The sequence below is a fragment of the Pseudomonas sp. Sample_23 genome, from assembly GCF_004307595.1.
GTDB lineage: Bacteria > Pseudomonadota > Gammaproteobacteria > Pseudomonadales > Pseudomonadaceae > Aquipseudomonas > Aquipseudomonas atacamensis.
This window is the reverse complement of sequence record NZ_RCNX01000072.1, coordinates 1-55,158: the sequence shown is the minus strand read 5'-3', so window position 1 is coordinate 55,158 and position 55,158 is coordinate 1. Positions and strand designations below refer to the sequence as shown.

Annotated in this window: 57 protein-coding genes (1 of these 57 only partly in view); 29 read left to right on the top strand and 28 right to left on the bottom strand. The window is 62.0% G+C overall.

Features of this window, described 5'->3' with window-relative positions; genetic code table 11:
• From D8U82_RS18935 to D8U82_RS18925, 3 genes are all read right to left on the bottom strand, one after another.
• Window positions 1–1,021 carry the 5' portion of a GMC family oxidoreductase gene (locus D8U82_RS18935; RefSeq protein WP_130902729.1) on the bottom strand. 575 nt of this gene lie to the left of the window's left edge, so 1,021 of the gene's 1,596 nt are visible here — the first part of the coding sequence; its start codon is at window positions 1,019–1,021; the stop codon falls past the left edge of the window.
• A gap of 131 nt (window positions 1,022–1,152) precedes the next feature.
• The gene (locus tag D8U82_RS18930) at window positions 1,153–1,698 is read right to left on the bottom strand and encodes a twin-arginine translocation pathway signal protein (protein ID WP_130902728.1); all 546 of its coding nucleotides are present in this window, start codon (window positions 1,696–1,698) and stop codon (window positions 1,153–1,155) included.
• A gap of 29 nt (window positions 1,699–1,727) precedes the next feature.
• Window positions 1,728–3,158 (bottom strand): coniferyl aldehyde dehydrogenase, encoded by a 1,431-nt coding sequence (locus tag D8U82_RS18925; RefSeq protein ID WP_130902727.1) that lies wholly within the window; start codon window positions 3,156–3,158, stop codon window positions 1,728–1,730.
• A 147-nt stretch (window positions 3,159–3,305) separates the two neighbouring features.
• Here D8U82_RS18925 and D8U82_RS18920 point away from each other — a divergent pair, with 147 nt between their 5' ends.
• Together D8U82_RS18920 and D8U82_RS18915 are read left to right on the top strand one after the other, a co-directional pair.
• A complete protein-coding gene (locus D8U82_RS18920; protein WP_016772708.1) occupies window positions 3,306–3,977 on the top strand; it encodes a TetR/AcrR family transcriptional regulator in 672 nt (223 codons plus the stop codon).
• A 31-nt stretch (window positions 3,978–4,008) separates the two neighbouring features.
• A complete protein-coding gene (locus D8U82_RS18915) occupies window positions 4,009–4,863 on the top strand; it encodes a sulfurtransferase (RefSeq protein WP_024014673.1) in 855 nt (284 codons plus the stop codon).
• A 119-nt stretch (window positions 4,864–4,982) separates the two neighbouring features.
• Here D8U82_RS18915 and D8U82_RS18910 read toward each other — a convergent pair whose 3' ends face one another.
• The 4 genes from D8U82_RS18910 to D8U82_RS18895 all read right to left on the bottom strand — a co-directional run bounded on the left by D8U82_RS18910 (window position 4,983) and on the right by D8U82_RS18895 (window position 9,496).
• The gene (locus D8U82_RS18910) at window positions 4,983–5,978 is read right to left on the bottom strand and encodes a hydrolase (protein WP_130902726.1); all 996 of its coding nucleotides are present in this window, start codon (window positions 5,976–5,978) and stop codon (window positions 4,983–4,985) included.
• A 65-nt stretch (window positions 5,979–6,043) separates the two neighbouring features.
• The gene (rsmD, locus tag D8U82_RS18905; protein ID WP_016772711.1) at window positions 6,044–6,658 is read right to left on the bottom strand and encodes a 16S rRNA (guanine(966)-N(2))-methyltransferase RsmD; all 615 of its coding nucleotides are present in this window, start codon (window positions 6,656–6,658) and stop codon (window positions 6,044–6,046) included.
• A complete protein-coding gene (locus tag D8U82_RS18900; RefSeq protein WP_130902725.1) occupies window positions 6,658–8,148 on the bottom strand; it encodes a pitrilysin family protein in 1,491 nt (496 codons plus the stop codon). The genes rsmD and D8U82_RS18900 overlap by 1 nt, the downstream gene beginning before the upstream one ends.
• Window positions 8,141–9,496 (bottom strand): pitrilysin family protein, encoded by a 1,356-nt coding sequence (locus D8U82_RS18895; protein WP_041476824.1) that lies wholly within the window; start codon window positions 9,494–9,496, stop codon window positions 8,141–8,143. Before D8U82_RS18895 ends, D8U82_RS18900 begins: the two co-directional genes overlap by 8 nt.
• 344 nt (window positions 9,497–9,840) lie before the next feature.
• On the opposite strand from D8U82_RS18895, the gene ftsY reads away from it, so the two are divergent.
• From ftsY to rpoH, 4 genes are all read left to right on the top strand, one after another.
• The gene (ftsY, locus tag D8U82_RS18890; protein ID WP_130887367.1) at window positions 9,841–11,361 is read left to right on the top strand and encodes a signal recognition particle-docking protein FtsY; all 1,521 of its coding nucleotides are present in this window, start codon (window positions 9,841–9,843) and stop codon (window positions 11,359–11,361) included.
• On the top strand, window positions 11,358–12,029 hold the full coding sequence (ftsE, locus tag D8U82_RS18885; protein ID WP_016772715.1) for a cell division ATP-binding protein FtsE: 672 nt from the start codon (window positions 11,358–11,360) through the stop codon (window positions 12,027–12,029). The genes ftsY and ftsE overlap by 4 nt, the downstream gene beginning before the upstream one ends.
• The gene (ftsX, locus tag D8U82_RS18880; protein WP_122612362.1) at window positions 12,026–13,051 is read left to right on the top strand and encodes a permease-like cell division protein FtsX; all 1,026 of its coding nucleotides are present in this window, start codon (window positions 12,026–12,028) and stop codon (window positions 13,049–13,051) included. The genes ftsE and ftsX overlap by 4 nt, the downstream gene beginning before the upstream one ends.
• Window positions 13,052–13,166: 115 nt before the next feature.
• The gene (gene rpoH / locus D8U82_RS18875) at window positions 13,167–14,021 is read left to right on the top strand and encodes an RNA polymerase sigma factor RpoH (protein WP_016772717.1); all 855 of its coding nucleotides are present in this window, start codon (window positions 13,167–13,169) and stop codon (window positions 14,019–14,021) included.
• Between the two features lie 181 nt (window positions 14,022–14,202).
• Here rpoH and mtgA read toward each other — a convergent pair whose 3' ends face one another.
• Entirely contained in the window at window positions 14,203–14,925 is a 723-nt protein-coding gene (mtgA, locus tag D8U82_RS18870) for a monofunctional biosynthetic peptidoglycan transglycosylase (protein WP_095181330.1), read from the bottom strand.
• Window positions 14,926–14,999: 74 nt separating this feature from the next.
• Between mtgA and D8U82_RS18865 the strand changes: the two genes are divergently transcribed.
• From D8U82_RS18865 to trmB, 4 genes are all read left to right on the top strand, one after another.
• Entirely contained in the window at window positions 15,000–15,380 is a 381-nt protein-coding gene (locus D8U82_RS18865; protein WP_123441739.1) for a DUF423 domain-containing protein, read from the top strand.
• 71 nt (window positions 15,381–15,451) lie between these two features.
• Window positions 15,452–15,652, top strand: coding sequence for a sulfur carrier protein ThiS (thiS, locus tag D8U82_RS18860; RefSeq protein WP_038861193.1), 201 nt, complete (start codon window positions 15,452–15,454; stop codon window positions 15,650–15,652).
• A gap of 61 nt (window positions 15,653–15,713) precedes the next feature.
• Window positions 15,714–16,508 (top strand): thiazole synthase, encoded by a 795-nt coding sequence (locus D8U82_RS18855; RefSeq protein WP_007964131.1) that lies wholly within the window; start codon window positions 15,714–15,716, stop codon window positions 16,506–16,508.
• Between the two features lie 9 nt (window positions 16,509–16,517).
• Complete coding sequence (gene trmB / locus D8U82_RS18850; protein WP_110603636.1) at window positions 16,518–17,243, top strand: tRNA (guanosine(46)-N7)-methyltransferase TrmB; 726 nt, start codon at window positions 16,518–16,520, stop codon at window positions 17,241–17,243.
• A 129-nt stretch (window positions 17,244–17,372) separates the two neighbouring features.
• Here the strand turns inward: trmB and D8U82_RS18845 are convergent, their stop codons facing one another.
• From D8U82_RS18845 to D8U82_RS18800, 10 genes are all read right to left on the bottom strand, one after another.
• Window positions 17,373–17,921 carry an RNA 2'-phosphotransferase gene (locus D8U82_RS18845; protein WP_130887369.1) on the bottom strand — a complete coding sequence of 183 codons (549 nt, stop codon included), beginning with the start codon at window positions 17,919–17,921 and terminating at the stop codon, window positions 17,373–17,375.
• A 139-nt stretch (window positions 17,922–18,060) separates the two neighbouring features.
• Window positions 18,061–18,384, bottom strand: a complete 324-nt coding sequence (locus D8U82_RS18840) for a DUF3392 domain-containing protein (RefSeq protein ID WP_008083808.1) — start codon at window positions 18,382–18,384, stop codon at window positions 18,061–18,063.
• 22 nt (window positions 18,385–18,406) lie between these two features.
• Window positions 18,407–19,612, bottom strand: coding sequence for a radical SAM family heme chaperone HemW (gene hemW, locus D8U82_RS18835; protein ID WP_130902724.1), 1,206 nt, complete (start codon window positions 19,610–19,612; stop codon window positions 18,407–18,409).
• The gene (gene rdgB, locus D8U82_RS18830) at window positions 19,609–20,205 is read right to left on the bottom strand and encodes an RdgB/HAM1 family non-canonical purine NTP pyrophosphatase (protein WP_024014661.1); all 597 of its coding nucleotides are present in this window, start codon (window positions 20,203–20,205) and stop codon (window positions 19,609–19,611) included. Before rdgB ends, hemW begins: the two co-directional genes overlap by 4 nt.
• Entirely contained in the window at window positions 20,202–20,636 is a 435-nt protein-coding gene (locus tag D8U82_RS18825; protein ID WP_016772726.1) for a DUF4426 domain-containing protein, read from the bottom strand. Before D8U82_RS18825 ends, rdgB begins: the two co-directional genes overlap by 4 nt.
• Window positions 20,637–20,662: 26 nt before the next feature.
• Entirely contained in the window at window positions 20,663–21,283 is a 621-nt protein-coding gene (gene metW / locus D8U82_RS18820; protein WP_130902723.1) for a methionine biosynthesis protein MetW, read from the bottom strand.
• 7 nt (window positions 21,284–21,290) lie between these two features.
• Entirely contained in the window at window positions 21,291–22,430 is a 1,140-nt protein-coding gene (locus D8U82_RS18815) for a homoserine O-acetyltransferase (protein ID WP_130888301.1), read from the bottom strand.
• A gap of 254 nt (window positions 22,431–22,684) precedes the next feature.
• Complete coding sequence (locus D8U82_RS18810) at window positions 22,685–23,275, bottom strand: YggT family protein (RefSeq protein ID WP_016772729.1); 591 nt, start codon at window positions 23,273–23,275, stop codon at window positions 22,685–22,687.
• Between the two features lie 11 nt (window positions 23,276–23,286).
• Window positions 23,287–24,105: a pyrroline-5-carboxylate reductase gene (gene proC / locus D8U82_RS18805; RefSeq protein WP_130902722.1), complete on the bottom strand. Its 819-nt coding sequence runs from the start codon at window positions 24,103–24,105 to the stop codon at window positions 23,287–23,289.
• A gap of 23 nt (window positions 24,106–24,128) precedes the next feature.
• Complete coding sequence (locus D8U82_RS18800; protein WP_130902721.1) at window positions 24,129–24,815, bottom strand: YggS family pyridoxal phosphate-dependent enzyme; 687 nt, start codon at window positions 24,813–24,815, stop codon at window positions 24,129–24,131.
• A 56-nt stretch (window positions 24,816–24,871) separates the two neighbouring features.
• Here D8U82_RS18800 and D8U82_RS18795 point away from each other — a divergent pair, with 56 nt between their 5' ends.
• On the top strand, window positions 24,872–25,906 hold the full coding sequence (locus D8U82_RS18795) for a type IV pilus twitching motility protein PilT (protein WP_041476813.1): 1,035 nt from the start codon (window positions 24,872–24,874) through the stop codon (window positions 25,904–25,906).
• A 150-nt stretch (window positions 25,907–26,056) separates the two neighbouring features.
• Here D8U82_RS18795 and D8U82_RS18790 read toward each other — a convergent pair whose 3' ends face one another.
• On the bottom strand, window positions 26,057–26,674 hold the full coding sequence (locus tag D8U82_RS18790) for a C40 family peptidase (RefSeq protein ID WP_125925441.1): 618 nt from the start codon (window positions 26,672–26,674) through the stop codon (window positions 26,057–26,059).
• Between the two features lie 248 nt (window positions 26,675–26,922).
• Between D8U82_RS18790 and D8U82_RS18785 the strand changes: the two genes are divergently transcribed.
• Window positions 26,923–27,357, top strand: coding sequence for a TM2 domain-containing protein (locus D8U82_RS18785; protein WP_016772734.1), 435 nt, complete (start codon window positions 26,923–26,925; stop codon window positions 27,355–27,357).
• 159 nt (window positions 27,358–27,516) lie between these two features.
• Here D8U82_RS18785 and D8U82_RS18780 read toward each other — a convergent pair whose 3' ends face one another.
• The 7 genes from D8U82_RS18780 to gshB form a co-directional block, all read right to left on the bottom strand.
• Window positions 27,517–28,788: a dihydroorotase gene (locus tag D8U82_RS18780; RefSeq protein WP_110603640.1), complete on the bottom strand. Its 1,272-nt coding sequence runs from the start codon at window positions 28,786–28,788 to the stop codon at window positions 27,517–27,519.
• Entirely contained in the window at window positions 28,785–29,789 is a 1,005-nt protein-coding gene (locus tag D8U82_RS18775; protein ID WP_016772736.1) for an aspartate carbamoyltransferase catalytic subunit, read from the bottom strand. The genes D8U82_RS18780 and D8U82_RS18775 overlap by 4 nt, the downstream gene beginning before the upstream one ends.
• 27 nt (window positions 29,790–29,816) lie before the next feature.
• Window positions 29,817–30,323 (bottom strand): bifunctional pyr operon transcriptional regulator/uracil phosphoribosyltransferase PyrR, encoded by a 507-nt coding sequence (pyrR, locus tag D8U82_RS18770; RefSeq protein WP_130902720.1) that lies wholly within the window; start codon window positions 30,321–30,323, stop codon window positions 29,817–29,819.
• An 81-nt stretch (window positions 30,324–30,404) separates the two neighbouring features.
• On the bottom strand, window positions 30,405–30,842 hold the full coding sequence (gene ruvX / locus D8U82_RS18765) for a Holliday junction resolvase RuvX (protein ID WP_016772738.1): 438 nt from the start codon (window positions 30,840–30,842) through the stop codon (window positions 30,405–30,407).
• A complete protein-coding gene (locus tag D8U82_RS18760; protein WP_016772739.1) occupies window positions 30,842–31,414 on the bottom strand; it encodes a YqgE/AlgH family protein in 573 nt (190 codons plus the stop codon). Before D8U82_RS18760 ends, ruvX begins: the two co-directional genes overlap by 1 nt.
• Window positions 31,415–31,730: 316 nt before the next feature.
• Complete coding sequence (locus D8U82_RS18755; RefSeq protein ID WP_122751157.1) at window positions 31,731–32,630, bottom strand: energy transducer TonB; 900 nt, start codon at window positions 32,628–32,630, stop codon at window positions 31,731–31,733.
• 107 nt (window positions 32,631–32,737) lie between these two features.
• Window positions 32,738–33,709, bottom strand: coding sequence for a glutathione synthase (gshB, locus tag D8U82_RS18750; protein ID WP_130902719.1), 972 nt, complete (start codon window positions 33,707–33,709; stop codon window positions 32,738–32,740).
• A gap of 225 nt (window positions 33,710–33,934) precedes the next feature.
• Here gshB and pilG point away from each other — a divergent pair, with 225 nt between their 5' ends.
• The 16 genes from pilG to madM all read left to right on the top strand — a co-directional run bounded on the left by pilG (window position 33,935) and on the right by madM (window position 52,321).
• Window positions 33,935–34,339: a twitching motility response regulator PilG gene (gene pilG / locus D8U82_RS18745; protein ID WP_016772743.1), complete on the top strand. Its 405-nt coding sequence runs from the start codon at window positions 33,935–33,937 to the stop codon at window positions 34,337–34,339.
• A gap of 60 nt (window positions 34,340–34,399) precedes the next feature.
• Window positions 34,400–34,765 carry a twitching motility response regulator PilH gene (gene pilH / locus D8U82_RS18740; protein ID WP_016772744.1) on the top strand — a complete coding sequence of 122 codons (366 nt, stop codon included), beginning with the start codon at window positions 34,400–34,402 and terminating at the stop codon, window positions 34,763–34,765.
• Between the two features lie 10 nt (window positions 34,766–34,775).
• Window positions 34,776–35,315, top strand: coding sequence for a chemotaxis protein CheW (locus D8U82_RS18735; RefSeq protein ID WP_016772745.1), 540 nt, complete (start codon window positions 34,776–34,778; stop codon window positions 35,313–35,315).
• A 209-nt stretch (window positions 35,316–35,524) separates the two neighbouring features.
• Window positions 35,525–37,573 (top strand): methyl-accepting chemotaxis protein, encoded by a 2,049-nt coding sequence (locus D8U82_RS18730; protein WP_016772746.1) that lies wholly within the window; start codon window positions 35,525–35,527, stop codon window positions 37,571–37,573.
• 11 nt (window positions 37,574–37,584) lie between these two features.
• Window positions 37,585–43,500: an Hpt domain-containing protein gene (locus tag D8U82_RS18725; RefSeq protein ID WP_130902718.1), complete on the top strand. Its 5,916-nt coding sequence runs from the start codon at window positions 37,585–37,587 to the stop codon at window positions 43,498–43,500.
• Window positions 43,493–43,963 carry a chemotaxis protein CheW gene (locus D8U82_RS18720; RefSeq protein WP_125925444.1) on the top strand — a complete coding sequence of 157 codons (471 nt, stop codon included), beginning with the start codon at window positions 43,493–43,495 and terminating at the stop codon, window positions 43,961–43,963. The genes D8U82_RS18725 and D8U82_RS18720 overlap by 8 nt, the downstream gene beginning before the upstream one ends.
• Before the next feature lie 477 nt (window positions 43,964–44,440).
• Entirely contained in the window at window positions 44,441–44,806 is a 366-nt protein-coding gene (locus D8U82_RS18715) for a hypothetical protein (protein WP_125925445.1), read from the top strand.
• Window positions 44,807–45,107: 301 nt separating this feature from the next.
• Window positions 45,108–46,778, top strand: coding sequence for a malonate decarboxylase subunit alpha (gene mdcA, locus D8U82_RS18710; RefSeq protein ID WP_024014649.1), 1,671 nt, complete (start codon window positions 45,108–45,110; stop codon window positions 46,776–46,778).
• Window positions 46,778–47,635 (top strand): triphosphoribosyl-dephospho-CoA synthase, encoded by an 858-nt coding sequence (locus D8U82_RS18705; protein WP_125925446.1) that lies wholly within the window; start codon window positions 46,778–46,780, stop codon window positions 47,633–47,635. The genes mdcA and D8U82_RS18705 overlap by 1 nt, the downstream gene beginning before the upstream one ends.
• Window positions 47,635–47,934 carry a malonate decarboxylase subunit delta gene (locus tag D8U82_RS18700; protein WP_130902717.1) on the top strand — a complete coding sequence of 100 codons (300 nt, stop codon included), beginning with the start codon at window positions 47,635–47,637 and terminating at the stop codon, window positions 47,932–47,934. The genes D8U82_RS18705 and D8U82_RS18700 overlap by 1 nt, the downstream gene beginning before the upstream one ends.
• Window positions 47,927–48,778 (top strand): biotin-independent malonate decarboxylase subunit beta, encoded by an 852-nt coding sequence (locus D8U82_RS18695; protein WP_130902716.1) that lies wholly within the window; start codon window positions 47,927–47,929, stop codon window positions 48,776–48,778. The genes D8U82_RS18700 and D8U82_RS18695 overlap by 8 nt, the downstream gene beginning before the upstream one ends.
• A complete protein-coding gene (mdcE, locus tag D8U82_RS18690) occupies window positions 48,775–49,560 on the top strand; it encodes a biotin-independent malonate decarboxylase subunit gamma (RefSeq protein ID WP_130902715.1) in 786 nt (261 codons plus the stop codon). Before D8U82_RS18695 ends, mdcE begins: the two co-directional genes overlap by 4 nt.
• Entirely contained in the window at window positions 49,554–50,174 is a 621-nt protein-coding gene (locus tag D8U82_RS18685) for a malonate decarboxylase holo-ACP synthase (RefSeq protein WP_130902714.1), read from the top strand. Before mdcE ends, D8U82_RS18685 begins: the two co-directional genes overlap by 7 nt.
• A complete protein-coding gene (mdcH, locus tag D8U82_RS18680; RefSeq protein ID WP_130902713.1) occupies window positions 50,171–51,091 on the top strand; it encodes a malonate decarboxylase subunit epsilon in 921 nt (306 codons plus the stop codon). The genes D8U82_RS18685 and mdcH overlap by 4 nt, the downstream gene beginning before the upstream one ends.
• Window positions 51,092–51,158: 67 nt before the next feature.
• On the top strand, window positions 51,159–51,551 hold the full coding sequence (madL, locus tag D8U82_RS18675; protein WP_016772756.1) for a malonate transporter subunit MadL: 393 nt from the start codon (window positions 51,159–51,161) through the stop codon (window positions 51,549–51,551).
• Window positions 51,552–51,556: 5 nt separating this feature from the next.
• The gene (madM, locus tag D8U82_RS18670; protein ID WP_110644718.1) at window positions 51,557–52,321 is read left to right on the top strand and encodes a malonate transporter subunit MadM; all 765 of its coding nucleotides are present in this window, start codon (window positions 51,557–51,559) and stop codon (window positions 52,319–52,321) included.
• Between the two features lie 198 nt (window positions 52,322–52,519).
• On the opposite strand, the gene D8U82_RS18665 is transcribed toward madM, so the two are convergent.
• The gene (locus D8U82_RS18665) at window positions 52,520–53,440 is read right to left on the bottom strand and encodes a LysR substrate-binding domain-containing protein (protein WP_056786436.1); all 921 of its coding nucleotides are present in this window, start codon (window positions 53,438–53,440) and stop codon (window positions 52,520–52,522) included.
• Between the two features lie 141 nt (window positions 53,441–53,581).
• On the opposite strand from D8U82_RS18665, the gene D8U82_RS18660 reads away from it, so the two are divergent.
• Window positions 53,582–54,199 carry a hemolysin III family protein gene (locus D8U82_RS18660; protein ID WP_016772759.1) on the top strand — a complete coding sequence of 206 codons (618 nt, stop codon included), beginning with the start codon at window positions 53,582–53,584 and terminating at the stop codon, window positions 54,197–54,199.
• Between the two features lie 136 nt (window positions 54,200–54,335).
• Here the strand turns inward: D8U82_RS18660 and D8U82_RS18655 are convergent, their stop codons facing one another.
• Window positions 54,336–55,055 (bottom strand): 16S rRNA (uracil(1498)-N(3))-methyltransferase, encoded by a 720-nt coding sequence (locus tag D8U82_RS18655; protein WP_130902712.1) that lies wholly within the window; start codon window positions 55,053–55,055, stop codon window positions 54,336–54,338.
• Window positions 55,056–55,158: the final 103 nt, after the last annotated feature.

The window sequence follows — 55,158 nt, the reverse complement described above, 5'->3', positions numbered from 1 at the left end:
GTGGCACTTCAAGTTTGAACGCCATCGGCCCGGTGGTGCCGTCCTTCCACTGAAAATGGTCGGAATAGATCGACTGCGGCGCGCCGTAAAACGGATTGACCACCTCGGCGAAACGCGCGGCGGACATGTTCACCGGGTGCAGAAAGGTGCGCTTGCCGATGCGCTCATGCGGATCCGGCGCGTCGGACCGCAGCAACAGCGCCGGGCTGTTGATGCCGCCGCCGGCCAGCACGTAATGCCGCGCCTTGACGTTGATGCTGCGCCCGGTCGGCTCGACGCAGCGTTGGTCCATCGCCACGCAATGCAGGCCGGTGACCTTGTCGCAACTGATCAGCAGTTTCTCCACCCGCGCGAGATACAGCAGCTCGCCGCCCTTTTCCAGCGTCGCCGGGATGGTCGTGACCATCATCGATTGCTTGGCGTTGCTCGGACAGCCCATGCCGCAATAGCCGAGATTCCAGCAACCGCGAACGTTGCGCGGGATCACGTGCCAGCTGTAGCCGAGTTGCTCGCAGCCTTTGCGGATCACATCGTTGTTGGCATTGGGCGGCACCATCCACGGCGCGACCCCGAGGCGCTGCTCCATTTTTTCGAACCACGGCGCCATCTCTGCCGGACTATGGCCTTTGACGTTGTGCTCGCTGGCCCAGTGTTCGAGGGTCGGCTCGGGCGTGCGGAAGCTTGAGGTCCAGTTGATCAGCGTCGTACCGCCGACCGCGCGGCCCTGCAGGATCGTGATCGCGCCGTCCTTGCTCATGCGCCCGATGCCTTCCTGGTAGAGGCTGCTGTAGGCCTCGTCTTCGAGCAGTTTGAAATCCGAACTGGTCTTCAGCGGGCCTTCTTCGATCAGCAGGACTTTGTAGCCGGCCGCGCTGAGGATCTCCGCCGTGGTGCCGCCGCCGGCGCCACTGCCGATGATCGCCACGTCGGCTTCGAGGGTGAGGTCGTCGCTCAGTTGCGCGCCGTTGTAGGTTTTCCAGCCTCGGGCGAGGCCTTCGCGGAAGGGATCGGGTACGGGCATCGGTCAGGTTCTCTTTATTATTCTGGATGCTGAGGTGATGCAATTGGCCCCTTCGCGAGCAGGCTCGCTCCCACAGGGACATGCATTTCAAATGTGGGAGCGAGCCTGCTCGCGAAGACCGCGCCCCGGTTTCAGACCTTCGGCGGCCCGGGATAACCGCAATGCGCCCAGGACTCGGCGCGGGTGTACCAGGCCATCATCACCATCTGCTGCAATGAGCTATGGCCCATGCGCAGCAAGCTCAGTGAACTGTTCTCCCAGCGTTCGAGGAAATGCCGCATCGCTTCAGGGCTGGCGTTTTCCCAACTGCCCCAGATGCCGGTAAGCGGGCCACGGGTCACGGCCATGCCCAGCACGTCGAACAGTTGCCGAGTGAGCTTGAGCATTTCCGGCGACACGTGATCGAGGCTGTAGTCCAGCGACTTCAGCGTGCCGTCGACCGCTGCGGGCATTTCCCCGGCGGCAACGGCGCCGTCGAGCATTGCCGGGATCAGCGCGCGCAGGAACAGTAGATCGCCGTCGCGCAAAACGACAAAGCCGTTAGCGCTGACGCTCGACGAGCAGCCGGTGAGGCTGGCGCCAAGGCCGGCGGTGGCGAGAAACGCGCTGGCGCCGAGGCTGAATTTCAGCAGGCCACGGCGCGACAGGGCGGGTGTTTCGGTCAGGCTTGGGTGCATTGTTGTTATTACCCGGCGTCGACGAACGTTTAGCGGATGAACAGTTTCTGAATCAGTTTCTGAATCGATGTGCCGTAGGGCGGGTAGATCAGCCGGGCCGCGTTGAAGCGCTGTTTGATCAGCACACCCTTGGCCTTGCTGAACGTCAGGAAACCTTCGTGGCCGTGGTAATGGCCCATGCCCGAGGGACCGATGCCACCGAAGGGCATGTCGTCCTGAGCGACATGCAACAAAGTGTCGTTCAGGCATACGCCGCCGGAATGGGTCTCGTGCAGTACGCGATGCTGTTCGCGTTTGTCGTAGCCAAAGTAGTAAAGAGCCAGAGGACGAGGCCGCTGATTGATGTAAGCGAATGCCTGCTCCAGATCGCGATAAGGCACGATTGGCAGCAACGGGCCGAAGATTTCGTCCTGCATCACGGTCATCTCATCGCTGACATTGAGCAGCACGCTGTGCGGCATGCGTCGGCCCTGGCCTTGTTCGAACAGCGGGATCAGCAGCGCGCCCTTGCTGGTCGCGTCGCTGACGTAACCGTTCAGTCGGGCCAACTGGCGTTCGTTGATGATCGCGGTGTAGTCGGCGTTGTCGGCCAGGGTCGGGTAGAAGCCTTTCACAGCCTGGCGATAGGCCTCAACGAAAGCGCCGACGCGGTCTTCCGGCACCAGCACATAGTCAGGCGCGACGCAGGTCTGCCCGGCGTTCAGGGTCTTGCCGAAGGCGATGCGTTCGGCGGCGTCCTTGAGCGGTACGTCTCTGGAGACGATGGCCGGCGACTTGCCGCCCAGTTCCAGGGTGACCGGCGTGAGGTTTTCCGCGGCAGCGCGCATGACGTGCTTGCCGACGCTGGTGGAGCCGGTGAACAGCAGATGATCGAAAGGCAGACGCGAGAACGCCACGCCGACATCCGCTTCGCCCAGCACCACGCAAACCAAGTCTTCGGGAAAGATCCGCGCCAGCAGTTCTTTGAGCAGCAGGCCGGTAGCCGGGGTCGATTCGCTGAGCTTGAGCATCACCCGATTGCCGGCAGCTAGGGCGCCGACCATCGGCCCCACGGCCAGATACAGCGGGTAGTTCCACGGCACGATCACGCCGACCACGCCCAGCGGCTGATAAACCACCTTCGCCGAAGCAGGCTGGAACGCCATGCCTACCTTGCGCCGCGAGGGCTTCATCCAGTTTTTCAGGTGACGACTGGCGTAGTGAATGCCGTGCAGGCTCGGCATCAGCTCGGCGAGCCGGGTTTCGTCGGCGCTGCGGTGACTGAAATCGGCGCTGATCGCGTCGATCAATGCCTGCCGCTCAGCGCTGAGCAGATCGCGCAAAGCCTTGAGCCATTGTTGCCGCTGCGCGGCCGGCGGCATCGGGTTGGCGGCGTACGCGGCCCGTTGTGCCTGGAACTGCCGATCGAGGGTTTCAAGAGGCTGTTGCAGCGTTTGCAGGTAGGCAATGTCGGCAGTCATCGCGGGCTCCGGATTTTATTGTAGTGGGCACTTTTTAGAGTCTAAGCTCTAGAAAGTCAAACGACTTCCGCGCACGTCAGTGTTTTATCCATTTCCGGTTAGGTCGTAAGATGCGCCGTCTACGCACTCTGAATTAAAGCTCAAGCCATGGCCCCACGAATAAAAACCAGCGAGCGCATCGTTCAGAACAGCCTGGAGCTGTTCAATCAGCAGGGCGAGCGCAGCGTCAGCACCAACCACATCGCCGCGCACATGGAGATTTCTCCGGGCAACCTGTACTACCACTTCCCCAACAAGCAGGCGATCATCGCCGTGTTGTTCAGTGAGTACGAAGCCCTGGTGGACAGCTTTCTGCGTCCGCCTCAGGGTCGCCCGGCGACCGTCGAGGACAAGCGTTTCTATCTCAAGGAACTGCTCTCGGCCATGTGGCGCTACCGCTTTCTGCACCGCGACCTCGAGCATCTGCTCGACAGCGATGCGGAACTGGCCGCGCGTTATCGGCGTTTCTCCCAGCGCTGCGTGATCCAGGGGGCCGCAATTTACGAAGGTTTTGTCGCCGCCGGCATTCTGAAAATGGATCGCGTGCAGATCGAATCGCTGACCCTCAATGCGTGGATCATCCTGACCTCGTGGGTGCGTTTTCTGTGCACCACGCGGGAAAACTCCAACCACCTCAGCGAACAGGCCGTGAAGCGTGGCGTGTACCAGGTGCTGGTGCTGGAAGCAGGGTTTGTTACCGATCAGGCGCGGGATGAAGTCAACGCATTGTTCGACGAGTTCTACGTGCCGCTGGCGCAGGCTCTCGAAGACGTGAAATAAACCGTTCAGCCGAATTCCACAGGAGCCCGTTATGTCGATTGCGCAGTTGATCAGCCCACAAGCACTGGACGCTCGCAAAGAGCAGCCGGGGCTGGTGATTCTCGATTGTCGTTTTGCCCTCGAAGATCCGGATTACGGCCAGCGCAGCTACGCCGAAGGGCACATTGCCGGGGCGAGTTTCGCCGATCTGGAACGGGATCTAAGCGGCAAAGTCGAGAAGGGCGTGACCGGGCGTCATCCGTTGCCCGAGCCGGCGGCGCTGATCGAACGCCTGCAAGCCTGGGGCATCAGCAACGACAGCGATGTGGTTCTGTATGACGACGGCCCGGGTGCATACGCGGCGCGGGCGTGGTGGTTGCTGGCATGGCTGGGCAAGCGCGACGGCGTATTCATTCTCGATGGCGGGCTCAAAGCCTGGCACGCCGCCGGCCTGCCGCTGAGCCTGGATCCGCCGAGCGTGACGCCGGGCAGCTTCAGTGGTCAGCCGGACATGAGCCTGTTGCTCAGCGCCGAACAATTGCAGCAGCGCCTCGGCCAGCCAACCCTGACCCTGCTCGACGCCCGCGCCTTGCCGCGCTTCAAGGGCGAAATGGAACCCATCGATCCGGTCGCCGGGCACATTCCCGGCGCACAGTGTGCGGCGTTCACCGACAACCTCGGCAGTGATGGACGGTTTTTGCCGGCCGAGCAGCTCAAGCAGCGCTTTGCCGCGAAACTGGGTGATCGCTCACCGTCGGAACTGGTCGCCTACTGCGGCTCCGGGGTGACGGCGTGTCACAACCTGTTTGCACTGTGCCTGGCCGGCTATCCGCTGGGTGCGCTGTATGCCGGATCGTGGAGCGAGTGGATCAACGAACCGTCGCGCGGCATTGCCACCGGCGAATAACATCGCTGATCGCATGTGGGAGCGAGCCTGCTCGCGAAGGCGTCCTGTCAGGCATTGAATTTCCAGACTGACCCACCGCCTTCGCGAGCAGGCTCACTCCTACAGGGGATATGCGGTGTTCACACACTGGTCTCGGCCAGCCATTGCGGGATACGCCGCTCCAGGTAATACCCGGGCCGGCGCACCGAGCCGTCGACGAAGCCGACATGACCGCCACGCGCCTGCAATTCGAACCGGGTGCAGGCTGACAACTCGTCGGCTTGCGGCAGGCTGTGTGGAAATACAAACGGATCGTCCGCCGCCTGAATGATCAGCGTCGGCGTGCGGATCTCGCCGAGGTAATAGCGGCTCGAGGCGCGGCGGTAATAATCCTCGGCATCATTGAAGCCATGCAGCGGCGCGGTAACCCGGCCGTCGAAATCCCAAAACGTACGCATGTTTTCCAGCGAGCCGAGCGCGGCCAGTTTCGCCAGGCCGTCTTCGCGCCCGTCATGCTGGAACTGACGCTGCTTGTTCCTGATGTAGGCGACCATCTCTCGCATGAAGTGCGCCTGATACACCCGCGAAAACCCTTGGCCGATACGATCGGCACATTGATCGAGACGGAACGGTACCGACACCGCCACCGCGCCGAGCACGCCGCTGTCGCTGCCGGTTTCACCCAGATGCTTGAGCAGCACATTACCCCCCAGCGAATAGCCGACCGCGTACAACGGCGCCAACGGGCGTTTCGCGTGCAGGTGCTGGATGGCTTCGGCAAGGTCTTCGCTGGCGCCGGAGTGGTAGCTGCGCGGCAACAGATTCGGCTCGCCGGAACAACCGCGCCAGTTCAGCGCGACGCTGGCCCAGCCCTGCTCGGCCAAGGCCTTTTGAATGCCCGCCACGTAGGGCGAATTGGAAGAGCCGGTCAAACCGTGCAGCACCAGTACCAACGGCGCCTCGGCGCTGTGCGGGCCGTGCCAGTCGAGGTCGAGGAAGTCGCCGTCCTCGAGCCACAGGCGCTCGCGTTCTCGCTCGATGTGCACGGTCTTGCGCCACAGCGGCCCCCACAGCGTTTGCAGATGCGGATTGCCGAGGCCGAAGGCGGGGATGAAGCGTTCTGGCGAAGGGGGCACGATGATTCTCGATGGGCTTGTGGCGAGGAAGCTTGCCCCCTCGCCGCAGGTTGCTTGCGACCTTGTCAGCCGGCGATGTCCGCCGTGCGCTGCCACAGCGCGTAAAAAACCCGACCGGATTTCTGTTCACGATGCAGACGCCAGTTGCCCGGCAGGCCCAGCGTCGATGGCGCTGTTTCGCTTTCAGTGTAGATCCACGAATCGGCCGCCAGCCATTGGCGTTCTTCCAGCAAGGTACAAACCGCTGGCAGCAGGTTCTGGTTGAACGGCGGGTCGAGGAACACCAGGTCGAACGGCGTCGCGGTCTGGGTTTCCAGGTAGCGCAGCGCATCGGCGGTTTGCACCTGGCCGTTGCTGCAACGCAGGGTGCCGAGATGTTCTTTCAGGCTGGAAACCGCAACGTTGCTGGCGTCCAGCGCCTGGGCCGTTGCCGCGCCACGGGACAGGGCTTCGAGAAACAGCGCGCCGCTGCCGGCGAACGGGTCGAGCACTTTCGCCCCTTCGACATACGGCGCGAGCCAGTTGAACAGGGTTTCACGCACGCGATCCGGGGTCGGGCGCAGGCCTGGTGCGTCGGGGAAGCTCAGCTTGCGGCTGCGCCACTGGCCGCCAATGATGCGCAGCTGATTGACGCCGTTGTGCACGTTTTGCACAGGTTTTTTCGGTGCTCGAGTCGCCATTAATGCTCCGGAACCCCGAGCGGTTGCTCGGCAGGTTTATCAGATGGGGCCGGTAACGGCTTTTGCGGCACGGTCGGGCCAGCGGTGACGATGACCATTTTCTCCGTGCTCAGGTGTTTGTTCAGCGCAGCGCGGACTTGCTCTACGGTCAGGCTCTGCGAATGACGCATGAAATCGTCGAGATAGCTCAGCGGCAGATTATAGAAGCCCATCGCGCCCAATTGGCCAACGATGTCGGCGTTGCTCGCGGTGGACAGCGGGAAGCTGCCGGCCAGTTCGCGCTTGGCATCGTCGAGTTCTTTTTGCGTCGGCCCGGTTTTCAGGTAGTCGGCGAGCACGTCCTGCACCAGCTTCAGGGTGCCTTCGCTCATCTCGGCGCGGGTCTGCAGGTTGATCATGAACGGGCCACGGGCCTGCATCGGGCTGAACGCCGAATAAACACCGTAGGTCAGGCCACGCTTCTCGCGCACTTCGCTCATCAGGCGTGTGCCGAAACCACCGCCGCCGAGGATCTGGTTGCCCAGCGACAGCGCGGCGTAATCCGGATCGTCGCGATCGATGCCCAGTTGCGCGAGCATCAGGTTGGTCTGTTTCGACGGAAACTCGATGTGGTTGACGCTGGCCTTCGGTTCCTGCGGTGCGGCGATTTTCGCCAGTGCCGGACCTTTCGGCAGGGCAGAAGAGACCTGATTGGCGATCGCCTCGGCTTCGGCTCGCGACAGGTCGCCGACCAGTGCAATCACAGCGTTGCCGGCGGCGTAGGCCTTGGCATGGAACTCGCGCAATTGCGCGACCGTGATCTTCGGCACGCTCTGCGCATTGCCATCGCTGGAATGCGCGTACGGGTGATCGCCGTACAGACGCTTCATCAGTTCGAGGCTGGCGAGTTTGCCGGGGTTCTGTTTCTGGTACTCGAAACCGGCGAGCAGCTGGTTCTTGATGCGCGCGAAGGAGTCGGCGGGGAAGGTGGGTTTGCCGACCACATCGGCGAACAGCTTCAACGCCGGTTCACGCTGCTCGGGTGCGCTGAGGCTGCGCAGCGAAGCCAGCGCCATGTCCTTGAACGCACCGTTGCCGAAGTCGGCGCCGAGGCCTTCAAACCCTTGAGCGATGGCGCCGACGTCTTTGCCGGCAATGCCTTCGTTGAGCATTGCGTTGGTCAGCACCGCGAGGCCGGGGACGTTGCCATCCTGGCTGCTGCCAGCGGCGAAGATCAGGCGCATGTCGAACATCGGCAGCTCATGCGCTTCGACGAACAGCACTTTCGCGCCTTCAGCGGTGTTCCAGGTCTGTACGTCGAGCTTGCGGCTGGCCGGGGCCTTGCCGTCGAGTTCGGCCAGCGATTGCAGTTTCTGGCTGGACTTGGCGTTATCCAGTGCTTCGCTGGCCTTGCTGTCAGCGCTTGGCGACAAATAAACCGCTGCGGAGCCGATCACCGCGACAGCAATCAGGCCAAGCAGCATCAGGCGTGGGGTTTTGCGCTCACTCATGAGTCGTCTCCAAAGGCAGGACGTGGGCGACGCTGAGACGTTCGCGGGTGAAATACTTTTTCGCGGCGTTCTGGATGTCTTGCGGGGTCACGCTTTCCAGATCGGCCAGTTCGGTGTCCATCAGCTTCCACGACAGACCGACCGTTTCCAGTTGACCGATCGCGGTGGCCTGGCTGGTGATCGAGTCACGCTCGTAGACCAGGCCGGCGATGACTTGAGCGCGGACGCGTTCGAGCTCTTCGGCAGACGGCGCGGTGGTTTTCAGTTGCTCAAGCAGTTTCCACAAGCCGGCTTCGGCCTGGGCGATGGTCTTTTTCTTCTGCGTATTTGGCGTGGCCGACAGGGTGAACAGGCTGTCGCCACGGGTGTAGGCGTCATAGTCCGACGAGCCGCCGGAGACCAGCTCTTCGCCGCGTTCCAGCTGCGTCGGGATGCGTCCGCTGTAGCCGCCGTCGAGCAGCGCCGAGATCAAGCGCAAGGCGTTGACCGAGCGTTTGTCTTCAGCGGTAGCAATGCTCGGCACGTTGAAGCCAAGCATCAGGCTCGGCAGTTGGGTCTGCACGCGCAGGGTGATCTGGCGTTCGCCGGGCTCGGCCAGTTCCAGCGGTTTTTTCGCCGGTGGCACGTCGCGTTTGGCGACCGGGCCGAAATAACGCTGGGCGAGGGTTTTCACTTCGTCCGGAGTGACGTCACCAACCACCACCAGCGTGGCGTTGTTCGGCGCGTACCAGGATTGGTACCAGTGGCGCAGTTCCTCGACTTTCATACGGTCGAGGTCAGCCATCCAGCCGATGGTCGGCGTGTGGTATCCGCTGGCCGGGTAGGCCATGGCCTTGTAGCGCTCGTAAGCCTTGGACATCGGCTTGTCATCGGTGCGCAGGCGGCGCTCTTCCTTGATGACTTCGATTTCCTTGGCGAACTCGTCGGCCGGCAGGCGCAGGTTGGCCATGCGGTCGGCTTCCAGCTCGAAGGCCACGCCGAGACGATCACGGGCCAGCACCTGGTAATAAGCCGTGAAGTCGTCGCTGGTAAAGGCGTTTTCTTCGGCGCCGAGGTCGCGCAGGATCAGCGAAGCTTCGCCGGGGCCGACCTTTTCGCTGCCCTTGAACATCATGTGCTCGAGCGCGTGGGACAGACCGGTCTGGCCCGGAGTCTCGTAGCTGGAGCCGACCTTGTACCAGATCTGCGAAACGACCACCGGTGCGCGATGGTCTTCGCGCACGACGACCTTGAGGCCGTTGTCGAGGGTGAATTCATGGGTCGGTTGCGGGTCGGCCGCCAGGGCCGAAAGGGGCAGGCAGACTGCGCTGAGCAGCAGGCCAGCAGCGCGGCGGGCAAGAGCATTCATTCGTTTTTCAACCTGTTGGGCTGCCCGCTTGGTCTTAGCGTCGGCGGGCGAGAGGGTGCTAGGATACTGATCCGTTTTACCGGCGACCACGTCTATCAGGCCTGAGGGTGTGATAAGGCTGATTAGGTTAGCGGCGCAATGCTGTGTTTTTCCCACTAAACTCCGCGTTTTCGCCGATCTTTGCCGGTTTAGACCAACGTTAATACGATCCTTGAGGTGCTTTCGGTGCCTCGACAAAATGTTGCGCGTGAACAAGCTGGGTGAAACACAGTCTGTTCTGCATCGAATATTTATTTGCCGGGGCGCCCTGTTGGCGCGTCGCTACCGTGAGATAGCCGTCCTCCATGTTTGGTTCCAACGACGACAAGAAGAGCCCAGCTGCGGCTGGCGAGAAGAAAAGCCTGTTCGGATGGCTGCGGAAGAAACCGCAGGAACCCGTCGTCGAACAGCCGCCCGCGATTCCTGAACCGGCCCCCGCGCCTGCACCTGTAATAGAAGAAGAGCCGGCACCGATTGTGCTGCCTATCGCCGAGCCGGTGCTGCAACCGGAGGCTGAAGCCGAGCCGGAAGCGCCCGCCGCTCCCGAACTGCCGCTGACGCCCGCCGCCGAGCCGTGGCTGACCTTGCCGGTGGCAGAAGAGCCGGTCGCGCTGGTTGAAGATGCGGCGCCACATGTGACGCCAGTGATTCCTGCGCCGGTTGCCGAGGTGGCTGCGCAGCCTGTGCCTGAGCCGGTTGTCGAGGTTGCGGCGCAGCCTGTGCCTGAGCCGGTTGTCGAGCCAGCGCCGATCATTTCTGAACCCGCCGCCCCGGTTGTTCCGCCTTCCGAGCATGAGCCCGCACCGCTTGCCGCTGCGCCGGTTGTCGCTCCGATCGTGCCGGTCGAAGCGCCTGTAGAAACGCCCGTCGAAACCCCGCGCACCGAAGAAACCAAAGCCGGTTTCTTCGCCCGCCTCAAGCAAGGCCTGTCGAAGACCAGCGCCAGCATCGGCGAGGGCATGGCCAGTCTGTTCCTCGGGCGCAAGACCATCGATGATGACCTGCTCGACGACCTCGAAACCCGTCTGCTCACCGCCGACGTCGGCGTTGAAGCCACTACGCAGATCATCCAGCGCCTGACCCAGAAGGTCGCACGTAAGGAGCTGGCCGACGCCGACGCCCTGTACAAATCTCTGCAGGCCGAATTGGCCGCGATGCTCAAACCGGTTGAACAGCCACTGAAAATCGCCTCGCAGAACAAGCCTTTCGTGATCCTGGTGGTCGGCGTCAACGGCGCTGGCAAGACCACCACCATCGGCAAGCTGGCGAAGAAGCTGCAATTGGAGGGTAAGAAGGTCATGCTGGCGGCCGGCGACACCTTCCGCGCCGCGGCCGTGGAGCAATTGCAGGTCTGGGGCGAGCGCAACAAGATTCCGGTGATTGCCCAGCACACCGGCGCCGATTCCGCTTCGGTGATCTTCGACGCGGTGCAAGCGGCCAAGGCCCGTGGCATCGACGTGCTGATCGCTGACACCGCCGGTCGTCTGCACACCAAAGACAACCTGATGGAAGAACTGAAAAAGGTTCGCCGGGTGATCGGCAAGCTCGACGCCGACGCGCCGCACGAAGTGCTGCTGGTGCTCGACGCCGGCACTGGCCAGAACGCCATCAACCAGGCCAAGCAGTTCAACCAGACCGTCGAACTGACCGGCCTGGCCCTGACCAAACTCGACGGCACCGCCAAGGGCGGGGTGATTTTCGCCCTGGCCAAGCAGTTCGGCCTGCCGATCCGCTACATCGGCGTCGGTGAAGGCATCGACGATTTGCGTACCTTTGAAGCCGAACCCTTTGTCCAGGCATTGTTTGCCGAGCGGGAGCGTTCATGATTCGTTTCGAACAGGTCGGTAAACGCTACCCGAACGGTCACGTCGGCTTGCATGAGCTGAGCTTTCGAGTCCGTCGTGGCGAGTTCTTGTTTGTCACCGGCCACTCCGGTGCCGGTAAATCCACGCTGTTGCGCCTGTTGCTGGCGATGGAGCGGCCGACCAGCGGCAAATTGCTGCTCGCCGGGCAAGACCTGAGCACCATCAGCAACGCGCAGATTCCGTTCCTGCGCCGACAGATCGGCGTGGTGTTCCAGAATCACCAGTTGCTGTTTGATCGCACGGTGTTCAACAACGTCGCCTTGCCGCTGCAAATCCTCGGCCTGTCCAAGGTCGAGATCGCCAAGCGCGTCGATTCGGCGCTGGAGCGCGTGGCGCTGTCGGACAAATCCGATCTGTACCCGGGCGATCTGTCCACCGGTCAACAACAGCGCGTCGGCATTGCCCGCGCCATCGTCCACCGCCCGGCCTTGCTGCTGGCGGACGAACCGACCGGTAACCTCGATCCGCGCTTGGCGGCGGAGATCATGGGCGTGTTCGAAGACATCAACCGTTTGGGCACCAGCGTGCTGATCGCCAGTCACGACCTGGCACTGATCGCGCGCATGCGTCATCGCATGCTGACCCTGCAACGCGGCCGCCTGATCGGCGACGGGGAGGCCGGGGTATGAGTGCGACACGCAGTCCGAAGGTTTCCGAGCGCGTGGCCCCGAAGGCCGCCGACCCGCAACCGCAGAAGAAGAAAAAACACGACGATGACGACGGCCCGGACTTCGCCACGCTGTTTCACGCCTGGATCGAAAGCCATCGCGCCAGCCTGCTCGATAGCCTGCGCCGCCTCGGCAAACAGCCGATCGGCAGCTTCTTCACCTGCATGGTGATGGCCGTGGCGTTGAGTCTGCCGATGGGGCTGTCGCTGTTGCTCAACAACGTTGAGCGTCTTGGTGGTTCCTGGCAGCGCGCGGCGCAGATTTCCCTGTACCTGCAACTCGACGCCAGTCCGGAGCAGGGTGAAGCACTGCGTGAGCAGATCAAAGGCATGCCCGGCGTCGCTGATGCCGAATATGTCGGCCGCGATCAGGCGCTGGAAGAATTCCAGCAGCAGTCCGGCTTGGGCGAAGCTCTGCGTGAGCTGCCCGACAACCCTTTGCCGGGTGTGGTGCTGGTGACCCCGAACGAAGTCGACAAGCCGACACTCGAAGCATTAAGACAAAAACTTTCCGAGCTGCCGAAGGTACAACAGGCGCAACTTGATCTAGTCTGGGTCGAGCGTCTGGCCGCCATCCTCAAGCTTGGCGACCGCTTTGTCTTCGGTCTGACGGTATTGTTGGTGTCTGCATTACTTTTGGTGATAGGCAATACCATTCGTCTTCATATTGAAAACCGCCGCACCGAGATAGAAGTGATTAAACTCGTCGGCGGCACTGACAGTTATGTGCGCCGCCCTTTTCTTTATATGGGCGCGTTGTATGGCTTCGGTGCAGGGCTGTTGTCCTGGGGCGTATTGGCGTTCGGCCTGAACTGGCTGAACGATGCGGTGGTCGGACTGGCCGGTTTGTACGGCAGTGATTTCGCCCTGGCCGGCGTGCCAGTGGCCGACGGTCTGTCGCTCTTGCTTGGCGCGGTGCTGTTGGGTTATATCGGTGCATGGATTGCAGTCGCACGTCATCTCAGGGAGCTGGCGCCGAAGTAGAATCTTTTTTGCGCGTGATTGACCTTGCGGTTTTTATGGGAACTTGTACCTGAGTTCCCGGTCAATTTTTCGCAGTGCCGAGAGGCACGAGTATGTGAGTGGGAGGTTTTTTCGTATGACCAATTCTTTGCAACCTGCGTATGCGCTGGTTCCGGGTGCGAACCTGGAAGCCTATGTGCACACCGTCAACAGCATTCCATTGCTGACGCCGGAGCAGGAGCGTGAACTGGCCGAGAGTCTCTACTATGAGCAGGATTTGGGGGCGGCTCGGCAGATGGTGCTCGCCCACCTGCGTTTTGTCGTACACATTGCCCGTAGCTATTCCGGCTACGGTCTGGCTCAGGCTGATCTGATCCAGGAAGGCAACGTCGGCCTGATGAAGGCCGTCAAGCGCTTCAACCCGGAAATGGGTGTGCGTCTGGTGTCGTTCGCCGTGCACTGGATCAAGGCGGAAATTCACGAGTTCATCCTGCGCAACTGGCGCATTGTGAAAGTCGCGACCACCAAGGCCCAGCGCAAGCTGTTCTTCAACCTGCGCAGCCAGAAGAAGCGTCTGGCGTGGCTGAACAACGAGGAAGTCCACCGTGTGGCGGAAAGCCTTGGCGTCGAACCACGTGAAGTGCGCGAGATGGAAAGCCGCCTGACCGGCCACGACATGGCCTTCGACCCGGCTGCCGAAGCCGACGACGACAGCGCTTTCCAGTCTCCGGCCAACTACCTGGAAGACCACCGGTACGACCCGGCGCGTCAACTGGAAGATGCCGACTGGAGCGACAACTCGAACACCAACCTGCACGAAGCACTGGAAGTGCTGGACGAGCGTAGTCGCGACATCCTCTACCAGCGCTGGCTGGCAGAAGAGAAAGCCACGCTGCACGACCTGGCGCAGAAGTACAACGTGTCGGCCGAGCGAATCCGTCAGCTCGAAAAGAGCGCGATGAACAAGCTCAAGTTGTCGATCGCCGCGTAACCGGCGCATCAGCAATAAAAAACGCCCCGATCAGCGATGATCGGGGCGTTTTCATTTCTGGCTTTACGCAAAACCCATGTGGGAGCGAGCTTGCTCGCGAAAGCGGAGTGTCAGTCACCGCCACTGCTGAATGATCCACCGCATTCGCGAGCAGGCTCGCTCCCGCATTGGTATTCCGGTGTTATTCAGCCCAAGGCGCCCGTCGCGAATCATTCAGCCCGAGCAAGTAACTGTCCCCGCCCAACTGACTCATCTGCTGTCGAATCCACCCGGCGCGTCGCGATACATAACCGGTCGGATGACTCGCGCTCCACACCCGTGGATTGGGCAGTACGGCAGCCAGATAACTCGCCTGCTGGCGCGACAATGACTTCGCGCTCACGCCAAAGTGATGCCGCGCCGCCGCTTCAGCGCCAAACACGCCGTCATCCCACTCGACACTGTTCAGGTACACTTCAAGAATCCGCTGCTTGGGCCAGAACACCTCGATCAGCGCGGTAAACCACGCTTCCAGGCCTTTGCGCAGATAGCTGCGGCCGGACCAGAGAAAGAGATTTTTCGACACCTGCTGGCTCAAGGTGCTGGCACCGCGAATCGAACCGCCCAGTTCGTTGTGGGCCAGAGCGGCCTGAATCGCGCGCAGATCGAAGCCCCAGTGCTCGGGGAATTTCTGGTCTTCGCCAGCAATTACCGCCACTTTCAGGTCATCGGAGATCTCGTTCCACGGTTTCCAGGTGCGCTGCAGGTCAATCGGCTCGCCGTCGACCCAGGATTCGACCTTGCGCTCGACCATCAACGCCGTACCCGGCGGTGGCACGAAGCGGAACACCAGCACCAGCAAGACGCTGCCGCCGGCGAACCAGAGCAGAGCCTTCGTGAGACGACGGAAAATTGAACGCAGCATAGAGATGGCTTGGCCGAACCCGTGGAGCGGGCCATTATACAGACCCTGCCGATGGCGTCTGACTGGAGTTCCCCATGCTGCGTGGCTTTTTGATGCTGGCCGCTTTTTTCGGATTCACCGGTGTTGCGCTCGGTGCGTTTGCCGCCCACGGCCTGAAAAACCGTCTGACGCCGGAATACCTGACGATTTTCCACACCGGCGTCACCTACCAACTGGTGCACACACTCGCGCTGTTCGGCGTTGCGCTGCTGGCCACGCAGATTCAAGGGCGCCTGATTACTTGGGCCGGCCTGTCCTTCACCGTCGGCATTGTGTTGTTCTCCGGCAGCCTGTATCTGCTGACCATGACCGGCATCAGCAAACTCGGCATCATCACGCCGTTCGGAGGCCTGGCGTTTCTCATCGGTTGGGTTTGCCTCGGCCTCGCCGCCTGGCGCTTGCAGCCAACCGCTTGACGCTTGGTACTGACCTTTAGGTCATGATCGGGCTAGAATGCCAGCCCCTAAAAATGATGGCGGCGTTGTGCATGCGCATTCAGTTGAACGGCGAGTCCTTTGAATTGCCCGACGGTGAAACCGTTGCGGGCCTGATCACCCGTCTGGATCTGGCCGGACGTCGCGTGGCGGTCGAGCTCAATCTGGACATCGTCCCGCGCAGCCAGCATGCCGACACCACGTTGAACGACGGCGACAACGTTGAAGTGGTCCACGCCATCGGCGGCGGCTGATTGTCCCGGCCCGCAAGGGCACAGAATTCTGCAAGACCCTCACCCCTAAAGAGGATTCCCCATGAGCATCGTTCGTAGCGACAAGCCTTTTGTTCTGGCCGGTCGTACTTACCAGTCGCGTTTGCTGGTCGGTACCGGCAAGTACCGTGACATGGAAGAAACCCGTCAGGCCATCGAAGCCTCGGGTGCCGAGATCGTCACCTTCGCCGTACGCCGCACCAACCTGGGCCAGATCGAAGGCGAGCCGAACCTGCTCGAAGTGCTGTCGCCGGATCGCTACACCTTCCTGCCGAACACTGCCGGTTGCTACGACGCCATCGAAGCCGTGCGCACCTGCCGCCTGGCGCGTGAACTGCTCGACGGCCACAACCTGGTGAAGCTGGAAGTGCTGGCCGACCAGAAAACCCTGTTTCCCAACGTGATCGAAACCCTCAAGGCCGCCGAAACCCTGGTCAAGGAAGGCTTCGACGTGATGGTCTACACCAGCGATGACCCGATCATCGCTCGCCAGTTGGCCGAAATCGGTTGCATCGCCGTGATGCCGCTGGCGGGTCTGATCGGCTCCGGTCTGGGCATCTGCAATCCGTACAACCTGCAGATCATCCTCGAAGAAGCCAAGATCCCGGTGCTGGTGGATGCCGGTGTCGGTACCGCTTCCGACGCGACCATCGCCATGGAACTGGGTTGCGACGCCGTACTGATGAACTCGGCCATCGCCCACGCCCAGCAACCGGTCATGATGGCGCAAGCCATGCAGCACGCCATCGTCGCTGGTCGCCTGGCGTACCTCGCCGGCCGCATGCCGAAAAAACTCTATGCCAGCGCCTCTTCGCCGCTGGATGGTCTGATCAAGTAAGAGCCATTGATGACTGAATCGAACGACACGCCTGTCCAGCCGGACGAAGGCGACGAGCGCCAACACCGCCGCATCAAGAGTTTCGTGATGCGCGCCGGGCGCATGACCGAAGGCCAGCAACGCGGCCTGGACCAGGGCGCGCCGCTGTACGTGCTGCCGCTGGCCGATGCGCCGGTCGATTACGACCAGGTGTTCGGCCGCTCGGCACCGCGCTCGCTGGAAATCGGTTTCGGCATGGGCCACTCGCTGCTGGAAATGGCCGCAGCTGCCCCAGAGCAGGATTTCATCGGTGTGGAAGTGCACCGCCCGGGTGTCGGCGCGCTGCTCAATGGCGTGCTGACCCAAGGGCTGACCAACCTGCGGGTCTACGATTGCGACGCGATCGAAGTGCTCAACCGCTGCATCGCCGACAACAGCCTCGATCGCCTGATGCTGTTTTTCCCGGATCCGTGGCACAAGAGCCGCCACCACAAGCGCCGCATCGTCCAGGCCTCGTTCGCTGAACTTGTGCGCAGCAAGCTCAAGGTCGGCGGCATTCTGCACATGGCCACCGACTGGGAACCGTACGCCGAGTACATGCTGGAAGTGATGAACGTCGCCCCGGGCTACCGCAACCTCGCCGAAGACGGCAGATGCGTCCCGCGCCCGGCCGAACGCCCGATCACCAAGTTCGAACGCCGCGGCGAACGTCTTGGCCATGGCGTGTGGGATCTGAAGTTCGAAAAGATCGCTTAAGCATCACGCAATAAAAACTGTGGGAGCGAGCCTGCTCGCGAAAGCGGTCTGACAATCAACGATGATGTTGGATGTTAAGACGCCTTCGCGAGCAGGCTCGCTCCCACAATTATTTTGTGTATGAGGAGATTACAGGGGGGCAAGAAATCGAGCGGGCACCTGCTCTGTCAACCAGACGCCATTTTCGGCCTGATAGAACTTGAAGCCCTGTTCTTCCATCTGCTTCGCGGCAACCTTCAGAACGACTGGCGTTCCGTAGCGTTGACCCACGGCCGACGCGGTGGCGATCTCATCGGACAGATGCACCTGATGGCGTTGTCCTGGAATCAAGCCTTGTTCGTTGATCGAGTCGAGAAAACGCGTCGCTGTTCCGTGGTAGAGCGTTTGCGGTGGCTGTTTCTGCTCGAATTGCAGATCAACGCTTTTCGTCGAGTGGCCTTGAACAGCGCGTATACAGTGGCCATCAGCGGAAATCGTAAAACGCTTCTTGTCACTGCTGGTCACGACGTTTTCAATCAGCTCACGACTTAAATGTCTGCCATCACGCGCCGCGCCGCTGATCAGTGCATCGATATTTGCCCAGCCTTCCGAATTCAGATTCAGTCCGATCGCTTGAGGCTGGTGACGCAACACGAAGCTGAGAAATTTGCTCGTCTCATCCAGTAGTTTTTTACTCATGAACTTCCCTTTCATTGCAATCAACTGTGGGAGCGAGCCTGCTCGCGAAAGCGGTCTGACAATCAACGATGATGTTGGATGTCATGACGCCTTCGCGAGCAGGCTCGCTCCCACATTTCGTTTCGGGGTGCTTGCGGGGTCAGCGGCGGTCAGCAACCACGCCGATCAGCACCAGTACCACCAGCAGCACCGGCGCCAGGCTGTAGTTGTTGAACTGGCTCAGGCCTTTGATCACCCACGGCGTGGCGTAGATCAGCGCGGCGCCGCTGCCGATCAGGCAGAGCAGGGCCATCAGGGGCACGCGCAGGGCGCCGGCGATGCTGCCCAGGCGTTGTTCGACCCAGCCTTTGAAGTCAGCGCCGAACAGCACCAGCAGGCAACCGACCAGCGCCAGAGCGATTTCCGAGAGATTGCTGCGGCTCCAGCGGGAGACGGTGGCCAGCAGGTCGAGTATCAAATCCATGCGTTTTCCCTTTGAGCTGAAGTCAGTTCAGAAATTGTTGCAGCAAATCGTTGAGGAACAGCTGGCCGCGTTCGGTCGCCGCCAGGCGTGACGGTTCGACCTGCAACAGGCCGCTTTGTTCGGCGTCGCGCCGGCCTTCGGCGAGGGTCTCCAGCGACAGGCCGGTGCGCTCCGGATACAGGCGCGATTCGACCCCGGCGGTCAGGCGCAGGGCGTTCATCAGGAACTCGAAGGGCATCTCGTCATTGCTCAGCGATTTCTCGCCAGCCTGAAAGCTCTTCGCGGGATTCAGATAGTCCTTCGGCAAGCGGGTTTTCCATGTGCGCACGATGCGCCCGTCCGGATGACTCAGCTTGCCATGGGCACCGGCGCCGATGCCGATGAAGTCGCCAAAACTCCAGTAATTGAGGTTGTGCCGCGCCGGTCGCCCTGCCTGGGCATACGCCGACACTTCGTATTGCGCGTAACCGTGCTCGGCCAGTAGCGCCTGGCCGGCTTCCTGAATGTCCCACAGGGTGTCGTCTTCCGGCAGCACTGGCGGCTGGTTCCAGAACACCGTATTGGGCTCCAGCGTCAGCTGATACCAGGAAATGTGCGTCGGCTGCAGCGCGATGGCCTGGCGCAGATCGCTCAAGGCATCGTCCAGCGACTGATCGGGCAAGCCGTGCATGAGATCGAGATTGAAGTTATCGAACCCGGCCTGCCGGGCCATGCCCGCCGCACGCACGGCTTCGTCACCGTTGTGAATGCGGCCGAGGGCTTCAAGCTTTTCCTGCTGGAAACTCTGGATGCCGATCGACAGGCGATTGATCCCCAGCTTGCGATAAGCAACAAACTTCTCTTGCTCGAAGGTGCCCGGATTGGCCTCAAGGGTGATTTCGATATCGGCTGCGAACGGGATGCGTTGCTCGACGCCCTTCAACAACCGCCCGAGGGCTTCAGCGCTGAACAGGCTCGGCGTCCCGCCACCGAAGAAAATCGAAGTCAGCTCACGGCCATACACTGCATGCAGATCCTGATCGAGATCGGCCAGCAGCGCGTCGACGTATTCCTGCTCAGGCAGCACCGGGCTGGCGGTGTGCGAGTTGAAATCGCAATACGGGCATTTGCGTACACACCACGGAATGTGGATGTACAGCGCCAGGGGCGGCAGGGTTGGCAGCGGTGCCCGAGGCGAGGACGCGGCGCCGCCGATGATCAGCGACGACGCGGAAGAATCAGTGGTCATTTCAAGCCCAGACGCTGGCGCAGCAGATCCATTGCACGGGCGCGGTGGCTGATCTGGTTTTTGTCGGCCGGGCTCAGTTCGGCGCTGGAGCAGTCGCGCTCCGGCACCCAGAACAGTGGGTCATAACCGAAGCCGTGCTCGCCGCTGGCAGCGGTGAGGATGCGCCCGTGCCACAGGCCTTCGCAGAGGATCGGCAGCGGATCATCGGCGTGGCGCACCAGTGCCAGCACGCAGACGAACTGCGCGCCGCGCTCAGCTTGCGGCACGTCCTTCAGCGCATCGAGCAGTTTGGCGTTGTTCGCCGCGTCGCCCTGGCCGTCGGCGTAACGCGCCGAATAGATGCCCGGTGCGCCGCCGAGGAAGTCCACTGCCAGCCCGGAATCGTCGGCCAGTGCCGGCAGCCCGGAAATGCGCGCGGCATTGCGGGCCTTGAGGATCGCGTTCTCGACGAACGACAGGCCGGTTTCTTCCGGCTCGACCTTGCTCCATTCGCCAATCGAGCGCAGTTGCACCGAGTCGCCGAGCATGGCCTGGAGTTCTTTGAGTTTGCCGGCGTTATGGCTGGCCAGTACGAGCTGCTTGATGTTCATCATTCGCCGGGAAAGAGTTCTTGGTTGAAATTGATGGTGTTGATCTTGTCGCCGTTCTGCACCTTGATTTCAAAGGTGCGGGTTTCCTGCTGCGGCACCGGGTACTGGGCGATGTAGTAGATCGCGCCCTGTTCGGTGACCTGGCGGAATTTCAGCGCCACGCTGTTGCTGGTCAGGTCCTTGATCGTGCCGGTGACGCTGGCGATCACCGGTTTGCCGTCCTTGACCACCGAGACGTTGATCACGCCCTGATTCTTGCTGCGGATCAGCTCGGCAGCCTTGGCGATGTCCGGTTGCAGGAACGTCGAGTTGAACGTGTTGTAGTGCACCGTGATGTCGCCGAAGGTTTCCTTGCGTTCACCTTTGATGACGTCCGCCGCCATGGCGCTGGCGCTCAGGCAGGCGGTGAGTAACAGCAACGCTAGACGACTCATGTTCGTGCTCCTTCGAATGCCCAGGCTCAGACCGCGACTCGGTGGTCCGCCAACTGCGGACTGCTGACGCGGTAGATACCGATTTCACCTAACAGATTAGGCCATAGCTTACTGGCCCACCCGTGCCGGTGCTGTTGATCCACGGCAAGCCGATCAATGACCTTGGCGTCACGTTGGCGGCACAGTTCTTCGAAATCCTCGAAGGTGCAGAAGTGGATGTTCGGCGTGTTGTACCAGGTGTAGGGGAGGAATTCCGAGACCGGCATGCGGCCCTTGCTCGCCAGGTACCAGCGGCAGCGCCAGTGGCCGAAGTTGGGGAAGGTGATGATGCACTGCCGGCCGACCCGGAGCATTTCGTCGAGGATCTTGTCCGGGTAATGCACCGCTTGCAGGGCCTGGGTCATGACGACGATGTCGAAACTGTTGCTGGCAAAATTGCCCAGGCCTTTGTCCAGATCCTGCTCGATGACGTTGATGCCCTTGGCCACGCACTCGGCGATGTTGTCGGCGTCGTTTTCCAGGCCATAACCGGTGACGTTCTTGTTGTCGCGCAGCCAGGTCAGCAGCTCGCCGTCACCGCAACCCAGGTCAAGGACGCGGCTGCCGGCGGGGATCCATTCCTGGATGATTTCCAGATCAGCTCTCATGGCTTTCTCACAACGAAATGCGGTTCATGTAATTGCCGAACGCCTGCAAATAGCGCGGGATCGGAATCAGGAAGGCGTCGTGGCCCTGGGGGGCGTCGATTTCCAGATAACTGACGTCCTTGCGCGCGGCCATCAGCGCATCCACCAGTTCCCGCGAGCGCGCCGGGGAGAAGCGCCAGTCGGTTGTGAACGACATCACGCAGAACTTGGCCGTGGCGTTTTCGAAGGTTTTCGCCAGGTCGTCGTCGAAGTTAGCCGCTGGATCGAAGTAATCCAGCGCTTTGGTCATCAACAGGTAGGTGTTGGCATCGAAGCGCCCGGAGAATTCTTCGCCCTGGTAACGCAGGTAGCTTTCGACCTGGAACTCGACGCTGTGGAAGTCGTAGTTGAGCTTTTCGCTCTTCAGGCCACGGCCGAATTTCTCACCCATGGAGTCGTCGGACAGATAGGTGATGTGGCCGACCATGCGCGCCAGCATCAGCCCGCGCTTGGGGATCACGCCCGCTTCCTGGAACGAACCACCGTGGAATTCCGGATCGGTGAGGATCGCCTGACGCGCGACTTCGTTGAAGGCGATGTTCTGCGCCGACAATTTAGGCGCCGAGGCGATCGCCAAGCAGTGACGTACGCGATCCGGGTAGGTGATGGTCCATTGCAGGGCCTGCATGCCGCCGAGGCTGCCGCCGATCACCGCTGCCCACTGGCGGATGCCGAGCAGGTCAGCCAGACGCGCTTGGCTGTGCACCCAGTCTTCCACGGTGAGCACCGGGAAATCGGCGCCGAACGGCTTGCCGGTTTCCGGGTTGATACTGCTCGGGCCGGTGGAGCCGTTGCAGCCACCGAGGTTGTTCAGGCTGACCACAAAGAACTTGTTGGTGTCGATCGGCTTGCCGGGGCCGATGCAGCTGTCCCACCAACCGGGCTTGCGGTCGTCGACGCTGTGATAACCAGCGGCGTGATGATGACCGGACAGCGCGTGGCAGATCAGCACGGCGTTGCTCGCCTGGGCGTTCAGCGTGCCGTAGGTTTCATAAATCAGGTCATAAGCGGCCAGCGAACGGCCACAGGCCAGCGTCAGCGGTTCGCTGAAATGCGCGGTTTGCGGCGTTACCAGACCAACAGAATCGGCGGGAAAGGCAGTTGGCATCGACCCTGCTCTCGTTGAAATGAGGCGTAAGTCTAAAGACCGGGGGGGTTAGCGGCAAGCAGCCCTCACCCTAACCCTCTCCCACAGGGAGAGGGGACTGACCAAGGTGTTCTGTCGAACTGCGCCGACCTGATAATTGCGAGTCGAACTCCAATCTTGAGCTCAACACAAATCGGCTCCCTCTCCCTTGGGAGAGGGCTGGGGTGAGGGGCGCAGACGACGCCATATCAAGCCGAGCGCCAATCCCTCTCACCTCACATCAGCAAACGCAGAATCTCCGGCATCATCGTCATCGCCGCCAGATTGTTGATCACCAGCATGTCGATCAATTTCAGTGCAAGGAAGGCGAAGATCGGCGACAGGTCCAGGCCACCGAGATTCGGCAGGAAGCGGCGGAACGGTGCCAGCGCCGGTTCACAGATCTGGTTGACCAGTTCAGCGCCCGGATTGTGGCTGCCCGGTGCGACCCACGACAGGATCACGCTGATGATCAGGGCGAAGAAGAAGATCTTCAGGAACAGTGCAGTGACGCCGATCAGCGACCAGATCACCAGTTGCAGCGGGTTGCCAGTGGTGCCGTAGGTCAGCAGCAGGGTCAGCGCCATCAGCAGCAGTTGCACCAGAATCGCCAGCACCAGCGACGACATGTCGAGGCCGAACAGGCTCGGGATGATCCGGCGCAAAGGCTTGAGCAGCGGCTGAGTGGCCTTGACCACGAACTGGCACAGCGGGTTGTAGAAGTTCGCCCGCACCAGTTGCAGGACGAAGCGCAGCAGCACGATCAGCAGGTACAGGCTGCCGAGGGTTTGCAGCACGTAAACCGCTGCGGTGTTCAATCCGATCATGTAAGGCTCCTTTATTTGCCCAGTTGTTCGGCCATTTCGGCCGAGCGGTGCGCGGCGGCGCCGAGTGCGGTTTCAACCAGCGCTTCGAAGCCGCCAGCCTGGAATGATTTGATCGCAGCTTCCGTTGTGCCATTCGGCGAGGTCACGCGGCGACGCAATTCGGCTGCATCGACATCGCTGGACACCGCCATGTGCGCGGCGCCCAGAGCAGTCTGCACGGTCAGTTGCTCAGCGATCTCTTTTGGCAGGCCAAGTTTGACGCCGGCGGCGGTCATCGCTTCGATCAGCAGAAAGAAGTACGCCGGGCCGGAGCCGGACACTGCGGTGACTGCGTCCAGTTGCTGTTCTTCTTCCAGCCACAGCGCAATGCCGACGGCGGACAGCAGCTCTTCGGCTTGCTGGCGCTGCTCGGCGCTCACTTCGCTGGTCGCGTACAGACCGCTGACCCCCTGACGCAGCAGCGCCGGAGTATTGGGCATGCAGCGCACGATCGGTTGTTCGCCGAGCCACGCGGTCATGCTCGCGCAGGTAATGCCGGCGGCGATCGACACCACCACTTGATTCGGTTTCAGGCTTGGGCGAATCGCCTCGCACACGGCTTTCATCGCCTGTGGCTTGACCGCCAGGACGATGACATCGACGCCTTCGATAGCCTGGGCGTTGTCAGCGAAGGTTTCGATGCCGTGTTCGGCGCTGACCTTGGCGCGGGTGTCTTCGCCCGGATCGCTGGCGCGGATCTGCGCCGCTTCCAGACCTTTGGCGCGCAAGCCGCCAATCAGACTGGCCGCCATGTTGCCCGCACCGATAAACGCAATACGTGTGTTGCTCATGTGTGGTCCTTATCTGGAAACGTTCAAGACTGGGAATAATCTCTGGCGCCAAACAGCGCGGTACCGATCCGCACCCAGGTGGCGCCTTGGGCGATGGCCGACTCAAGGTCGTGGCTCATGCCCATGGACAGTGTGTCGAGCGGCAGAGCGAGGCTCGCCTGCAATTCCTGTACGGCGGCGAAGGCAGCGTCCTGTTCAGCGCGCTCCTCGGTCGGCTCGGGAATCGCCATCAGTCCGCGCAGTTTCAAGCGTGGCAGCGCGCTGATGGCCTCGGCCAGCGCTGGCAGATCGGCCGGGGTGCAACCGGATTTGCTCGCCTCGCCGCTGACATTGACCTGAATGCAGATGTTCAGTGGCGGCAGTTCGGCCGGGCGTTGTTCGGACAGGCGTTGGGCAATTTTCAGACGATCCACGGAGTGCACCCAGTCGAAATGCTCGGCAATCGCCCGAGTCTTGTTCGATTGAATAGGGCCGATGAAGTGCCAGATCAAGGGCAGGTCGGCCAGCTCCAGCTGTTTGCCCAGGGCTTCCTGCAAGTAGTTCTCGCCGAAGTCGCGCAGGCCGGCGGCGTAGGCCTCCCGCAGGGCCTGGGCGGGTTTGGTCTTGCTCACGGCGAGCAAATGGATGCTGTTTTCGTCGCGGTGCGCAGCTTTGGCCGCTGCCTGGATGCGCGAACTAACCTGAAGGATGTTGTCTGCTATCGTGGACATCAAGAGGCGCCGGCGGTCTGTAGGTTCGCGGCATTCTACTGGAATTGAGGGACGCTATGGATATCACTGAATTGCTGGCCTTCAGCGCCAAACAGGGCGCTTCCGACCTGCACCTGTCGGCCGGCCTGCCGCCGATGATCCGTGTCGATGGCGACGTGCGACGGATCAATCTGCCGGCGCTGGATCACAAGCAAGTGCACGAGCTGATCTACGACATCATGAACGACACCCAGCGCATCGAATTCGAGAAAAATCTGGAAACGGATTTTTCCTTCGATGTACCCGGCGTGGCGCGCTTTCGGGTCAATGCCTTCAACCAGAACCGTGGCGCCGGAGCGGTGTTCCGCACCATTCCGTCGAAAGTGCTGAGCATGGAAGACCTCGCCATGGGCGATGTTTTCCGCAAGATCACCGATGCGCCGCGCGGTTTGGTGCTGGTCACCGGGCCGACCGGCTCCGGCAAGTCGACCACGCTGGCGGCGATGATCGATTACCTCAACACCCATCGCCATCACCACATTCTCACCATCGAAGACCCCATCGAGTTCGTTCATGAATCGCGCAAATGCCTGATCAATCAGCGCGAAGTCCACCGCGATACCCGCAGCTTCGCCACCGCACTGCGCTCGGCCCTGCGTGAAGACCCGGACGTGATTCTGGTCGGCGAAATGCGTGATCTGGAAACCATTCGCCTGGCGTTGACCGCCGCCGAGACCGGGCATCTGGTGTTCGGCACGCTGCACACGACCTCGGCGGCGAAGACCATCGACCGCGTGGTGGATGTGTTCCCCGGCGACGAGAAGTCGATGGTCCGTTCGATGCTGTCGGAGTCGTTGCTGGCGGTGGTGTCGCAGACGTTGATCAAGAAGATCGGCGGCGGGCGGGTGGCGGCGCATGAAATCATGCTCGGGACATCGGCGATCCGTAATCTCATTCGCGAGGACAAGGTGGCGCAGATGTATTCAGCGATTCAGACCGGTGGGTCGTTGGGCATGCAGACACTCGATATGTGCCTGAAGGATCTGGTGACCAAGGGCTTGATCAGCCGCGAGCATGCGCGGGAGAAGGCGCGCACCCCGGATAACTTCTGAGGGTCGGTGGTGCGGCTGCCGGCCCCTTCGCGAGCAGGCTCGCTCCCACATCAAACCGTATTCCTTCAGCTGGAATGCATTTTTCTGTGGGAGCGAGCCTGCTCGCGAAAAGGCCGGTACTGCTGAAGCTGATTCAGGAGATCAAACAGCTCAGCGCTGGACTACGCGCAGCTGCTGTTGCTCTTTCGGCAACACGCGCTTGGCCACAACGTAATGCTTTTCCCAGTACGGCTTGTTCAGCGTGTCGATGCTCACCGCTTTGCCACGGCGCGGGGCGTGGATGAAGCGGTCGTTGCCCAGGTAGATGGCAACGTGGTTGACCCGACGGCTCTTGATGTTGAAGAAAATCAGATCGCCCGGCTTCAGATCCTTGCGCTCGACTTTCTCGCCGTGACCGCTGGCCATGGCATTGGAGGTGCGTGGCAGGTCGAACGTAGCGTCGTTGAACGCATATTTCACCAGACCGCTGCAATCGAAGCCTTTACTTGGGCTGCTGCCGCCCCAACGATAAGGTGTACCGAGGACGTTTACCGCACGGCTCAGCACATTGCTGCTTTCCTTGCTCGCCATCGGTGGCACCAGCTTGCTGCGGCTCTTGCTGCTCAGCGTGGTGGTCTTGCTCTTGCTGCTTTTGCTCGAAGGAGCCGAAGCATGGGATTTAGGGGTGAATCCGTTGACGTTGGGAAGACGTTGCTCACGATTGGTGGCGTGGGCGGCAAGTGGCATTAATAGGCAAATAGTCAGCCATGTCTTGAAAAATGATCGCATTAGGCGTGGCTCATAAGTGATAGCGCGCAACTTTATAACAGCTTTTTTTGCCGTTCCGAGGCCGTTCATCGATTCATTCCGCCGCCTACGGAACCAAAAACGCTCAAAAAGTACGCAATTGTCCGACAGAAGTCAGGTTTTATAAGGGTTTCGCGCTAGCAACGGTAACATTTGCCATACGTCGGCCACCTGTAAAAAAGTCACAAAGAAATGAAGAATATTTATCTATCGAGTGCAATGAGGTCTTAATGAACAGCTATCAGCTCCCCCGAGTGAAAGAAAAAGACACTCACAGCAAAGTCATCGGCTACCTGCTGTGGATTTTCGGATTCACCGGTGCGCACCGCTTTTATTACGGCAAGCCGGTGACCGGAACGATCTGGTTCTTCACCTTCGGTTTGCTGGGGATTGGCTGGCTGATCGACCTGTTTCTGATCCCGGCGATGGATCGCGAAGCGGATTTGCGCTTTGCCGCCGGGCCGATCGAGTACAACGTCGCGTGGATTCTGCTGACCTTCCTCGGTGTGTTCGGCGTGCACCGGATGTATCAGGGCAAATGGATCAGCGGCTTGCTGTATCTGCTGACCGGCGGGTTGTTCTTTATTGGTGTGCTGTATGACTTCTGGACCCTGAACGATCAGGTGTCGGTGCGCAACGCGCAGAATCGCGGCGCCTTTCAGTAACCAGTAAGTAGTGGCGAGGGGATTTATCCCCGTTGGGCCGCGAAGCGGTCCTGAATCCGAGAACGCGGTGGATTTGCTCCACCGCGTGCAATGGCTTCGCGACTGCTACGCAGCCGAACGGGGATAAATCCCCTCGCCACAATCTCCCTCAGCAGCAAGTCATGCCTGGTGAGTAATCCGCCCATCCACCAGCGTATAGCGCACCACGCCCGGCAGACTGTGGCCGATGAACGGGCAGTTCTCGCCCTTCGACAGCCAGTGTTCACCGGCCACCGTCGATGCCTTCGGATCGAACAGCACGATATCCGCCGCACCACCTACCGCCAGTTTGCCCGCCGGCAGGCGCAGGGCTTCGGCCGGGCCTGCGCTGAGACGTGCCAGCAGCGTCGGCAAGTCGAGCAAACCATCCTCGACGAGCGTCATCGCCAGCGGCAGCAGCAACTCAACACTGCTGATGCCCGGCTCGGTGGCGCCGAACGGTGCCAGTTTGGCGTCGCGCTCGTGGGGCTGGTGATGGCTGGAGATCGCCGAAACCACCCCGGATTTCACCGCTTCCCGCAGGCCATCGCGGTCGGCACGGGTGCGCAGCGGTGGTTGCACGTGATAAAGGCTGTTGAAGTCGATCAGCGCTTCGTCAGTCAGGATCAGCTGATACAACGCAACATCCGCCGTTACCTTCAAGCCACGGGCCTGCGCCTGAGCAATCAGCGCCACACCGCGAGCACTGGTCAACTGGCTGAAGTGCGCACGCACGCCGGTCTGCTCGACCAGTAGCAGATCGCGAGCCAGCGCCACGGTTTCGGCGGTTTCCGGGATGCCTGGCAGGCCTAGGAAACTGGCGACCGCGCCTTCGTGGGCGAGGCCGCCCTCGGCCAGATCGTGGTCCTGCGAGTTGAAGATCACCGTCAGGTCGAAAGTCGCCGCGTATTCCAGCGCCCGGCACAGGGTGCGGCTGTTGCGGAAGCTCTCCAGACCGTTGCCGAACGCCACGCAACCGGCGTCGCGCAGCGCGACCAGTTCGGCCAGTTGCTCACCGTCCAGACCTTTGCTCAGCGCGCCAATCGGGAACACTTTGGTGTTGCCAGCCTCGCGGGCGCGGTCGAGGATCAGTTCGGCCACAGCGGAGGTGTCGAGCACCGGTTTGGTCTTCGGCGGGCAGCACAGGCTGGTCACGCCACCGGCAGCGGCGGCGCGGGTTTCGCTGACGATCGAGCCTTTGCGGCTGTAGCCCGGCTCGCGCAGGGCAACGTTGAGGTCGACCAGGCCAGGCGCGGCGACCAGACCTTGGGCATCGATGGTTTCCACTGCGCTGAAACCGGCCGGTGCGGCGCCGAGGGCGACGATCTTGCAGGCTTCAACGTGGATGTCGGTGATTTGATCCAGGCCGCTGCTGGGATCGATGACGCGTGCGCCGAGAATGCTGAGCTTCACTGGGCGTTCTCCTGCTCGAATTGACGTTGCGCAGTCTGCCCGCTCATGGCCATGGACAGCACAGCCATACGAATCGCGATGCCGTAGGTCACTTGATTGAGGATCACCGAGTGCGGGCCGTCGGCCACCGCCGACTCGATCTCCACGCCACGGTTGATCGGCCCCGGGTGCATGACGATGCAATCGGGTTTGGCTCCGGCCAGACGTGCGGTGGTCAGGCCGAACAGGCGATAGAACTCGCCTTCGCTGGGCAGCAGGCCGCCGGTCATGCGCTCACGTTGCAGACGCAGCATGATCACCACATCGACGTCCTTCAGGCCTTCGGCCATGTCGGTGTAGACCTTGACGCCGTATTGCTCGATGCCGATCGGCAGCAGGGTTTTCGGCGCGATCACGCGGATGTCCGGGCAGCCGAGGGTCTTCAGCGCGAGCATGTTCGAGCGCGCTACCCGCGAATGGAGGATGTCGCCGACGATCGCCACCGAGAGGTTTTCGAAACCGCCCTTGTGCCGACGGATGGTGAGCATGTCGAGCATGCCCTGGGTCGGGTGCGCATGCCGGCCGTCGCCGCCGTTGATGATCGCCACCTGCGGGCAGACATGCTCGGCGATGAAGTGCGCCGCGCCCGAGTCGCCGTGGCGCACGACGAACATGTCGGCGGCCATCGCTTCAAGGTTGCGCAGGGTATCGAGCAGCGTTTCGCCCTTGCTCGCCGACGATGTCGACACGTTCAGGGTGATCACGTCTGCCGACAGGCGCTGGGCCGCCAGTTCAAACGTGGTGCGGGTGCGCGTGGAGTTTTCGAAGAACACGTTGCACACGGTCTTGCCGCGCAGCAACGGGACTTTCTTCACCGCCCGGGCGCCGACTTCAAGGAACGAGTCGGCAGTGTCGAGGATTTCCGTCAGCAACTCGCGGCGCAGGCCGTCGAGCGAGAGGAAGTGGCGCAGCTGGCCCTGATCATTGAGCTGCAGCGGGCGCTTGGTATCTAGAGGCGTCATCGCGAGGGGGACTCTCAATAGGGCGGATTAAAGGGTGACGTCTTGCAGTTCGAGCGTCAGCGGCTCGGGGCCGGACAACTTGACCCGCTGGTTGCCGGCCAGGCTCAGGGTGGCGCCGACCACGTTCGGGCGGATCGGCAGCTCGCCGGCGTCCAGGTCCAGCAGGCAGACCAGGGTGACGCTGGCCGGGCGGCCGTAATCGAACAGTTCATTCATGGCGGCGCGGATGGTCCGACCGCTCATCAGCACGTCGTCGATCAGCACCAGATGCTGGCCTTCGATCTCGAAGGGCAGGGCGGATGGGCGCACTTGCGGGTGCAGGCCGTTCTGGCTGAAGTCGTCGCGGTAGAAGGACACATCCAGCGTGCCCAGTGGCGCATCGCTGGCCAGTTCCTTGAGCAGCGCCTGCGCGACCCAGATGCCGCCGGTGCGGATGCCGATGTAACGCGGTTCGCTGATGTCACGCTGGGCAAGGTGCGCCTTGAGGCGGGTCGCCATCTGGCTGATCAGATCGGCGGGATTGGGCAGGCTCATGGTTGCTCCTTCGTGATTCCGCGCTGCGTCCTGCCGGACGAAGCTCGGTTTATAACCAAAAGAAAAGCGCCGAAGCGCTTGTCAGGATTCAAACAATGCAGTGTTTTCATCGAGCCAGCCCTGCAGCAGCAGGGCAGCGGCGATGGCGTCCACCGGGTTGTCGCGGTAACTGCCTTTCTGCCCGCCACGCACCAGTCGCTCGCCCTTGGCTTCGAAGGTGGTCAGGCGTTCGTCGTGGGTATAGAAGGGCAGGTTGTAGCGGCCGTTGAGGCGGCGGGCGAATTTCTCCGCGCGTACGCACATCTCGCTGGGCGTGCCGTCCATGTTCAACGGCAGGCCGACCACCACGGCGTCGGGTTTCCATTCTTTTATCAGCGCTTCGACCTGATCCCAGTTCGGCACGCCATTCTGTGCTTTGAGGGTGCACAGCTCGCGGGCCTGGCCGGTGATGACCTGGCCGACCGCGACGCCGATCTGTTTGGTGCCGTAGTCGAAGCCGAGAATCAGGCGCAGGGCCATCAGGCGTGACCCGCCTGGCTGGTGAGCAGATTGAGATCGATGCCCAAGTGCCGCGCTGCCGCTTCCAGGCGCAATTCGCTGCGGGTGTTGAAGAGGATGTCGGCGTTGAACGGGCAGGTCAGCCAGGCGTTGTCGGCCAGTTCGGCTTCCAGTTGTCCGGCTTCCCAACCAGCGTAGCCGAGGGTAATCAGGCTCTGCGCGGGGCCGACGCCGTCAGCGATGGCGAACAGCACGTCCTGCGAAGTCGACAGGGCCAGGTCGCCATCCAGCTGCGCCGTGGCCTGGAACGTTTGGCCCGCCGGGTGCAGGACAAAACCGCGATCGGTCTGCACCGGCCCGCCGATGAAGATCGGCACATCCTGGCAACGCGCCGGCGGCTCGATGTCCGGGCGCAGCTGCTCGAGGATGTCGGCCAGGTTCAAGTCTTGCGGCCTGTTGACCACCAGCCCCATCGCGCCATTGGCCGTGTGCTCGACGATGTAGGTCAAGGTGTGGGCAAAGTTCGGGTCGGCCATGTGTGGCATGGCGATCAGGAAATGATGCTTGAGGTAGCTGGGGCTGACGTTTTTCATGAGCGCTAGTGTGGCGTTCGAGGGGCGAACTGACAAGCTGGAGATGCTGACAACAACACAGATCCATTATTGGAACAGAGCTTTTGTGGCGAGGGGATTTGCTGTGGTGAGGGAGTTTATCTGTGGTTAGGGGATTTATCTGTGCTCAGGGAATTTATCTGGGGTGAAGGGATTTATCTGTGGCGAGGGGATTTATCCCCGTTGGGGCGCGAAGCGCCCCTGAATCGCTTGATGGGTTCTGCCTGACACTCCATATGGAATGGTTTTGCGGCTGCTGCGCAGCCGAGCGGGGATAAATCCCCTCGCCACATAAATATTAGTTGCTTGAGAGCTTGTCGCCCCGGGCAAATTTCCAGGTGCGGATGATTTCCAGGCGGTCGATGTCCGACAGATCGCCGGTAAACGGTGCAAACGGCGCGGCCAGGCGGACGATGCGCTGCGCCGCCTGATCGAGCAGCGGCTGGCCGGAGGATTCGAGCACCAGCACTTCATACAGCGAGCCGTCGCGATTGATCGAGACCATCAGGCGCAAATTGCCGTAGATCTGCTTGCGTCGTGCTTCTTCGGGGTAGTTGAGGTTGCCGATGCGCTCGACCTTCTTGCGCCAGTCGTCCTTGTACCAGGCGCCCTTGTCGCGCATGGTCGAGGCCGCGCTCAAGCGGTGGATGCGCGGGCGCTTGGCGTACAGCTGTTGTTCCTTGGCCAGCTCCGCCTCGAGGCTGGCGATGTCGCTGGACAGCTGCGAGCTGTCGAACGCCGGCGCGTCGACGGTCGGTTTGACTTCGGTTTTGCTTTCTTCTTTCTTGGTCGGCGCCTTTTTCGGTTTCGGCGCAACGGTGGTCACCGCTGCCTTCGGGGCGGCTTCCTGCACCACTGGCTTGGCGGCAGGCGGCGGGGTGACCTTTTTGACCTGATTGTCCTGGAACGGCGCGATTTCGGTGGTCTTGGGCAGGGCTTTCTTGTCCAGCGTGCCGCTGCCTTCCTGGTTTTCCTGAGCGAGAAAATCTGCCTTTTCCGGCTTCTTCTCGGCCTTGAAGGTGGCCAGGGTGATTTCCAGGGTTTTGCTGATCTGCTGCGGCTCGACCATGGTGAAACCGACGCCGAGCAGCAGCGCCAGGTGAATCAGCGCCGCGAGAAACAGGGTAAAACCGAGGCGATCGGCCGGGCGCACGCCACGATGGGCGAGTTCAGCGGGCAGATCGGACGGGAGGGTCATGACAAGAAAACCAACATCGCGTATTTCAGAGGCTGCGCATGATAACGCAATGTTGGTTTCGCGCCTTGGGCTTCACGCTTCAAGCGACAGGCTGCATGTGACGTACATCAAGCTTGTGGCTTTTTGCCGGCCGCTTGCAGCTTTTTATCGATCGCATCCATCAGCATCCCGCCGATATCAGTGCCAAATGCATTGTCGATTTCGCGGATGCAGGTCGGGCTGGTGACGTTGATTTCGGTCAGGTGCTCGCCGATCACGTCGAGGCCGACGAACAGCAGGCCTTTCTCGCGCAAGGTCGGGCCGACCTGGGCGGCGATCCAGCGATCCTTCTCGGTCAGCGGACGTGCTTCGCCACGGCCACCGGCGGCGAGGTTGCCACGGGTTTCGCCCATGGCCGGGATACGCGCCAGGCAGTAATCCACCGGCTCGCCATCGATCATCAAAATGCGCTTGTCGCCGTCGACGATCGCCGGCAGGTAGCCCTGAATCATGATCTGCTGCTTGCCGTGCAGGGTCAGGGTTTCGAGGATCACCGAGAGGTTCGGATGGCCGGCGGTGTGGCGGAAGATCGACGAACCGCCCATGCCGTCCAGCGGCTTGAGGATCACGTCACCGTGATGGTCGGCGAACTCACGCAATACGTCCGGGCGGCGGCTGACGATGGTCGGCGGCGTGCACTGCGGAAACAGCGTGGCGAACAGCTTTTCATTGCAGTCGCGCAGGCTCTGCGGCTTGTTCACCACCAGCACGCCGGCGGCTTCGGCCTGTTCCAGCAGGTAAGTGGAGTAGACGAACTCCATGTCGAACGGCGGATCCTTGCGCATCAGGATCACGTCCAGGTCGCTCAGCAGCTTGTCCTGTTCGGCGTCCAGCTCGAACCATTTGTCCGGGTTGGCGAAGACTTTCAGCGGGCTCATCCGCGCCCGCGCCTGGCCTTCGGCCTGATACAGGTCTTTCTGTTCCATGTAGAACAGTTCCCAGCCACGCTTTTGCGCGGCCAGCAGCATGGCCAGCGAGCTATCCTTTTTATAGGAGATGCTGGCGATAGGGTCCATGACAATCCCGACGCGAACGCTCATTGGGTTTTCCTCGAAATTTGGCTACCGGATCGGTATTGAAAAAGTGCCGCCAGAGTGGCGCCGGGCGGGTTTCGGGTCAAGGAAAAACCCGTCGATAGATTGCATCTGGAGACTGTGCTAAAAAGGCTGGCAGATCGCGCCGCCCCATGGGTTTCAAGGGTTTCAGGCCATTATTCACAGCAAAACGGACAATTTGATTCGCAAAGGCGACGGTAGAACCCTCTTATGGAACAGCAGTCCAGCGCCTTGAAGGTCATGGTGATCGACGACTCGAAAACGATTCGCCGCACCGCCGAAACATTGTTGAAGAATGTCGGTTGCGAAGTGATCACCGCCATCGACGGTTTCGATGCGCTGGCGAAGATCGCCGACCACCATCCCGGGATCATCTTTGTCGACATCATGATGCCGCGTCTGGACGGTTATCAGACCTGCGCCCTGATCAAGAACAACAGCGCCTTCAAGGCGACGCCGGTGATCATGCTGTCGTCCAGGGACGGTCTGTTCGACAAGGCCAAGGGGCGGATTGTCGGCTCTGATCAATTTCTGACCAAGCCGTTCAGCAAAGAAGAACTGCTCAACGCGATCCAGGCCCATGTTCCGGGCTTCGCCGCCGTTTTGCCGCAGTAAGACACGCACAGTGACGCTCGGCCAGCGGGCCGGCAGTCGACCAGAAAAATGGGGAAGACCATGGCACGTATCCTGATCGTCGATGATTCGCCGACTGAAATGTACAAACTCACCGGCATGCTCGAAAAGCACGGCCATGAAGTGCTCAAGGCCGAGAACGGCGCCGACGGCGTGGCCCTGGCCCGTCAGGAAAAACCCGACGCGGTGCTGATGGACATCGTCATGCCCGGCCTCAACGGTTTTCAGGCGACCCGCCAGTTGACCAAGGATGCCGACACGGCGCACATCCCGGTGATCATCATCACCACCAAGGATCAGGAGACCGACAAGGTCTGGGGCACCCGCCAGGGCGCCAAGGATTACCTGACCAAACCGGTCGACGAAGACACCCTGATCAAGACCCTGAACAACGTACTCAACGGCTGATCGCGCGATCATGAACGAATCGCTGACCGCGTTCGAACTGCTCTGGCAGATCGACCAGCGCTGCCGCCTGCTGGCAGCCGACCTGCCGTCGCAAGCGGCGCGCCCGGATCGCTGGAGCGGCATCGGCTTTCGCCTCGGCGAGCATTGGTATGTGGCGCCGATGGGCGAAGTCAGCGAAGTCCTGCATGAACCGCGCTTCACCCAGTTGCCCGGGGTCAAGCCGTGGGTCAAGGGTGTGGCTAACCTGCGCGGGCGGCTGCTGCCGATCATGGACCTGTGCGGCTTCTTCGGCCATGAGCTGTCGCCGCTGCGCAAACAGCGGCGGGTATTGGTGGTGGAGCATGAAGACGTGTTCGCCGGGGTAATGGTCGACGAAGTCATCGGCTTGCAGCATTTCGAACAGGGCAGTTTCGAGCCGCTGTCGATCAGCAAGCGCCAGGGCTCCAAGGCCGAATTCGTCAAAGGCTATTTCCGCCGTGAACAGAACTGGCGGGTGTTCAGCCTGTTCGCACTGGCCAGATCCCCGGTGTTCATGGGTGTGGCTCTTTAGCACGAACAACAGAACCCATGTGGACGCGGGCCATGTGGCGAGGGGATTTATCCCCGTTGGGTCGCGCAGCGGCCCCAAAAACTGCAATGCCTGACACCGTCAGCGCATGCGATATTTTTGCGACTGCTTCGCAGCCGAACGGGGATAAATCCCCTCGCCACAAGGCTCGCTCCCACAAGGGCCATGGCAGGTTTCATAGGCGAGGACCGATGACAAAAGCAAAAACAGGCAAGTCGGCAGAGGCATCGCGCAGTCGCGCGCAGATCATCGTGCTGTTTATCGCACTGATCGTGTTCATCATGCTGCTGTTCGCCAACTTCGCGTACCTCAATACCCAGGCGAACTACGACAAGCAGTACATCGGCCATGCCGGCGAACTGCGCGTGCTCTCGCAACGCATCGCCAAGAACGCCACCGAAGCGGCGGCGGGCAAGGCGGCCGCGTTCAAACTGCTCAGTGATGCGCGCAACGATTTTGCCCAGCGCTGGGGTTACCTGAAAAAGGGTGACCCGAACACCGGCCTGCCACCGGCACCCGTCGCCGTGCGCCCGGAAATGCGCGCGGTGCAGATGGACTGGGAACGCCTGCTGAAAAACACCGACGCGATCCTCACCAGTGAACAGACCGTGCTGTCGCTGCATCAGGTCGCCGCGACGCTGGCCGAAACCGTGCCGCAGTTGCAGATCGAATACGAAAAAGTCGTGGAAATCCTCCTCCAGCGCGGCGCCCCAGCGGCGCAGGTAGCGATGGCGCAACGGCAATCGCTACTGGCTGAACGCATTCTTGGCGCAGTCAACACCGTGCTCGCCGGTGACGAAAACTCGCAGCAGGCCGCCGACGCGTTTGGTCGTGATGCCGCGCGTTTCGGTCTGGTGCTCAACGGCATGTTGCAGGGCAACCCGGCGCTGAAAATCAGCCAGGTCGAAGACCGCGACGCCCGTGCGCGTTTGAGCGAAATCTCCGAGCTGTTCCAGTTCGTTTCCGGCTCCGTGGATGAAATCCTCGAAACCTCGCCTGAGCTGTTCAAGGTGCGCGAATCGGCGAGCAACATCTTCACCCTGTCGCAAACCCTGCTCGACGAAGCCTCGCACTTGGCCACCGGATTCGAGCACCTGGCCGGCGGGCGCAACACCGACACCATTGGCGGCTATGTGCTGGGCTTGCTGGCGCTGGCCTCGATCATCCTCATCGGTCTGGTCATGGTCCGCGAAACCAATCGCCAATTGCGCGAGACCGCCGAGAAGAACGAGCGCAACCAGAACGCGATCATGCGCCTGCTCGACGAAATCGAAGACCTCGCCGATGGCGACCTCACCGTGACCGCCTCGGTGACCGAAGACTTCACCGGCACCATCGCCGACTCGATCAACTATTCCGTCGACCAATTGCGTGATCTGGTGGCGACCATCAACCTCACCGCCGGCCAGGTTGCCGCTGCGGTGCAGGAAACCCAGGCCACCGCCATGCATCTGGCCCAAGCGTCTGAGCAACAGGCGCAGCAGATTTCCGAAGCCTCGACAGCCATCAGCGACATGGCCGAGTCCATCGATCAAGTCTCGGCCAACGCTGCCGAATCGTCGGCGGTGGCCGAGCGTTCCGTGGAAATCGCCAACAAAGGCAACGAGGTGGTGCACAACACCATCCACGGCATGGACAACATCCGCGAACAGATTCAGGACACCGCCAAGCGCATCAAGCGCCTCGGCGAGTCGTCCCAGGAAATCGGCGACATCGTCAGCCTGATCGATGACATCGCCGACCAGACCAACATTCTCGCCCTCAACGCGGCGATCCAGGCATCGATGGCCGGGGATGCCGGGCGCGGGTTTGCCGTGGTCGCCGACGAAGTGCAGCGGCTGGCCGAGCGTTCGTCCGCCGCGACCCGGCAGATCGAAACCCTGGTGCGGGCGATTCAGGCCGACACCAACGAAGCGGTGATTTCCATGGAACAGACCACCACCGAAGTGGTGCGCGGCGCGCGACTGGCGCAGGATGCCGGTGTGGCCCTGGAAGAAATCGAAGGCGTGTCCAAAACCCTCGCGGCGCTGATCCAGAGCATCTCCAACGCGGCGCAGCAGCAGACCTCTTCGGCCGGGCAGATCTCGCTGACGATGAACGTGATCCAGCAGATCACCTCGCAGACTTCGTCGGGGTCCACGGCCACCGCCGAGAGCATCGGCAACCTGGCGAAAATGGCCAGTCAGTTGCGTCGTTCGGTGTCCGGTTTCACCTTGCCGGCGGCGACAGATAAAGCGTGAGTGGAGTGGTTATGGGTGATCGGCACGACTACGTGGCCCTGGAATGGGTCAAGGGCGAAATTGCCGAAACGCTGAAGCTGGCGCATCAGGCGATCGAAGCCGTGCTCGACGATCCGCAGGCCTTCCCCGGGCTGGACGAGTGCCTGGCGTACATTCATCAGGTCCACGGCAGCCTGCAAATGGTCGAGTTCTACGGCGCAGCGTTACTGGCCGAAGAAATGGAGCACTTGGTCGAAGCCCTGCAACATGATCGTGTACCGCACCGCGACGAAGCCCTGCACCTGATGCTGCAAGCCCTGGGGCAACTGCCGCTTTACCTCGACCGCGTGCAGAGCGCCCGCCGCGACCTGCCGTTGGTGGTGTTGCCGCTGATCAACGATCTGCGCAGCGCTCGCGGTGAAAGCCTGCTGGCGGAAACCAGCCTGTTCAGCCCGCCACTGCCCGAGCTGGCGCCGCTCGGCGACGAGGCACTCGCCGCGCTGGAACCGCTCGATCTGCCGAACGTGCTGCGCAAACTGCGGCAGATGCTGCAAATGGCTCTGGTCGGTCTGCTGCGCGAACAGGACGACCAGACGCATCTTGGCTATCTGGCCAAAGTCTTCAGCCGTCTCGAAGCGCTGAGCGGCGACGCGCCGTTGAGCCCTTTGTGGCAAATCGCCTCGGCATTGGTCGAGGGCATGCGCGAGGGCGTCATCGCCAACAGTCCGGCGCTGCGCAGCCTGTTCAAGGACGCCGACCAAGAGCTCAAGCGCCTGCTCGAGCAGGGCATCGTCGGGCTCAACCAGCCGGCGCCGGCCGAGCTGCTGAAAAGCCTGTTGTTCTATATTGCCAAAGCCGAACATCCCACCGGGCAGATGCTGACCATGAAAGATCGCTACTCCCTGGACGACGCGTTGCCCGACAGCGCGATGGTCGATGAAGAACGCGCGCGCCTCGCCGGCCCCGACCGCGATGCCATGCGCTCGGTGCTGGCGGCGCTGTGCGAAGAGCTGGTGCGGGTCAAGGAGCGCCTCGATCTGTTCGTGCGCAGTGACCGCCAGCACGCTTCGGATCTGGACAGCCTGCTCGCGCCGCTGCGACAGATCGCCGACACCCTCGCGGTACTGGGTTTCGGCCAGCCGCGCAAAGTCATCATCGACCAACTGGCAGTGGTGCTCAGCCTCGCCCAAGGCCAGCGCGAACCGAACGACGCCATTCTCATGGACGTCGCCGGGGCCTTGCTCTACGTCGAAGCGACGCTGGCCGGCATGGTCGGCACGGTGGAGACGCAAAGCGCCGAAGACGCTCGCCTGCCGACCACCGACCTGACGCAGATCCATCAGATCGTGATCAAGGAAGCGCGCATCTGCCTGCAACAGGCCAAGGACATGATCGTCGATTACATCGACGCCGATTGGGACCGCCAGCATCTGCAATCGCTGCCCGATCTGCTGACACAGGTGCGCGGCGCGCTGGCGATGATTCCGCTGGCCCGCGCAGCGAGTCTGGTCGAGGCCTGCAACGGTTTCATTCGCGAGCATTTGATGCTCGATGCCCACGAACCGGGCTGGGAACAACTCGATCATCTGGCTGATGTGATCAGCAGCCTGGAGTATTACCTCGAACGCCTGAGCGACGACCCGCAGGCACCCGCCGAACATCTGCTCGATGTCGCGCAAAACAGCCTCGCCAGCCTCGGCTTCTTTGCCAACGAGCAGCCCGGCGAAGCGCAAGTGCCCGTGCTCGATGAGGTACTCAGCCCCAGCGAAGCGCAGCTCATGCAGGATCTGCAAGCGCTCGATGACCCTGACGTCGTGCAGTCGCTGGCCGAGGTGCTGGCCAGCCCGCTGTCGGCGCTCAACCCGCCGGCGCGCAACAGCCCCGACAGCCTGATGCCGCCGCCGGCCGATGAAGAACCGGTCGACGATGAGCTGCGCGAAGTGTTCCTCGAGGAGACCGACGAAGTTCTCGCGGTCCTCCACGAATACCTGCCGCGCTGGACCGCCAATCCCCAGGACCGCGCCGCGCTGACCGAACTGCGCCGGGCCTTTCACACCTTGAAGGGTAGCGGGCGCATGGTCCGCGCGTTGGTCCTCGGCGAACTGGCCTGGGCCGTGGAAAACCTGCTCAACCGCGTGCTCGAACAAAGCGTCGAGCCCGGCGCAGTGCTGCGCCAATTGCTCGGCGACACCGTGTTGCTGCTGCCCGAGCTGATCAACGAATTTGCCACCCAGCGTCAGCGCCAGCGCAACGATGTCGACCAACTCGCCGCCCGCGCCCACGCGTTGGCCAAAGGCGATGAGCCGCTGGCTGCCGAAGACACCGACGACGTCGCCGCGCTTGATCCGCTGCTGCTGGAAATCTTCCGCAAAGAAGCCGAGACCCACCTCGCCAGCCTCAACCGTTTCCTCGATCAGGCCGCCGAACGGGTGCCGTTGCCGGCCAGCGACGAACTGCAACGGGCGCTGCACACGCTCAAGGGCAGTGCCTCGATGGCCGGCGTATTGCCGATGGCCGAACTGGCGGCTTCGCTGGATCAACTGGCCCGCGAGTTCAAGGCGCATCAGTTGCCGCTGGATCTGGACGAGGTCGAATTGCTGCTCGAAGCCGAGGGCTTGTTCCGCGTCGGCCTGCGTCAGCTCAAACACGATCCGCTGGCGCCGATTGTCGGTGCGCAGTCGCTGATCAAACGCACCGAGGCGCTGCTCGCCGAGCGCCTGCAAGCCAGCTCCGATGGCGCTGACAGCGGCCTGCGCCTCAAGCGCGATCCGCAACTGATCAACAACTTCCTCGCCCAGGGCATGGACATCCTCCTCGACGCCGAAAACCTCTTGCAGCGCTGGCAGCAGCACCCCGGCGAGCGCCAGGAACTCAGCGCCTTGCTCGATGAACTGACCACTCTGGGCGAAGGCGCGCATCTGGCCGATCTGCAGGCGGTCGATGGCCTCTGCGAAGCCTTGCTCGACCTGTATGGCGCGGTGGAAGAAAGCAGCCTGGCGGTCAGCGAGCGGTTTTTTCACGAAGCGCAACTGGCCCACGAAGCGCTGATCAACATGCTCGACGAACTCGCTGCCGGCCAGGAAATCACCCCGCAACCGGAGCGGATTCGTGCCTTGCAGGAACTGCTCGACGAAGGCCTCGACCCGGCGGCGATGGGCCTGATCCGCAGCGACGGCAGTCGCACCCTGGACATTCGCGAGCTGGGCAGCGCCACCGCGCAATTGCAGCAATCGGTTGCCGCCCTTGAGCCTGACGACGAGATCGTCGAAATCTTCCTCGAAGAGGCGGTGGACATTCTCGACAGCGCCGGGCAAGCCTTGCAGCGCTGGCGCAAGGACCCGGACAACGCCGCGCCGCTGTCGTCATTGCAGCGCGACTTGCACACGCTGAAGGGCGGCGCGCGCATGGCCGAGGTCGAGGCCGTCGGCGACCTTGCCCAGGAACTGGAAAACCTCTACGAAGGGCTGGTCGATCGGCGCTACAACCACAGCGCCGCGCTCGAAGGTTTGTTGCAGCGCAGTCATGAGCGGTTGGCGCTGATGCTGGAGCAACTGCAAGCGCATCAAGCGCTGACTCCGGCGCAGGATCTGATCGACGCGATCCGTCAGTTGCGTCAGGGCCAGGCCGCCAGCGAATCATCCCCCGCAGCGGTCGAACACGACAACGCCGGGCATGATCCGGAACTGTTGGAAATCTTCCTCGAAGAAGGTTTCGACATCATCGAAAGCTCCGGCGCCGCGCTGTTGCGCTGGCAGGCCGAGCCGGGCAACCGTCAGGAAATCGAAACCCTGCTGCGCGATCTGCACACCCTCAAGGGCGGCGCGCGGATGGTCGAAATCGGCCCGATCGGCGACCTCGCCCATGAGCTGGAATTTCTCTACGAAAGCCTCTCCACCGGTGCGCTGCAACCGTCTGCCGAACTGTTTGCGCTGGTGCAGCGCGGCCATGACCGACTGGCGCAAATGCTCGATGGCGTGCGCGCCGGGCAACCGTGCCCGCCGGCCGATCGGCTGATCAGCGCGATCCAGAATTTCAGTCACCCGGTGCAGGTTGAAGCGCCGCCGGCGCCGGTCGCGGCACCGGTGGCTAAGCCCGAGGCTGCGCCACCGGCCGCCGATGTTGGCGCGGACATGGTCAAGGTTTCGTCCGAGCTGCTTGATGAACTGGTCAATCTGGCCGGGGAAACCTCGATCTTTCGTGGACGGATCGAGCAGCAAGTCAACGATGCGCAGATTGCTCTCAACGAGATGGAAACCACCATCGAGCGCATGCGCGATCAGTTGCGCCGCCTCGACACCGAAACCCAGGGGCGCATCCTCAGCCGCCAACAAGTCGATGGCGAACGCCTCGGTTACGAAGATTTCGACCCGCTGGAAATGGACCGCCATTCGCAGCTCCAGCAACTGTCGCGGGCGCTGTTCGAATCCGCCTCGGACCTGCTCGACCTCAAGGAAACCCTCGACCGCCGCAACCACGACGCGGAGAACCTGTTGCAACAACAGGGGCGGATCAACACCGAATTGCAGGAAGGCCTGATGCGCACGCGCATGGTGCCGTTCGAACGCATGGTGCCGCGTCTGAAACGCATCGTTCGTCAGGTCGCCGAAGAGCTGGGCAAGGATGTCGCATTCGTCGTCGGCAACGCTGATGGCGAGATGGATCGCAACGTGCTGGAGCGCATGGCCGCGCCGCTGGAACACATGCTGCGCAATGCCGTCGACCATGGCCTTGAATCTGCCGAGGTGCGATTGGCGGCGGGTAAACCGGCGCAAGGGCAGATCACCCTCGATCTGTCGCGCGAGGGCGGCGACATGGTTTTCGACATCCGCGATGACGGCGCCGGTGTGCCATTGGAAGCCGTGCGGCGCAAGGCGATCAAGCGCGGTCTGCTGGCGCCCGACGCCGAGATCAGCGATCGCGATGTGTTGCAGTTCATTCTCCAGCCGGGTTTCTCCACGGCGGAAAAGATCACCCAGATTTCCGGGCGTGGCGTCGGCATGGACGTGGTCCACGAAGAAGTGCGCCAACTCGGCGGCAGCATGAGCATCGATTCGGTGCCGGGGCAGGGCGTGCATTTCCGCATTCGCCTGCCGTTCACCGTGTCGGTCAACCGCGCGCTGATGGTACAGTGCGGCGAGGATCAGTACGCGATCCCGCTGAACACCATCGAAGGCATCGTGCGCGTGTTGCCGAATGATCTGGAAGGGCACTTCCGTCAGGATCCGCCGAGTTATCAATACGCCGGCCAGCGTTATGAACTGTGCTACCTGGGCGAGCTGTTGAAGACTGCGCCACGGCCAAAACTGCTCGGGCAGAACCTGCCGTTGCCGGTGCTGCTGGTGCATTACAACGACCGCCATGTTTCGGTGCTGGTCGACGCCATGGCCGGCACTCGCGAGATCGTGGTCAAGAGCCTCGGCCCGCAATTCGCGGCGGTGCAGGGCGTGTCGGGGGCGACGATTCTCGGCGACGGCCGGGTGGTGCTGATTCTGGATCTGCTCGCACCGATCCGGGCGATGCAGGCGCGGCTGGCGCAAGAGCCGGCGCGCACGGAGATCGACAGCGAGCCGCACAAGCCGCTGCTGATCATGGTCGTCGATGACTCGGTGACGGTGCGCAAGGTCACCAGCCGTTTGCTCGAACGTCACGGCATGAACGTGCTGACCGCCAAGGACGGTGTCGATGCGATGCTGCTGCTCGAAGAGCACATGCCCGACCTGATGCTGCTCGACATCGAAATGCCGCGCATGGACGGCTTCGAAGTCGCCACCCAGGTGCGCGCCGACGAACGCCTGCGCCACTTGCCGATCATCATGATCACCTCGCGCACCGGGCAGAAACACCGCGACCGCGCCATGGCCATCGGCGTCAACGACTACCTCGGCAAGCCGTATCAGGAATCGGTGTTGCTGGAGAGCATCGCCCAGTGGAGCAAGAAACATGCATGAGCACCGGCACAACCCGCGCACCAGCCAGCTTACCGGGCTGCTGCTGCCGCTGGCCGATCGCAACCTGATCCTGCCGAATGTCGCCATCGCCGAGCTGATCGACTACCAGGCCAGTGCCTTCGATCTCGACACGCCGCCGTGGTACCTGGGCCGGGTAACGTGGCGCGAGCGGCAGATTCCGCTGATCAGTTTCGAATCGGCCTGCGGGCAGAAAATCGTCATCGGCGAACGGGCGCGGATCGTGATTCTGAATGCGCTGGGCGGCTTGCCCGAGCTGAGATTCATCGCCCTGTTGGTGCAGGGGATTCCTCGGTCGTACAAGCTGGACAGTCAGTTGAGTTATGTCGATGTGCCGTTGTGTGCGCTGGAGCAGGCGGCGGTGCAGGTGGGCGAGCAGGTGGCGAAGGTGCCGGATTTGTTGGGGCTGGAGCGGTTACTGGTGGATGCGGGTTTGGCCCGCTGATCCAAGGCTTGACTGATCGTTCCCACGCGCAGCAAAGGAATGCAGCCCGGGACGCTCCGCGTCCCATCAAGAGCCGAACGCGGAGCGTCCGTAGAGGCATTCCCACGCAGAGCGTGGGAACGATCAACATCAAGCCACGCCTGTGTTTAAAGACACCCGGTGTTACGCCGCACCAGCCTACAAATCCTTGCGCCGCTGCCTACGCCTGCGCCAGAATCCGCCGGCTTGTGCGCCCAGGGCTTGCTGCGTAACTTGGATCGGGTCACTGATTCCCAGTGATCGGGTTTAGCAGCCCGTGGTAAATCTGAGGTTGCACGAGCACCGTCAGTCAGGCTTCACGTCTGCACTTGATGGCGGCTGTGCGCAGGGCGCTTCGGCGCGCCGGCTTCCTTAGGTTCCCCGGTCTGCTAACCTGCGTTCAGCTGCCACCCCTTCTTTTAGCAGAGATGCGGTTGCGGCTTTATCCGGAACCTGAAGATGAAAAAACCATCGCCCAATCCGCCGGTAGCAAGTCCGGCATCGCCCTACCAATCCCCCGACTCAAAGAAATTTCACGACGCCGCCGAGCGTGCCCTCGACCATTACCTCGGCCCGCCCGCCGCTGACTTCATGGCCCCGCCGTACACCCCCAACACGCTGTACATGGCCAATCCCGAAGCCGACACCGAGTCCTTGCTGGCCGACGCCTGTGAAACCCTGGGTTCGGCGACGGTGATGCTGCACAACCACGCCGCTTCCGTGGAAGGTTCGCAGCGCAAGACCCTGCAGGGCATCGCGCAGATTGTCATGGTGGCGGAAATGGCGGTGAACCGCGTTCTGGACAAAATGGTGCCAACCGACTGAGCGAATGCGCTGAGGCGACTGGCCTCTTCGCGAGCAGGCTCGCTCCCACAATTGGAATGCATTCGATCGTTCCCACGCTCCGCGTGGGAATGCCGCAACGGACGCTCCGCGTTCGGCTTTGGAAGGGACGCGGAGCGTCCCGGGCTGCATTCCTTTGCTGCGCGTGGGAACGATCAACAGGTTCTACAGGGGCTTCAGCTTGTCCGTTACTCTCAGCGTAATGATTCACCACCCAGCTTGATTGATGCCCTCATCACACACGCCTAACTTGGCTCCACGACAGCGAACCCGTGGAGTGAGCATGACAACAACAATTTCCCCCGACTCGCGCTGGACGCGGCGGCGTGACGAGAAGCAGCGCCGGCTCGACAAGGTGCGCGGGCTCGCCGATGGTGCGGTGCTGCCCAGCGACAAAATCGTCGCCGCGCTCGAAGCGCTGATCCATCCCGGCGATCGTGTGGTGCTGGAGGGCAACAACCAGAAGCAGGCGGATTTCCTCTCGCGTTCGCTGGCCAAGGCCGACCCGGGCAAACTCCACGATCTGCACATGATCATGCCCAGCGTCGGCCGCTCCGAGCACCTTGATCTGTTCGAACGCGGCATCGCCCGCAAGCTCGATTTCTCCTTCGCCGGCACCCAGAGCCTGCGCATCAGCCAGTTGCTCGAAGATGGCTTGCTCGAAGTCGGCGCCATTCACACGTACATCGAACTCTACGCCCGCCTCGTCGTGGACCTGATCCCCAACGTTGTGCTCTCGGCCGGTTTCATGGCCGACCGCGCCGGCAACATCTACACCGGCCCGAGCACCGAAGACACCCCGGCACTGATCGAACCGGCGGCGTTCAGCGACGGCATCGTCATCGTCCAGGTCAACCAGTTGGTCGATGACGTCAGCGAACTGCCCCGCGTGGACATTCCCGCGTCGTGGGTCGATTTCGTCGTGGTGGCGGACAAGCCGTTCTACATCGAACCGCTGTTCACCCGCGACCCGCGCCACATCAAGCCTGTGCACGTGTTGATGGCGATGATGGCGATTCGCGGGATCTACGAAAAACACAACGTGCAGTCGCTCAACCACGGCATTGGTTTCAACACTGCCGCCATCGAACTGATCCTGCCGACCTACGGCGAATCCCTCGGCCTGAAAGGCAAGATCTGCCGCAACTGGACGCTCAACCCGCACCCGACGCTGATTCCGGCGATTGAAAGCGGCTGGGTCGAGAGCGTGCATTGCTTCGGTACCGAACTGGGCATGGAAAACTACATCGCCGCTCGGCCGGATGTGTTCTTCACTGGCCGCGACGGCTCGCTGCGCTCCAACCGCATGGTCTGCCAACTCGCCGGGCAATACGCGGTGGATCTGTTTATTGGCGCGACATTGCAGGTCGATGGCGACGGCCATTCCTCGACGGTGACTCGTGGCCGTCTCGCCGGTTTCGGTGGTGCGCCAAACATGGGTCACGATCCGCGCGGCCGCCGTCACGGCACTCCGGCGTGGCTGGACATGCGCCACGCCGATGGGCCGCAACCGATGCTCGAACGTGGCAAGAAACTCGTGGTGCAAATGGTCGAGACCTTCCAGGAGGGCGGCAAACCGACCTTCGTCGAAACCCTCGACGCCGTGGAGGTGGCGAAGAAAAGCGGCATGCCGCTGGCGCCGATCATGATCTACGGCGACGACGTTACCCACCTGCTCACCGAAGAAGGCATCGCCTACCTGTACAAGGCGCGCTCGCTGGAAGAGCGGCAGGCGATGATCGCAGCGGTTGCCGGGGTTACCGCCATCGGCCTGCGCCACAACCCGAAAGACACCGAACGCATGCGCCGGGAAGGCCTGATCGCCCTGCCCGAAGACCTCGGCATCCGCCGCACTGACGCCACGCGCGAATTGCTCGCGGCGAAAAGCGTGGCCGATCTGGTCGAGTGGTCCGGCGGCCTGTACAACCCGCCCGCCAAATTCAGGAGCTGGTAATGCACGCATTCAACCTGCAAGCGAAACCGCTTTCTCTGGCTGACCGCTTGGCCGATCTGGCAGTGGACGCGTTGATCGACGAAGCCGATCTGTCGCCGAAACCGGCGCTGGTCGACCGTCGTGGCAACGGCGCGCACACCGATCTGCACCTGGGCCTGATGCACGCGTCGGCGTTGGCCTTGTGGCCGGCATTCAAGGAATTGGCCGAGGCCGCGCTGGAGATCGGCGAAGTCGGTGTGCCGTTGCGCGAAGCGATTGGCCGCATCGGTCGCGAGGGCGAACAAGCCATGCTCGTGACCACCAACGGCGTCAACACCCATCGCGGTGCGATCTGGGCGTTGGGACTGTTGGTGACGGCCGCCGCGCTGCAACCGAAATCCATCGCCCTGTGCGCCGCCCGCCTGGCACTGCTCGACGACCGCTACGCACCGACACCACTCAGCCACGGCGCACAAGTTGCCCAGCGTTACGGCGCACGCGGTGCTCGCGAGGAAGCGCAACTGGGCTTCCCGTCCGTGTTGCAACGCGGCTTGCCGCAACTGCACAAAAGTCGCGCCAACGGTCACGGCGAACAGAACGCCCGGCTCGATGCATTGCTGGCGATCATGACCGAGCTGGCCGACACCTGCGTGCTCTACCGCGCCGGGGAAACGGGCCTGCACGCCATGCAGGCCGGCGCGCAAGCGGTGCTCGATGCCGGTGGCAGCGCCAGCCTCAGCGGTCGTCGGCGCCTGCACGAACTGGATCAACAACTCATCGCATTGAATGCCTCGCCCGGTGGGGCCGCCGACCTGCTCGCCGCCACATTGCTGCTCGATCGTATCGAGCGCGACGGCATCTCTCAGGGAGCGTTTTGATGGAAAACCTATCGTTTGAATTCCCCGCCGGGCAGCCGCCACGCGGGCGTGCGCTGGTCGGTTGTGTTGGTTCGGGTGATCTGGAAGTGCTGATCGAACCGGGTCTGGCCGGCAAACTGACGATCAACGTGCAGACCTCGGTCAACGGCGCGCAGCAGCGCTGGCAGCACCTGTTTGCGCGGATGTTCGACGGCACCACGCCACCGGCGATGGCCATCGATATCCACGATTTCGGCGCGACGCCGGGAGTGGTGCGCTTGCGTCTGGAACAGGGTTTGGAGGAGATCGGCCATGACTGACAGCGCAGCGTTGCTCAACAAACACAGCTTCGTCGAACTCGGCGCGCGGCAGCGGGCGCAAGCCTTGCTCGACGTCGGGACCTTTCGCGAACTGCTCGATCCGTTTCAACGGGTCATGTCGCCGTGGCTTGAGCGCCAGGGTGTGGTGCCGCAAGCCGACGACGGGGTGATCATCGCCAAGGGCAGCCTCGACGGTTTGCCGGTGGTCATCGCAGCGATTGAAGGTGCGTTTCAGGGCGGCAGCCTTGGCGAAGTCGGCGGGGCGAAGATTGCCGGTGCGCTGGAACTGGCCGCCGAAGACAACCGCAACGGTATCGCCACCCGCGCCGTGTTGCTGCTGGAAACCGGCGGCGTGCGCTTGCAGGAAGCCAATCTAGGGCTGGCGGCGATTGCCGATATTCACGCGGCGATTGTCGATTTGCAGCAATACCAACCGGTGGTCGGCGTGGTCGCCGGCAGTGTCGGTTGCTTCGGCGGCATGTCGATCGCCGCAGCGCTGTGCAGTTATTTGCTGGTGACCCAGGAAGCACGCCTCGGTCTGAACGGCCCGCAGGTAATCGAGCAGGAAGCCGGGATCGAGGAATACGACTCCCGCGACCGGCCCTTCATCTGGAGCCTGACCGGCGGCGAACAGCGTTTCAACACCGGACTGGTGGACCGTTATGTCGGCGATGACGTGGCGCAGATTCGTCAGCAGGTCGGCCAACTGCTCCAGCAAGGCCTGCCGGCACAGCCGCGCAGTCAACGCGCCGAGTGGTTCCTGCAACGCCTCGGCAAGCTGGACACGGGCAAGCAAATCGAACCGTCGGTGGTTCGCGATCTGTATCAAGGAGAGCGCTCATGAGCGGTTATTCATTGCGCGGTTTGCACTGGTTCAATGCGCTCAGCGCTGGCGCCAGGGTCGTCGAAGGTTTGCCGCCGTCGTTGAAAGTCGCCGACGCTGAGCTCGGCCGCTTTATCGCCGTGGTCGCCGACCCGGACAATCGTTTTCCCCGCGCCCGCAATGGCGAGGTCGGTCTGCTCGAAGGCTGGGGGCTGGCCAAGGCTGTGGATGACGCGATCAGTGCCGACCGCGACAGCGCACAGAAGCGCCCGATCATCGCCATCGTCGATGTGCCGAGCCAGGCGTATGGCCGCCGCGAAGAAGCCCTCGGCATTCATCAGGCCCTGGCCGGCGCGGCGGACAGTTATGCCCGTGCGCGTCTGGCCGGGCATCCGGTGATTGCGCTGCTGGTGGGCAAGGCCATGTCGGGTGCATTTCTCGCCCACGGTTATCAGGCCAATCGCCTGATCGCGCTGCGCGATCCCGGCGTGATGGTGCACGCGATGGGCAAGGCCTCGGCGGCGCGGGTCACCTTGCGCAGTGTCGAGGAACTGGAAGCGCTGGCCGCCAGCGTGCCGCCGATGGCCTACGACATCGACAGCTACGCCAGCCTCGGTCTGCTCTGGGAAACCCTCTCGGTGCAGCAGATCGAACAACCGACAGAAGAAGATCTGACGCGGGTGACTGAGTGCCTGAAGCAAGCGATCAGCGATGTGACCAACACTGATTTGAAAGGGCGCCTTGGTGCGAGCAATCGTGCCGCCTCCAGCAAAGTCCGCGAATTGCTGAGGGCGCAGTGGTGAACCTGCCCCTGGCCCACGATCTGCTCTGGGGCATGACCCCGGCGCAGTTGCCGGCGGATGCGCCAGCGTGGGCGATCGCGGCGCTGGCGGCCGGGCAACCGGTGGTGGTGCGCCGGGCGCTGAGTGCTGACGGTTTTGTCGCGGTCGGCGTGCGCGGTGTGTTGCGTGAACAACGGCTGGCGGCATTTATGGCGCTGGATTCGATTGCCTGTCGGGTCAGTCCCGAAGCCCTTTGTCAGGTTGAGTGCGAGCGAGATCTGCCGGTGATGCAGGCGCTCAAACAACTGCGGCCGATACTCGATGACTGCGGTTGGGTCTGGGGTGTCAGCGGCAGTGTCGGGTTTGAATTGGCCAGCGGTTTCAGAGCGATGCATGCGGCCAGTGATCTCGATCTGATTCTGCGCGCGCCGCAGATGATCACGCGCAATCAGGCGTGCAAACTCGTGGAGCTTTTCGATCAGGCTGTGTGCCGGGTCGACATGCAATTGCAGACGCCGTTCGGCGCTGTGGCGCTGCGTGAATGGGCCAGCGGTTCGGCCCGGGTGCTGCTGAAAAATGCGCATCAGGCTGCATTGGTGATCGATCCGTGGAACCCGCAGGAGCAGGCAGCGTGAGCAGCCTGCTGGTGTTTCCCGGCCAGGGCGCGCAGCAAGCCGGCATGCTCCAGCGTTTGCCTCGGGAAACGCTGGTCGAGGCCAGCGATGTGCTGGGCGAAGATGTTTTGCAGCTTGATTCAGCCGAGGCATTGCGCACGACCAGAGCGGTTCAGCTGTGCCTGCTGATCGCCGGTGTCGCTGCTTCGCGGCAGTTATTGCAGGATGAACTGAGCGCGGATTACGTCGCCGGCCTGTCCATCGGCGCCTACCCGGCAGCAGTGGTGGCGGGAGCCTTGAGTTTCAGCGATGCGCTGCATCTGGTCAGCCTGCGCGGTGAGCTGATGCAGCAGGCTTATCCACAGGGCTACGGCATGACCGCGATCATCGGATTGCAGTTATCCACCGTCGAAACGCTGCTGGCGCAAGTGCACAGCGAAGATGCGCCGGTGTATCTGGCCAATATCAACGCCGATAACCAAGTGGTCATCGCCGGCAGCGACAAGGCCATGCACGCGGTGGCCGAACTGGCGCGCAGTCGCGGCGCCGGAGTGACGAAGCGGCTGGCGGTGAGCGTGCCGTCGCATTGCCCATTGCTGGAAAAACCGGCGCAGGCGCTTGCCGAGGCCTTCGCCAAGGTTGAACTGAAGAACCCGAAAATCGCTTATCTGAGCGGCAGTCGCGCGCGGCCTGTGAGCAAAGTCGAAGCGCTGCGCGATGACCTCGCTTTCAACATGTGCCGCGTGGTGGACTGGCGCGGCACCGTGCAAAGCGCCTACGAGCGCGGCGTGCGTCTACAGATCGAACTGCCGCCCGGTGCGGTGCTGACCGGGCTGGCGCGCCGGGTGTTCGAGCAGGGCACCGTCACTGCCTTCGACAGTGCCCGCCTCGATACCCTGCAAGCGCTGTTGCGCGAGGAGGGTGGCCGCCAACTCTAAAACCGCCGCGACTCAAGCTTCGAACAACAAAAACAACATTCGACGATGCACTTTGAGGACTACAACAATGATTATTTACGGTGTGGCATTTCTCGCCTTCTGCACGCTGGTCGGTATCTGGGTCGGTGAATTGCTCGGCAAGCTGATCGGCGTGCCGGCCAACGTCGGCGGTGTCGGCATTGCGATGCTGCTGTTGATCGGCCTGGGCAGCTATCTCTACAAGAGCGGCTGGCTCAAGGGCAAGACCGAGCAGGGCGTGGAGTTCTGGAGCGCGATCTACATTCCCATCGTGGTCGCCATGGCCGCGCAGCAGAATGTCTACGGTGCGCTGAAGGGCGGGCCGATGGCAATTCTTGCCGGCACCCTCGCCGTAGTGATCGCTTTTGCCCTGGTGCCGGTGCTGACGCGCATGGGCAACAAGCAAGAGACACCGATTGCTCCTGCCAAGACTGCGGGGTGATCGCCATGTACGAATCGATGATGAAAGTGATCACCGGCTACGGTCTGATCAGCGGCTTTTTGATTGTCGGCCTGACCATGTGGGTGTCCTACTGGATGTCCAACACCTTCACCAAGGGCCGCCTGCACGGTTCGGCGATCGCCATTCTGCTCGGGCTGGTGCTGTCGTATATCGGCGGCGCACTCACCGGTGGGCAAAAAGGCGTCGTGGATATTCCCCTGCTGTCCGGCATCGGCCTGCTCGGCGGTGCGATGCTGCGGGATTTCGCGATTGTGGCGACGGCGTTTGGCGTCAGTGTCGATGAGCTCAAACGCGCCGGACTCGTCGGTGTGCTGGCGCTGTTTGTCGGCGTTGGTACCTCGTTCGTCGCCGGCGTCGGCGTGGCGATGGCGTTCGGCTACACCGATGCGGTGAGCCTGACCACCATTGGCGCCGGTGCGGTGACCTACATTGTAGGCCCGGTGACCGGCGCGGCGATTGGTGCCACTTCCGAGGTGATGGCGCTGTCGATTGCGGCGGGGCTGATCAAGGCGATTCTGGTGATGGTGATGACACCGTTCGTGGCGCCGATGATCGGCCTGAACAATCCGCGCAGCGCGGTGATTTTCGGTGGCTTGATGGGCACCTCCAGCGGCGTTGCCGGGGGCCTGGCGGCCACGGATCCGAAGCTGGTGCCGTATGGTTGCCTGACGGCGGCGTTCTACACCGCGCTTGGGTGTCTGCTGGGGCCTTCGCTGCTGTTTCTGGCGATGCGCGGGTTGATGGGTTAGTCAATTTAAGCTGCCCTCACCCTAACCCTCTCCCGGAGGGAGAGGGGACTGACCGAGTTGTTCTGGCGTTATACATCGACCTGAAATTTCTAAGTCGAACTCAGGTTCTGAAAAAGCCCCCGATCTGCTCCCTTTCCCCCTCTACCCCTTGGGGGAGAGGGCTGGGGTGAGGGGGTAGCTCTTGATTTTGATCTTGATCTAAACCCCAGCCTGCCGATTGGCATACATCCGACACTCCGCCAGCAACGCCAGCAGATTCGGATCACGCTCCTTGGCCTTGAGAAACACCACCCCAATGTGCTGCTGCAAGCGGTACTTCTCCTGCAACGGAATCAGCTTCACCCGGTTCTCGTACACCGCCGCAATCCGCCCCGGCAACAAGGCGTACCCCACCCCTGAGCTGACCATGCTCAGCAAAGTGAAGATGTCATTGACCTGCATCGCCACCTTCGGCTCGAACCCTGCCTGCTTGAACACCCGCACACCGTCCTGATGCGTGGCGAAGCCCTGGGTCAGGGTGATGAAGGTTTCATCACGCACTTCCGCCAGATCGACTTCACTGCGCTGAGCAAATTTTGAATCGGCCGGGGTGGCGAGGAAGATGTCGTCGGAAAACAGCGCAATCTGCTCGCAATCCGGATCGTTGATGCTGTCGTCCAGCGACACCAGAATCGCGTCGACTTCCATGTTTTTCAGCTTGTAGAGCAGGTCGATGTTCGAGCCGAGGATCAGGTCGATGTTGAGTTCGCTGCGGCGGATTTTCAGGCCCATGATCAGCTGTGGCACCGTCTTCACCGTCAGCGAATACAGCGAGCCGAGCTTGAAGCGCTCGGCGGAAAATCCGGCGGCTTCGCGGGTCAGGCGCACGCTGTCGACGACGTCGTTGATCAGCTTCTGCGCACGTTCTTCCAGCACATAAGCGCTTTCCAGCGGCGTCAGGTTGCGCCCTTCGTGTTTGAACAGCGGGCAGCGCAGAGCATTTTCCAAAGAGTGAATGGCGCGGTGCACGCTGACGTTGCTGGTCTGCAATTCGGCGGCGGCGCGGGCGAGGTTGCCGGTGCGCATGAAGGCGAGGAACACCTCGAGTTTTTTCAGGGTCAATTCTTCGTCGATCAGCATGGCGCGGACTCTTTTTGGTATCGGGCGATTGTGCCCAATTCCCGCGGGTCGCGCAGGCGAGGTTGAACAGAAACATTGCGCTTTTACGCTCAAGGCCCGAGCCTTGCGCGCTTGCGGTAGAGATTACGAGGTGTGCGACACATGTATCACGGGGAAAAACTCAACGCCTGGACCCATCTGGTCGGAGCCATCGCCGCGTTTATCGGCGGCGTGTGGATGCTGGTGATTGCCAGCCTCGACGGCAGTCCATGGAAGATCGTCAGCGTGGCGATCTACGCCTTCACCTTGCTGGTGCTCTACAGCGCCTCGACCGTGTATCACAGCGTGCGCGGGCGCAAGAAAGCGATCATGAAGAAGGTCGATCATTTCTCGATCTACCTGTTGATCGCCGGCAGCTACACGCCGTTCTGCCTGGTGACGTTACGCGGGCCTTGGGGCTGGACGCTGTTCGGGATTGTCTGGGGGCTGGCGCTGATCGGTATTCTGCAAGAGATCAAACCGCGCTCCGAGGCACGGATTCTGTCGATCGTGATTTACGCGGTGATGGGCTGGATCGTGCTGGTCGCGGTCAAACCGCTGATCGCCGCGCTGGGCACGACGGGGTTTGCCTGGCTGGCGTCGGGCGGGGTGTTGTATACGGTGGGGATTATCTTTTTTGCCCTCGATCACCGGCTGCGGCATGCCCATGGCATCTGGCATCTGTTCGTGATTGCCGGGAGCTTGCTGCATTTTGTGGCGATTCTGTTTTACGTCCTGTAGCCCGGCTGACTGATCGTTCCCACGCTCTGCGTGGTAACGCCTCCTGTGACGCTCTGCGTCACGCTGTTTGGGACGCGGAGCGTCCCGGGCTGCATTCCCACGCAGAGCGTGGGAACGATCAGTCCGGCAAAAAGGTTTAGAAATCACCCCAAAGTTGCTGGGCTACCACCAGCGCCACCACCGGCGCAGTCTCGGTGCGCAATACGCGCGGGCCGAGGCGGGCGGCGTGGAAACCGTTGCCTTTGGCCTGCTCGACTTCGCCGTCCGTCAGGCCACCTTCCGGCCCGATCAGGAACGCCAGCGTCGCTGGTTTGGCATGGCTGACCAGCGGTTCTGCGACCGGATGCAGCACCAGTTTCAATTCGGCTTCGGTCTGCTTGAGCCAGTCCGCCAGCAACACTGGCGGATGAATCACCGGCACCCGTGAACGCCCGCACTGTTCGCAGGCACTGATCGCCACTTGGCGCCAGTGCAGCAAGCGCTTGTCGGCGCGTTCGTCCTTGAGCCGCACTTCGCAGCGTTCGCTGAAGATCGGGGTGATTTGCGTCACGCCCAGTTCAGTGGCTTTCTGAATCGCCCAGTCCATGCGCTCGCCCCGGGACAGGCCCTGGCCGAGGTGGATCTGCAGTGGCGATTCGATTTGCCCGGCGAATTGCTCGTCGATCTGCACGACCACGCGTTTCTTGCCGACATCCACCAAGGACCCGCGAAACTCATGGCCGGAACCGTCGAACAACTGCACCGCATCGCCCTCGACCATGCGCAACACGCGGCTGATGTAATGCGCCTGGGCTTCCGGCAGTTCGTGTTCGCCAGTGCTCAGCGGGGCGTCGATAAAGAAGCGGGACAGTCTCATTTCGGGTCTCTGGAAAGATATGAATCAGTTGGATCGGTGTCGACTTCATTCGCGAGCAGGCTCGCTTGTATGGTTAGACTTGAAGGGGTGGTGGGACGAACAG

Bases quoted from the DNA above. Each gene is read 5' to 3' on its own strand.
- D8U82_RS18735 (WP_016772745.1), top strand. From the start codon at position 34,776: ATGAACGAATCGCTGACCGCGTTCGAACTGCTCTGGCAGATCGACCAG.
- D8U82_RS18705 (WP_125925446.1), top strand. From the start codon at position 46,778: ATGCACGCATTCAACCTGCAAGCGAAACCGCTTTCTCTGGCTGACCGC.
- pilH (WP_016772744.1), top strand. From the start codon at position 34,400: ATGGCACGTATCCTGATCGTCGATGATTCGCCGACTGAAATGTACAAA.
- ftsE (WP_016772715.1), top strand. From the start codon at position 11,358: ATGATTCGTTTCGAACAGGTCGGTAAACGCTACCCGAACGGTCACGTC.
- D8U82_RS18790 (WP_125925441.1), bottom strand. From the start codon at position 26,674: ATGCGATCATTTTTCAAGACATGGCTGACTATTTGCCTATTAATGCCA.
- D8U82_RS18855 (WP_007964131.1), top strand. From the start codon at position 15,714: ATGAGCATCGTTCGTAGCGACAAGCCTTTTGTTCTGGCCGGTCGTACT.
- D8U82_RS18795 (WP_041476813.1), top strand. From the start codon at position 24,872: ATGGATATCACTGAATTGCTGGCCTTCAGCGCCAAACAGGGCGCTTCC.
- D8U82_RS18915 (WP_024014673.1), top strand. From the start codon at position 4,009: ATGTCGATTGCGCAGTTGATCAGCCCACAAGCACTGGACGCTCGCAAA.
- mdcA (WP_024014649.1), top strand. From the start codon at position 45,108: ATGACAACAACAATTTCCCCCGACTCGCGCTGGACGCGGCGGCGTGAC.
- D8U82_RS18660 (WP_016772759.1), top strand. From the start codon at position 53,582: ATGTATCACGGGGAAAAACTCAACGCCTGGACCCATCTGGTCGGAGCC.
- D8U82_RS18760 (WP_016772739.1), bottom strand. From the start codon at position 31,414: ATGAAAAACGTCAGCCCCAGCTACCTCAAGCATCATTTCCTGATCGCC.
- thiS (WP_038861193.1), top strand. From the start codon at position 15,452: ATGCGCATTCAGTTGAACGGCGAGTCCTTTGAATTGCCCGACGGTGAA.
- ruvX (WP_016772738.1), bottom strand. From the start codon at position 30,842: ATGGCCCTGCGCCTGATTCTCGGCTTCGACTACGGCACCAAACAGATC.
- D8U82_RS18655 (WP_130902712.1), bottom strand. From the start codon at position 55,055: ATGAGACTGTCCCGCTTCTTTATCGACGCCCCGCTGAGCACTGGCGAA.
- ftsX (WP_122612362.1), top strand. From the start codon at position 12,026: ATGAGTGCGACACGCAGTCCGAAGGTTTCCGAGCGCGTGGCCCCGAAG.
- D8U82_RS18775 (WP_016772736.1), bottom strand. From the start codon at position 29,789: ATGACGCCTCTAGATACCAAGCGCCCGCTGCAGCTCAATGATCAGGGC.
- D8U82_RS18840 (WP_008083808.1), bottom strand. From the start codon at position 18,384: ATGGATTTGATACTCGACCTGCTGGCCACCGTCTCCCGCTGGAGCCGC.
- D8U82_RS18800 (WP_130902721.1), bottom strand. From the start codon at position 24,815: ATGTCCACGATAGCAGACAACATCCTTCAGGTTAGTTCGCGCATCCAG.
- D8U82_RS18865 (WP_123441739.1), top strand. From the start codon at position 15,000: ATGCTGCGTGGCTTTTTGATGCTGGCCGCTTTTTTCGGATTCACCGGT.
- rpoH (WP_016772717.1), top strand. From the start codon at position 13,167: ATGACCAATTCTTTGCAACCTGCGTATGCGCTGGTTCCGGGTGCGAAC.
- metW (WP_130902723.1), bottom strand. From the start codon at position 21,283: ATGAGAGCTGATCTGGAAATCATCCAGGAATGGATCCCCGCCGGCAGC.
- D8U82_RS18730 (WP_016772746.1), top strand. From the start codon at position 35,525: ATGACAAAAGCAAAAACAGGCAAGTCGGCAGAGGCATCGCGCAGTCGC.
- D8U82_RS18815 (WP_130888301.1), bottom strand. From the start codon at position 22,430: ATGCCAACTGCCTTTCCCGCCGATTCTGTTGGTCTGGTAACGCCGCAA.
- pilG (WP_016772743.1), top strand. From the start codon at position 33,935: ATGGAACAGCAGTCCAGCGCCTTGAAGGTCATGGTGATCGACGACTCG.
- trmB (WP_110603636.1), top strand. From the start codon at position 16,518: ATGACTGAATCGAACGACACGCCTGTCCAGCCGGACGAAGGCGACGAG.
- D8U82_RS18920 (WP_016772708.1), top strand. From the start codon at position 3,306: ATGGCCCCACGAATAAAAACCAGCGAGCGCATCGTTCAGAACAGCCTG.
- D8U82_RS18695 (WP_130902716.1), top strand. From the start codon at position 47,927: ATGACTGACAGCGCAGCGTTGCTCAACAAACACAGCTTCGTCGAACTC.
- D8U82_RS18715 (WP_125925445.1), top strand. From the start codon at position 44,441: ATGAAAAAACCATCGCCCAATCCGCCGGTAGCAAGTCCGGCATCGCCC.
- hemW (WP_130902724.1), bottom strand. From the start codon at position 19,612: ATGACCACTGATTCTTCCGCGTCGTCGCTGATCATCGGCGGCGCCGCG.
- D8U82_RS18785 (WP_016772734.1), top strand. From the start codon at position 26,923: ATGAACAGCTATCAGCTCCCCCGAGTGAAAGAAAAAGACACTCACAGC.
- D8U82_RS18895 (WP_041476824.1), bottom strand. From the start codon at position 9,496: ATGAATGCTCTTGCCCGCCGCGCTGCTGGCCTGCTGCTCAGCGCAGTC.
- D8U82_RS18930 (WP_130902728.1), bottom strand. From the start codon at position 1,698: ATGCACCCAAGCCTGACCGAAACACCCGCCCTGTCGCGCCGTGGCCTG.
- mtgA (WP_095181330.1), bottom strand. From the start codon at position 14,925: ATGCTGCGTTCAATTTTCCGTCGTCTCACGAAGGCTCTGCTCTGGTTC.
- mdcE (WP_130902715.1), top strand. From the start codon at position 48,775: ATGAGCGGTTATTCATTGCGCGGTTTGCACTGGTTCAATGCGCTCAGC.
- ftsY (WP_130887367.1), top strand. From the start codon at position 9,841: ATGTTTGGTTCCAACGACGACAAGAAGAGCCCAGCTGCGGCTGGCGAG.
- D8U82_RS18720 (WP_125925444.1), top strand. From the start codon at position 43,493: ATGCATGAGCACCGGCACAACCCGCGCACCAGCCAGCTTACCGGGCTG.
- D8U82_RS18825 (WP_016772726.1), bottom strand. From the start codon at position 20,636: ATGAGTCGTCTAGCGTTGCTGTTACTCACCGCCTGCCTGAGCGCCAGC.
- proC (WP_130902722.1), bottom strand. From the start codon at position 24,105: ATGAGCAACACACGTATTGCGTTTATCGGTGCGGGCAACATGGCGGCC.
- D8U82_RS18700 (WP_130902717.1), top strand. From the start codon at position 47,635: ATGGAAAACCTATCGTTTGAATTCCCCGCCGGGCAGCCGCCACGCGGG.
- D8U82_RS18900 (WP_130902725.1), bottom strand. From the start codon at position 8,148: ATGAGTGAGCGCAAAACCCCACGCCTGATGCTGCTTGGCCTGATTGCT.
- madL (WP_016772756.1), top strand. From the start codon at position 51,159: ATGATTATTTACGGTGTGGCATTTCTCGCCTTCTGCACGCTGGTCGGT.
- D8U82_RS18755 (WP_122751157.1), bottom strand. From the start codon at position 32,630: ATGACCCTCCCGTCCGATCTGCCCGCTGAACTCGCCCATCGTGGCGTG.
- gshB (WP_130902719.1), bottom strand. From the start codon at position 33,709: ATGAGCGTTCGCGTCGGGATTGTCATGGACCCTATCGCCAGCATCTCC.
- rsmD (WP_016772711.1), bottom strand. From the start codon at position 6,658: ATGGCGACTCGAGCACCGAAAAAACCTGTGCAAAACGTGCACAACGGC.
- D8U82_RS18725 (WP_130902718.1), top strand. From the start codon at position 37,585: ATGGGTGATCGGCACGACTACGTGGCCCTGGAATGGGTCAAGGGCGAA.
- rdgB (WP_024014661.1), bottom strand. From the start codon at position 20,205: ATGATGAACATCAAGCAGCTCGTACTGGCCAGCCATAACGCCGGCAAA.
- D8U82_RS18810 (WP_016772729.1), bottom strand. From the start codon at position 23,275: ATGATCGGATTGAACACCGCAGCGGTTTACGTGCTGCAAACCCTCGGC.
- pyrR (WP_130902720.1), bottom strand. From the start codon at position 30,323: ATGAGCCTGCCCAATCCCGCCGATCTGATCAGCCAGATGGCGACCCGC.
- D8U82_RS18925 (WP_130902727.1), bottom strand. From the start codon at position 3,158: ATGACTGCCGACATTGCCTACCTGCAAACGCTGCAACAGCCTCTTGAA.
- madM (WP_110644718.1), top strand. From the start codon at position 51,557: ATGTACGAATCGATGATGAAAGTGATCACCGGCTACGGTCTGATCAGC.
- D8U82_RS18665 (WP_056786436.1), bottom strand. From the start codon at position 53,440: ATGCTGATCGACGAAGAATTGACCCTGAAAAAACTCGAGGTGTTCCTC.
- D8U82_RS18845 (WP_130887369.1), bottom strand. From the start codon at position 17,921: ATGAGTAAAAAACTACTGGATGAGACGAGCAAATTTCTCAGCTTCGTG.